The 54,889-nt window shown below is 68.4% G+C and carries 57 protein-coding genes (1 of these 57 cut by a window edge); 27 read left to right on the top strand and 30 right to left on the bottom strand.

Translation table 11 applies throughout. The features are described from left to right. Positions 1 to 1,092, bottom strand: the 5' portion of a protein-coding gene (gene ectB, locus H521_RS0117970; protein ID WP_022894404.1) for a diaminobutyrate--2-oxoglutarate transaminase. The gene continues 183 nt to the left of window position 1, outside the view; 1,092 of the gene's 1,275 nt are visible here — the first part of the coding sequence; its start codon is at positions 1,090 to 1,092; its stop codon lies beyond the left edge, outside the window. 164 nt (positions 1,093 to 1,256) lie between these two features. On the opposite strand from ectB, the gene H521_RS0117965 reads away from it, so the two are divergent. Then, on the top strand, positions 1,257 to 1,727 hold the full coding sequence (locus H521_RS0117965; RefSeq protein ID WP_040424945.1) for an SRPBCC domain-containing protein: 471 nt from the start codon (positions 1,257 to 1,259) through the stop codon (positions 1,725 to 1,727). Beyond that, entirely contained in the window at positions 1,724 to 2,041 is a 318-nt protein-coding gene (locus tag H521_RS0117960; RefSeq protein WP_022894402.1) for an ArsR/SmtB family transcription factor, read from the top strand. The genes H521_RS0117965 and H521_RS0117960 overlap by 4 nt, the downstream gene beginning before the upstream one ends. Here the strand turns inward: H521_RS0117960 and H521_RS24210 are convergent. Together H521_RS24210 and H521_RS0117950 are read right to left on the bottom strand one after the other, a co-directional pair. Next, positions 2,038 to 2,361, bottom strand: a complete 324-nt coding sequence (locus H521_RS24210) for a hypothetical protein (RefSeq protein WP_022894401.1) — start codon at positions 2,359 to 2,361, stop codon at positions 2,038 to 2,040. The two genes, H521_RS0117960 and H521_RS24210, sit on opposite strands and share 4 nt — an antisense overlap. Next, the gene (locus H521_RS0117950) at positions 2,351 to 2,875 is read right to left on the bottom strand and encodes an ASCH domain-containing protein (protein ID WP_022894400.1); all 525 of its coding nucleotides are present in this window, start codon (positions 2,873 to 2,875) and stop codon (positions 2,351 to 2,353) included. Before H521_RS0117950 ends, H521_RS24210 begins: the two co-directional genes overlap by 11 nt. A gap of 155 nt (positions 2,876 to 3,030) precedes the next feature. Between H521_RS0117950 and H521_RS25180 the strand changes: the two genes are divergently transcribed. Both H521_RS25180 and H521_RS24200 read left to right on the top strand, forming a co-directional pair. Continuing rightward, positions 3,031 to 4,104 (top strand): winged helix DNA-binding domain-containing protein, encoded by a 1,074-nt coding sequence (locus H521_RS25180; RefSeq protein ID WP_022894398.1) that lies wholly within the window; start codon positions 3,031 to 3,033, stop codon positions 4,102 to 4,104. A gap of 88 nt (positions 4,105 to 4,192) precedes the next feature. Further along, positions 4,193 to 4,675 carry a recombinase family protein gene (locus tag H521_RS24200; RefSeq protein ID WP_040424978.1) on the top strand — a complete coding sequence of 161 codons (483 nt, stop codon included), beginning with the start codon at positions 4,193 to 4,195 and terminating at the stop codon, positions 4,673 to 4,675. 44 nt (positions 4,676 to 4,719) lie between these two features. On the opposite strand, the gene H521_RS24195 is transcribed toward H521_RS24200, so the two are convergent. Then, complete coding sequence (locus H521_RS24195; protein WP_040424976.1) at positions 4,720 to 5,469, bottom strand: GbsR/MarR family transcriptional regulator; 750 nt, start codon at positions 5,467 to 5,469, stop codon at positions 4,720 to 4,722. 224 nt (positions 5,470 to 5,693) lie between these two features. Between H521_RS24195 and H521_RS0117925 the strand changes: the two genes are divergently transcribed. Beyond that, positions 5,694 to 6,365 carry a DUF4097 family beta strand repeat-containing protein gene (locus H521_RS0117925; protein WP_022894395.1) on the top strand — a complete coding sequence of 224 codons (672 nt, stop codon included), beginning with the start codon at positions 5,694 to 5,696 and terminating at the stop codon, positions 6,363 to 6,365. An 85-nt stretch (positions 6,366 to 6,450) separates the two neighbouring features. On the opposite strand, the gene H521_RS24190 is transcribed toward H521_RS0117925, so the two are convergent. Beyond that, entirely contained in the window at positions 6,451 to 9,966 is a 3,516-nt protein-coding gene (locus H521_RS24190; protein ID WP_022894394.1) for a right-handed parallel beta-helix repeat-containing protein, read from the bottom strand. Between the two features lie 270 nt (positions 9,967 to 10,236). Further along, positions 10,237 to 12,594, bottom strand: coding sequence for a glycoside hydrolase family 84 protein (locus tag H521_RS24185; RefSeq protein WP_156891534.1), 2,358 nt, complete (start codon positions 12,592 to 12,594; stop codon positions 10,237 to 10,239). A 162-nt stretch (positions 12,595 to 12,756) separates the two neighbouring features. On the opposite strand from H521_RS24185, the gene H521_RS24180 reads away from it, so the two are divergent. Further along, entirely contained in the window at positions 12,757 to 13,977 is a 1,221-nt protein-coding gene (locus H521_RS24180) for an ROK family transcriptional regulator (protein ID WP_084512631.1), read from the top strand. A 44-nt stretch (positions 13,978 to 14,021) separates the two neighbouring features. Here H521_RS24180 and solA read toward each other — a convergent pair whose 3' ends face one another. After that, positions 14,022 to 15,191 (bottom strand): N-methyl-L-tryptophan oxidase, encoded by a 1,170-nt coding sequence (solA, locus tag H521_RS24175; RefSeq protein WP_022894391.1) that lies wholly within the window; start codon positions 15,189 to 15,191, stop codon positions 14,022 to 14,024. Between the two features lie 76 nt (positions 15,192 to 15,267). On the opposite strand from solA, the gene qcrB reads away from it, so the two are divergent. The 3 genes from qcrB to H521_RS0117890 all read left to right on the top strand — a co-directional run bounded on the left by qcrB (position 15,268) and on the right by H521_RS0117890 (position 18,431). Then, complete coding sequence (gene qcrB / locus H521_RS0117900; RefSeq protein ID WP_022894390.1) at positions 15,268 to 16,899, top strand: cytochrome bc1 complex cytochrome b subunit; 1,632 nt, start codon at positions 15,268 to 15,270, stop codon at positions 16,897 to 16,899. 81 nt (positions 16,900 to 16,980) lie between these two features. After that, positions 16,981 to 17,859: an alpha/beta fold hydrolase gene (locus tag H521_RS0117895; protein WP_084512613.1), complete on the top strand. Its 879-nt coding sequence runs from the start codon at positions 16,981 to 16,983 to the stop codon at positions 17,857 to 17,859. Positions 17,860 to 17,900: 41 nt separating this feature from the next. Next, on the top strand, positions 17,901 to 18,431 hold the full coding sequence (locus H521_RS0117890) for a dihydrofolate reductase family protein (protein WP_169514015.1): 531 nt from the start codon (positions 17,901 to 17,903) through the stop codon (positions 18,429 to 18,431). Positions 18,432 to 18,440: 9 nt separating this feature from the next. On the opposite strand, the gene H521_RS24170 is transcribed toward H521_RS0117890, so the two are convergent. From H521_RS24170 to H521_RS0117875, 3 genes are all read right to left on the bottom strand, one after another. Next, on the bottom strand, positions 18,441 to 19,220 hold the full coding sequence (locus H521_RS24170) for a PspA/IM30 family protein (RefSeq protein WP_022894387.1): 780 nt from the start codon (positions 19,218 to 19,220) through the stop codon (positions 18,441 to 18,443). Next, positions 19,217 to 19,810 carry a hypothetical protein gene (locus H521_RS0117880; RefSeq protein WP_022894386.1) on the bottom strand — a complete coding sequence of 198 codons (594 nt, stop codon included), beginning with the start codon at positions 19,808 to 19,810 and terminating at the stop codon, positions 19,217 to 19,219. Before H521_RS0117880 ends, H521_RS24170 begins: the two co-directional genes overlap by 4 nt. 160 nt (positions 19,811 to 19,970) lie before the next feature. Continuing rightward, positions 19,971 to 20,885, bottom strand: coding sequence for a haloalkane dehalogenase (locus H521_RS0117875; protein ID WP_281167460.1), 915 nt, complete (start codon positions 20,883 to 20,885; stop codon positions 19,971 to 19,973). A 52-nt stretch (positions 20,886 to 20,937) separates the two neighbouring features. On the opposite strand from H521_RS0117875, the gene H521_RS0117870 reads away from it, so the two are divergent. From H521_RS0117870 to H521_RS0117855, 4 genes are all read left to right on the top strand, one after another. Further along, positions 20,938 to 21,381, top strand: a complete 444-nt coding sequence (locus H521_RS0117870; protein ID WP_022894384.1) for a MarR family winged helix-turn-helix transcriptional regulator — start codon at positions 20,938 to 20,940, stop codon at positions 21,379 to 21,381. Between the two features lie 122 nt (positions 21,382 to 21,503). Beyond that, entirely contained in the window at positions 21,504 to 22,316 is an 813-nt protein-coding gene (locus tag H521_RS0117865) for a bestrophin-like domain (RefSeq protein WP_022894383.1), read from the top strand. Positions 22,317 to 22,409: 93 nt separating this feature from the next. Continuing rightward, positions 22,410 to 22,613, top strand: coding sequence for a ribbon-helix-helix protein, CopG family (locus H521_RS25955; RefSeq protein WP_022894382.1), 204 nt, complete (start codon positions 22,410 to 22,412; stop codon positions 22,611 to 22,613). Then, positions 22,610 to 22,993: a type II toxin-antitoxin system death-on-curing family toxin gene (locus H521_RS0117855; RefSeq protein ID WP_022894381.1), complete on the top strand. Its 384-nt coding sequence runs from the start codon at positions 22,610 to 22,612 to the stop codon at positions 22,991 to 22,993. Before H521_RS25955 ends, H521_RS0117855 begins: the two co-directional genes overlap by 4 nt. A 24-nt stretch (positions 22,994 to 23,017) precedes the next feature. On the opposite strand, the gene H521_RS24165 is transcribed toward H521_RS0117855, so the two are convergent. After that, on the bottom strand, positions 23,018 to 23,830 hold the full coding sequence (locus tag H521_RS24165; RefSeq protein ID WP_022894380.1) for an NmrA family NAD(P)-binding protein: 813 nt from the start codon (positions 23,828 to 23,830) through the stop codon (positions 23,018 to 23,020). Positions 23,831 to 23,965: 135 nt separating this feature from the next. On the opposite strand from H521_RS24165, the gene H521_RS0117845 reads away from it, so the two are divergent. Continuing rightward, the gene (locus H521_RS0117845; protein WP_022894379.1) at positions 23,966 to 24,970 is read left to right on the top strand and encodes an AraC family transcriptional regulator; all 1,005 of its coding nucleotides are present in this window, start codon (positions 23,966 to 23,968) and stop codon (positions 24,968 to 24,970) included. Positions 24,971 to 25,007: 37 nt separating this feature from the next. On the opposite strand, the gene H521_RS0117840 is transcribed toward H521_RS0117845, so the two are convergent. Then, positions 25,008 to 26,186 (bottom strand): serine hydrolase domain-containing protein, encoded by a 1,179-nt coding sequence (locus H521_RS0117840; protein ID WP_022894378.1) that lies wholly within the window; start codon positions 26,184 to 26,186, stop codon positions 25,008 to 25,010. Positions 26,187 to 26,405: 219 nt separating this feature from the next. After that, positions 26,406 to 27,527: a serine hydrolase domain-containing protein gene (locus H521_RS0117835; RefSeq protein ID WP_022894377.1), complete on the bottom strand. Its 1,122-nt coding sequence runs from the start codon at positions 27,525 to 27,527 to the stop codon at positions 26,406 to 26,408. Positions 27,528 to 27,764: 237 nt separating this feature from the next. Between H521_RS0117835 and H521_RS0117830 the strand changes: the two genes are divergently transcribed. After that, positions 27,765 to 28,559 (top strand): SDR family NAD(P)-dependent oxidoreductase, encoded by a 795-nt coding sequence (locus tag H521_RS0117830; protein WP_026482448.1) that lies wholly within the window; start codon positions 27,765 to 27,767, stop codon positions 28,557 to 28,559. 40 nt (positions 28,560 to 28,599) lie between these two features. Here H521_RS0117830 and H521_RS0117825 read toward each other — a convergent pair whose 3' ends face one another. Next, positions 28,600 to 29,547 (bottom strand): aldo/keto reductase, encoded by a 948-nt coding sequence (locus tag H521_RS0117825; RefSeq protein ID WP_022894375.1) that lies wholly within the window; start codon positions 29,545 to 29,547, stop codon positions 28,600 to 28,602. A 54-nt stretch (positions 29,548 to 29,601) separates the two neighbouring features. Between H521_RS0117825 and H521_RS0117820 the strand changes: the two genes are divergently transcribed. Further along, positions 29,602 to 29,970: a MerR family transcriptional regulator gene (locus tag H521_RS0117820; protein ID WP_026482446.1), complete on the top strand. Its 369-nt coding sequence runs from the start codon at positions 29,602 to 29,604 to the stop codon at positions 29,968 to 29,970. A gap of 15 nt (positions 29,971 to 29,985) precedes the next feature. On the opposite strand, the gene H521_RS0117815 is transcribed toward H521_RS0117820, so the two are convergent. Then, positions 29,986 to 30,558, bottom strand: a complete 573-nt coding sequence (locus tag H521_RS0117815; protein WP_022894373.1) for a dienelactone hydrolase family protein — start codon at positions 30,556 to 30,558, stop codon at positions 29,986 to 29,988. A 51-nt stretch (positions 30,559 to 30,609) separates the two neighbouring features. After that, positions 30,610 to 31,305 (bottom strand): TetR/AcrR family transcriptional regulator, encoded by a 696-nt coding sequence (locus H521_RS0117810; protein ID WP_051159347.1) that lies wholly within the window; start codon positions 31,303 to 31,305, stop codon positions 30,610 to 30,612. 127 nt (positions 31,306 to 31,432) lie between these two features. On the opposite strand from H521_RS0117810, the gene H521_RS24160 reads away from it, so the two are divergent. The 3 genes from H521_RS24160 (at position 31,433) to H521_RS0117795 (ending at position 33,964) form a co-directional block, all read left to right on the top strand. Further along, positions 31,433 to 32,098, top strand: a complete 666-nt coding sequence (locus H521_RS24160) for a DUF4386 domain-containing protein (RefSeq protein WP_022894371.1) — start codon at positions 31,433 to 31,435, stop codon at positions 32,096 to 32,098. Continuing rightward, positions 32,095 to 33,000 (top strand): oxidoreductase, encoded by a 906-nt coding sequence (locus H521_RS0117800; RefSeq protein WP_022894370.1) that lies wholly within the window; start codon positions 32,095 to 32,097, stop codon positions 32,998 to 33,000. The genes H521_RS24160 and H521_RS0117800 overlap by 4 nt, the downstream gene beginning before the upstream one ends. A gap of 124 nt (positions 33,001 to 33,124) precedes the next feature. After that, positions 33,125 to 33,964 carry an alpha/beta fold hydrolase gene (locus H521_RS0117795; RefSeq protein WP_022894369.1) on the top strand — a complete coding sequence of 280 codons (840 nt, stop codon included), beginning with the start codon at positions 33,125 to 33,127 and terminating at the stop codon, positions 33,962 to 33,964. A gap of 42 nt (positions 33,965 to 34,006) precedes the next feature. On the opposite strand, the gene H521_RS0117790 is transcribed toward H521_RS0117795, so the two are convergent. From H521_RS0117790 to H521_RS0117770, 4 genes are all read right to left on the bottom strand, one after another. Beyond that, complete coding sequence (locus H521_RS0117790; protein WP_245561016.1) at positions 34,007 to 34,498, bottom strand: GNAT family N-acetyltransferase; 492 nt, start codon at positions 34,496 to 34,498, stop codon at positions 34,007 to 34,009. Between the two features lie 32 nt (positions 34,499 to 34,530). Beyond that, entirely contained in the window at positions 34,531 to 35,121 is a 591-nt protein-coding gene (locus H521_RS0117785; RefSeq protein ID WP_022894367.1) for a hypothetical protein, read from the bottom strand. A 77-nt stretch (positions 35,122 to 35,198) separates the two neighbouring features. Then, on the bottom strand, positions 35,199 to 36,413 hold the full coding sequence (locus tag H521_RS0117780) for a serine hydrolase domain-containing protein (RefSeq protein WP_022894366.1): 1,215 nt from the start codon (positions 36,411 to 36,413) through the stop codon (positions 35,199 to 35,201). A 383-nt stretch (positions 36,414 to 36,796) separates the two neighbouring features. Beyond that, positions 36,797 to 37,372, bottom strand: coding sequence for a helix-turn-helix domain-containing protein (locus H521_RS0117770; protein WP_022894364.1), 576 nt, complete (start codon positions 37,370 to 37,372; stop codon positions 36,797 to 36,799). A gap of 188 nt (positions 37,373 to 37,560) precedes the next feature. Between H521_RS0117770 and H521_RS0117765 the strand changes: the two genes are divergently transcribed. Beyond that, positions 37,561 to 38,166 carry a carboxymuconolactone decarboxylase family protein gene (locus tag H521_RS0117765; protein ID WP_040424960.1) on the top strand — a complete coding sequence of 202 codons (606 nt, stop codon included), beginning with the start codon at positions 37,561 to 37,563 and terminating at the stop codon, positions 38,164 to 38,166. Continuing rightward, positions 38,163 to 39,038, top strand: coding sequence for an RNA polymerase sigma-70 factor (locus tag H521_RS0117760; protein ID WP_022894362.1), 876 nt, complete (start codon positions 38,163 to 38,165; stop codon positions 39,036 to 39,038). Before H521_RS0117765 ends, H521_RS0117760 begins: the two co-directional genes overlap by 4 nt. Before the next feature lie 5 nt (positions 39,039 to 39,043). Here H521_RS0117760 and H521_RS0117755 read toward each other — a convergent pair whose 3' ends face one another. Together H521_RS0117755 and H521_RS26150 are read right to left on the bottom strand one after the other, a co-directional pair. Next, a complete protein-coding gene (locus tag H521_RS0117755) occupies positions 39,044 to 40,573 on the bottom strand; it encodes a multicopper oxidase family protein (protein WP_022894361.1) in 1,530 nt (509 codons plus the stop codon). Continuing rightward, entirely contained in the window at positions 40,557 to 41,069 is a 513-nt protein-coding gene (locus H521_RS26150; protein ID WP_022894360.1) for a hypothetical protein, read from the bottom strand. The genes H521_RS0117755 and H521_RS26150 overlap by 17 nt, the downstream gene beginning before the upstream one ends. Before the next feature lie 195 nt (positions 41,070 to 41,264). On the opposite strand from H521_RS26150, the gene H521_RS26320 reads away from it, so the two are divergent. The 3 genes from H521_RS26320 to H521_RS24150 are packed head-to-tail and all read left to right on the top strand — an operon-like array spanning position 41,265 to position 44,543. Further along, the gene (locus tag H521_RS26320; RefSeq protein WP_022894359.1) at positions 41,265 to 43,373 is read left to right on the top strand and encodes a sensor histidine kinase; all 2,109 of its coding nucleotides are present in this window, start codon (positions 41,265 to 41,267) and stop codon (positions 43,371 to 43,373) included. Continuing rightward, the gene (locus tag H521_RS0117735) at positions 43,366 to 44,049 is read left to right on the top strand and encodes a response regulator transcription factor (protein WP_022894358.1); all 684 of its coding nucleotides are present in this window, start codon (positions 43,366 to 43,368) and stop codon (positions 44,047 to 44,049) included. Before H521_RS26320 ends, H521_RS0117735 begins: the two co-directional genes overlap by 8 nt. After that, entirely contained in the window at positions 44,046 to 44,543 is a 498-nt protein-coding gene (locus tag H521_RS24150) for a nitroreductase/quinone reductase family protein (protein ID WP_022894357.1), read from the top strand. The genes H521_RS0117735 and H521_RS24150 overlap by 4 nt, the downstream gene beginning before the upstream one ends. 50 nt (positions 44,544 to 44,593) lie before the next feature. Here H521_RS24150 and H521_RS25950 read toward each other — a convergent pair whose 3' ends face one another. The 3 genes from H521_RS25950 to H521_RS0117715 all read right to left on the bottom strand — a co-directional run bounded on the left by H521_RS25950 (position 44,594) and on the right by H521_RS0117715 (position 46,441). After that, a complete protein-coding gene (locus tag H521_RS25950; RefSeq protein WP_022894356.1) occupies positions 44,594 to 44,737 on the bottom strand; it encodes a hypothetical protein in 144 nt (47 codons plus the stop codon). A gap of 212 nt (positions 44,738 to 44,949) precedes the next feature. After that, the gene (locus H521_RS24145) at positions 44,950 to 45,738 is read right to left on the bottom strand and encodes an Ltp family lipoprotein (protein WP_022894355.1); all 789 of its coding nucleotides are present in this window, start codon (positions 45,736 to 45,738) and stop codon (positions 44,950 to 44,952) included. Between the two features lie 340 nt (positions 45,739 to 46,078). Then, a complete protein-coding gene (locus H521_RS0117715) occupies positions 46,079 to 46,441 on the bottom strand; it encodes a cupin domain-containing protein (RefSeq protein ID WP_022894354.1) in 363 nt (120 codons plus the stop codon). A gap of 251 nt (positions 46,442 to 46,692) precedes the next feature. Here H521_RS0117715 and H521_RS0117710 point away from each other — a divergent pair, with 251 nt between their 5' ends. Then, entirely contained in the window at positions 46,693 to 47,364 is a 672-nt protein-coding gene (locus tag H521_RS0117710; protein ID WP_022894353.1) for a molybdopterin-dependent oxidoreductase, read from the top strand. A gap of 41 nt (positions 47,365 to 47,405) precedes the next feature. On the opposite strand, the gene H521_RS25175 is transcribed toward H521_RS0117710, so the two are convergent. Then, on the bottom strand, positions 47,406 to 49,379 hold the full coding sequence (locus H521_RS25175) for a PQQ-dependent sugar dehydrogenase (RefSeq protein WP_022894352.1): 1,974 nt from the start codon (positions 49,377 to 49,379) through the stop codon (positions 47,406 to 47,408). A 455-nt stretch (positions 49,380 to 49,834) separates the two neighbouring features. Between H521_RS25175 and H521_RS0117700 the strand changes: the two genes are divergently transcribed. Continuing rightward, positions 49,835 to 50,143 carry a hypothetical protein gene (locus tag H521_RS0117700; protein ID WP_169514014.1) on the top strand — a complete coding sequence of 103 codons (309 nt, stop codon included), beginning with the start codon at positions 49,835 to 49,837 and terminating at the stop codon, positions 50,141 to 50,143. 59 nt (positions 50,144 to 50,202) lie between these two features. On the opposite strand, the gene H521_RS24135 is transcribed toward H521_RS0117700, so the two are convergent. Then, entirely contained in the window at positions 50,203 to 51,681 is a 1,479-nt protein-coding gene (locus tag H521_RS24135; protein ID WP_022894350.1) for an MFS transporter, read from the bottom strand. A 102-nt stretch (positions 51,682 to 51,783) separates the two neighbouring features. Between H521_RS24135 and H521_RS0117690 the strand changes: the two genes are divergently transcribed. After that, positions 51,784 to 52,428, top strand: a complete 645-nt coding sequence (locus H521_RS0117690) for a winged helix-turn-helix transcriptional regulator (RefSeq protein WP_022894349.1) — start codon at positions 51,784 to 51,786, stop codon at positions 52,426 to 52,428. A 29-nt stretch (positions 52,429 to 52,457) separates the two neighbouring features. On the opposite strand, the gene H521_RS0117685 is transcribed toward H521_RS0117690, so the two are convergent. From H521_RS0117685 to H521_RS24130, 3 genes are all read right to left on the bottom strand, one after another. After that, a complete protein-coding gene (locus H521_RS0117685; RefSeq protein WP_022894348.1) occupies positions 52,458 to 53,357 on the bottom strand; it encodes an NAD(P)H-binding protein in 900 nt (299 codons plus the stop codon). 300 nt (positions 53,358 to 53,657) lie between these two features. After that, positions 53,658 to 54,338 carry a hypothetical protein gene (locus H521_RS0117675; protein WP_022894346.1) on the bottom strand — a complete coding sequence of 227 codons (681 nt, stop codon included), beginning with the start codon at positions 54,336 to 54,338 and terminating at the stop codon, positions 53,658 to 53,660. A 137-nt stretch (positions 54,339 to 54,475) separates the two neighbouring features. Further along, a partial coding sequence (locus H521_RS24130; RefSeq protein WP_022894345.1) for an SDR family oxidoreductase occupies positions 54,476 to 54,889 on the bottom strand: 414 nt, incomplete at its 5' end.

Genomic DNA, 54,889 nt, shown 5'->3' with positions numbered 1-54,889 from the left:
ATCGCACGCGAGGCCGAACATGAGCCCGCGGCCGCGCACGACGAAGCCCTGCTCGGGGTGATCGGCGGCGATGCGCTCGAGTTCGGCGCGCAGCATCCGTGATTTCTCACCGATCGCGTCGGCGAATGCCGTGTCGGCCCAGTAGGTCTCGAGGGCGACCCGCGCCGACACGAAGGCGAGGTTGTTGCCGCGGAAGGTGCCGGTGTGCTGGCCGGGCTTCCACACGTCGACCTCGGGTCGCAGCAGCACGAGTGACATCGGCAGACCCGAGCCCGAGATCGACTTCGAGACGGTGACGAGGTCGGGCACGATGCCGGCCTCTTCGAACGCGAAGAACGCGCCCGTGCGACCGACGCCCGCCTGGATGTCGTCGAGGATCAGCAGGATGCCGTGCGCCTCGGTGATGTCGCGGAGGCGTCGCAGCCAGGGCGCGCTCGCGACGTTGATGCCGCCCTCGCCCTGCACGGCTTCGACGATGACGGCGGCGGGCAGGTCGAGGCCCGAGCCGGGGTCGCCCAGCATCTTGTCGAGCAGGTCGAGCGTGTCGGTGCCCTCGCCGAGGTAGCCGTCGTAGGGCAGGCGCACGATGTCGTCGAGGCCGACGCCCGCGGCGCTGCGGTAGTGGTTGTTGCCGGTCGCGGCGAGGGCGCCGAGGCTCAGCCCGTGGAAGGCGTTCGTGAACGCCACGACGGTCGAGCGACCGGTCGCCTGTCGGGCGACCTTGAGCGCGGCCTCGACGGCGTTCGCGCCGGTCGGGCCGGTGAACTGCAACTTGTAGTCGAGGCCGCGCGGCTCGAGCACGAGTCGCTCGAACGTCTCGATGAACGCCTTCTTCGCCGAGGTGGCCATGTCGAGGCCGTGGATGATGCCGTCGCGCTCGAGGTACTCGATGAGTGCACGGGTGAAGGCGGGGTTGTTGTGCCCGTAGTTGAGCACGCCAGCGCCCGAGAAGAAATCGAGGTACTCGCGACCGTCGGCATCGACGAGCGTCGAGCCCGTCGCGCGGTCGAACACGGTCGGGAACGCGCGGATGTATCCGCGGACTTCGGACTCCCGTCGGTCGAAGACATCCAGGGCTGCGTCGCTGCTCATGGCAGGCGTTCTCCTCTCGAGGCGGGGCGGTGATTCGACCCTACGTCCTCTGGATGAGCGTCTCGTGCATCGGCCACTCAAGTGCAATCAAAGGGTTGCAATTGAATCATGGAGGTGCAACCATAAAGTTGCAACTGCTCAACGAAAGGACAATCATTGTGACCATGACCGACAACGAGGCATCCGTCATCGACGAAGGCACCTTCACGGTGCGGCGCACCATTCGCATCGCCGCATCTGCCGACAAGGTGTGGACCGCCGTGACCGACCCCGCACACATCTCGAAGTGGTTCGGGCTCACCGTGCTCGACGGCACCGGCGCCGGGGCATCCGGCACCATCACCTTCCCCGAGTACGGCACTGTGCCGCTGCGCGTCGAGGCGGTGGATGCCCCGCACATGGTGTCGTACCGCTGGGGCAACGACGATGCCGCCGAGCACCTGCCCGAGACCGTCGGCGATCAGTCGACGGTGTTCACCTTCACGCTCGAGCCGGTGGCCGAGGGCACGCAACTCACGGTCGTCGAGACCGGGTTCGATCGCACGACCGACCCGGCCGCGAACATGGCTGACCACGCGCAGGGCTGGGTCTCCGAACTCGACAAGCTCGTCGCCCTGCTCGAGGGCGACGCGTGACCACGGGCACGCTGGTTCCGGTGTTCGCCGCACTCGGAGACGAGACCCGGTGGAGCATCCTGGCCGCACTCGGCGAGGGCGACGCTTCGGCGTCGGCCCTCGCCGGGCGCCTGCCGGTGACCCGCCAGGCGATCGCCAAGCACCTCGCGGTGCTGCAAGAGGTGGGCCTCGTCGAGTCGGTGCGCGTCGGGCGCGAGGTGCAGTACCGGGTCATCGGTGCGCAGCTGAGCGAGACCGCTCGCCGGCTCGAGACGATCGGCGCCGAGTGGGATCGCCGTCTCGCGACGATCAAGCAGATCGCCGAAGGGCTCTAGCCGCGCTTCGACAGCGGCTTCTCGCTCGTGCGAATCCGGCCGCGGAGGAACGGCAGGGCCGGGGCCCGATAGACGAGGGCCGGCGGATGACTCGGCTCGAGCGCGATCTCAGCCCGGCCGAATCGCCACATCCGATTGAAGAGATACACGCCGATGAGCACCGTCTCGCCGGCGGGCACCTGCCAGGTGCCGACTCCCCACTGGGCCGGCTGCCCGCGCCCGGCGATGACGAGCGTCGGCCTGACGCCGCCGTAGAGCGCGAACCACGGTTTGTGCAGCGTCAGCTGGAGACGGCGCGCCGCGGGGTCGTCAGAGAGCATGAGGTTGGCCCGACTCGAGAGACGGCTCGGGCCACACGACATCGAAGCGCTCGAGCACGATCTCCTGCTCCTTGTTCCACTCGAATCCGAGACGCAGAGCCGAACGCCGCCAGTAACGCACATGGCCGTCACGCCACCATTCGAGGGTCAGGTCGCCTTCACCCTCGTCGCGCGCGAACGCCTCGTCGACGTCGTCGAGCACCGCGATGCGCAGTTCAGTGCTGCGCAGCACGGCGCGGGGTCGGCCGGTGGAGTCGCAGGCGATCCAGTGGCTGCCGATCCGCGGGAGCGGCTGGGCATCGGCGGCGAACTCGGCGACGAGCGCGGCGGTGGCGCGCTTCGTGCCCGCGAGCACGAGCTCGATGAGTTCGTCGGTCAGCTCGGGGTGGTCGCCGAACTGTTCCACCGAGGGCGGCTCGGTGTCGGTCGCTCGATCAGGTCGCGCGGCGCGGTAGGCCTCCCACAGTTCAGTGGCGGCGGACCGGTCGACGGGGGCATTGGCGCGGAACTCCATACGGGAATTCTGGCAGCAGAGCGCGGCCCGCCTGCGAATCGCGAACTCCTTGTCTGTGCGCTTCGTATGCGAAAGGGTGGCAGCATGCACTACGCGGGCAAGGTCGGCTCTGAGGAGTTCTGGGCACTCATCGACGACAGCGAGCGAGTTCCCGCATGATCACCGACCGTGACATCGCCCGCTGGCGCTTGCGCTCGCAGCACCTCGCAGCACCGGCCGAGTCGGCCGAGCACGCGGTGCGATCGCTGGTCGCCGTGCAGGCCGAGAACGCGTCGCAGTCGGCATGGGCCGTCGCGACGCGCACGACCGCGCCGAGCCGAGACGACCTTGCGCAGGCGCTCGCCGACGGGCGGCTGCTGCGCACGCACGTGCTGCGCTCGACCTGGCACTACGTGCGCGCCGGCGACCTGCAGTGGCTGCAAGATCTCACGGGTCCGCGCGTGCTGCCGGTGTTCACGCAACAGCTGCAGCCGTTGGCCGATCGCATGACCGCGCTCGCCGACACGGTCGAACGGTTGCTCGCCGAGGCATCCGACCGCCCACGCGCCGATCTCGCCACGGCGCTCGCCGAGTCGGGTGAAGAGCTCACCGGCCAGCACCTGATGCTCCTGCTCGGATACCTCGAGGTGCAGGGTCTCATCACGAGCGGCGCACCGCGCGACGGGGAGCACACCTATGCGCTGTTCGCCGATCGGGTGCCCAAGCCGCGGCGCCTCGAGCGCGACGAAGCCCTCGCCGAACTCGCGCTGCGCTACTTCACCGCGCACGGGCCGGCCACCGAACGCGACCTCGCGTACTGGGCGACGCTCACCCTGACCGACGTGCGTCGCGGCATCGCCGGCACCGACGACCGGCTCGCGTCGTTCGAGCACGACGGCCGCACCTTCTGGCACGCGCCGGGGGAGCCGCCATCGTCGGCGTCGCCGCCCGGTCACCTGCTGCAGGTACTCGACGAGATGTATCGCGGCTATCAGGATTCCCGTTGGATGGTCGACGCCGAGAGCCTCGTGCCGCGCGGCCGCGAGGCGGCGATCGGCATGGCCCTCATCGACGGGCAGTTGCTCGCCGGCATGAAGCGCACGGTCACCCCGAAGGCCGTGACCTTCGAGATCCGACCGCATCGAGTGCTGGCGTCGGCCGAAGCTGCCGCGATCACGGATGCCGCGGAGCGGTACGGCGCCTTTCTCGGGCTCGAGGCGCGTGTCGACCTCGAGACCGCGGCAGTCTGACTCAAGCACCCAGCACGAGCGCCGACGTGCAGTGGTCGCAGGCGGCCCCGATCAGCGCGACAATGGATGCGACATGAAGGGGCATGGCATGAGTGAGCTGAGTTCGAATCCGACGACGGATGCCGCGGCGCGGCTGAAAGCGTTCGGTGCGGGTCGCGCCCCGCACGGCCCCGGCCACCACGCCCTCGACTGCCCCGAGTGCTTCGAGGAGCTGCAGCGCAACCGCGATTGGTGGAAGGCGCGCCCAGAGGGGGCTCGACTCGTCGGCCTGGTGGTCGCGCGCGACGACATGCCGTCGGTGGTCGAGCAGCGCAACGATCTGGCCGCCTTCGGCGTCGCCATTCTCGACTTCAAGCACCCTGCACCCGAGGCGCCTGAGACCTGGGAGCAGAGGCTCGGCCGACTGTTCGGCACGCTGCGCGCCGGTGACGTGCTCGTGGTGGCGAACGAGCATGCGCTCGGTCGCGACAGCGACGAGGTCACGCGGACGATCCGCACGCTGCGCCGGCACAATCTCGTGGTGAAGGTGCTGAGCCACGGTGCCCCGCACCTGGAGGACGCGCGAAGCTGAGCGTGCGCTCGTACGGGCCTCGCGACGAGGTCAGCGAAGCCGGATCACTCGTGGTCTGATCGCACCTCTGCCGCTGCGCCGAACGCCGCGGGATTCGTCGAGAGGATCTCGCGAGCCTGCTCTGCGGCCCGGGTGATGCTCTCTCCGACGAAGTCGAGGAACCGAGCCATGTTCTGGAGCCGTGCGGCGGCCGGCGTGTCACGTCCGAGCACGCCGACGCCCTGTCGAGCCGTCTCGGCGAGCTCGGCGTTCGACCGGGCCGCCGCGATCATCGACTGGTACCAGGCATCCGTGTCGGCGACGTAGCGCTCCCGACGACCGTCGCCACGCTCGCGGCGCACGAGGCCCAGGTTCTCGAGGAGGGTGATCGCCTTCGACACCGATGCTGCGCTGACGTGCAGGTGCCGCACGAGCTCGGCCGCGGTGAGGCTGCCCGTGTCGGAGATGTAGAGGCAGGTCAACACCGAAGCCGCCATTCGGGGCAGGCCCGACTGCATCAGCAGGGTCGTGAAGGTCTCCTCGTACCGCTGCACGGCCGTGGCATCGCGTCCGTGCGACTGCGGCGCCGGCGACGAGCCGCTCGGCGCCGTCTTGCGCTGATGCGTGCGGCGCTCGGTGGCGCGATGCGCCAGGTCGGCGCGGTAGGCGGTGGGGCCGCCGTTGCGCATCACTTCTCGCGTGACGGTCGAGGTGGGCCGATCGAGGCGCCGGGCGATCTCCGCATAGGCGAGATCATCGGCGAGGCCGAGGGCGATCTGCTGGCGTTCCTGCTGGGTGAGCCTGCCTCCGGGCATCGCGGTCTCCTTCATGCGTTGCTGTCGTCTCCCGAGTATTGCGTTCATTCTCATCCATTGCAACGCGCGCAGTGAAGGTCATTGCATTGAAAGTTGAACCATTGCAATGATTGATGCCCTTTGATCAGATATTTTGTATCGATGATGCAATGCGGTACTTGCCAGATTTCTGAACGCAACGTAGCGTTACCGATATCAGAATCCTCAATCGAAAAGGAAACACGATGATCCAGAACTTCCCCACCCCCACCCCGACCACCGCAGTGCTCAACGTCTCGGCCGGCCGCGTGCAGGTCATCGCCGCAGACCGGGCCGACACCGTCGTCGAGGTGCTCCCCGCGAACGCCTCGAAGAGCCGCGACGTGAAGGCTGCCGAGCAGACCACCGTCGAGTACCGCGACGGCGTCGTTCGCGTCGTGACCCCCGCCGGCAACCAACTGCTCGGCCCGTCGGGCATGATCGAGGTCACCGTGCAGCTTCCCACCGGCTCGCGAGTCGAGGGCACCGCGGCTGCAGCCGAGTTCCGGGGCGTCGGGCGCTTCGGCGACATCGCCTTCGAAGGTGCGTACGGCGCGATCAAGATCGACGAGGCCGAGAGCGTGCGACTCACCGCCCTCGCGGGTGACGTCACGGTCGGCCGCCTCAACGGCCCTGCCGAGATCACCACTTCGAAGGGCGACATCACGATCAGCGAGGCCGTGCAGGGCAAGGTCGTGCTGCGTACCCAGGCCGGCGACGTCTCGATCGCCGCCGTCGCCGAGGCTTCCGCCACGCTCGACGCCGGCACGAGCTACGGCCGCATCCAGAACGCCCTCAAGAACACCAAGGGCGCCGGCGCCGAGCTGAACATCGAGGCATCCACCTCGTTCGGTGACATCGACGCGCGCAGCCTCTGAGGGTCGCATCGCGATCACGTCGCAGAACGCCGCCCGAACCTGATCGGTTCGGGCGGCGTTCTGCATCTCTGCTCTGCAGTGCTCGCTACTTGGGCCCGCCCTTCCGCGCGAGCTCGAGCGTGCGGGTCGCTTCGGTGAGGCCGGCGACGTCGATGGAACGGTACTCGATGGTCGTCGCTGCCTTGCCGACCGTGATCGGGCCGGTGTACGGCTGGAACTGGCCGTCGCCGATCCGGTACTCGATCACGCTGACACCCGAGGTGGCATCCTTCGCCGTGAGCGCGACGATCCGCTTCTTGGTGTCGACCTTCGCCGATGTGAGGGGTGCGGTCGTGTCACGTTCGACCGTGACCGCGGCCACGTCGGAGACGTTGCCCGCCGCGTCGGTGGCGCGCGCCCTCACGACGGTCGTGCCCTCGGTCACGATGGCGATCGGCTCGACGTACGGCTGCCAGCCGGAACCGGTCGAGATCTCGATCGCGGGCGCTTCGTCGAGATCGTCGGTCGCCTGGGCGATGACGCTGACGCCGCCCGTGAACCAGCCGGTCGCGGGTTCGGTCTGCGAGGTGGTCAACGACACCTCCGGGGCCTCGGCATCCGCGACCTCGGGGTGGATCGTGAACGCGTCGACGATCATGTAGCTGCCCGAACTCATGGTGCCGGTGATCGTGTGAACACCCGGAGCCAACCCGCTGATCGACAGCACCGTCTGCTGGTGCATCCGCGTGCCGCTGAAGAACGACTGCGTCGAGTGGAATGCACCGTCGAGGGCGATCTCCACGTCGCCGAGATCGCTGTTCACCTGGGAGATGACGTCGATGCCCGTGCCATTGAACGTCAGCTCCCATGAGTCGCCGTGGTTCTGCGTCGCGTCGATGTCGTCGAGCCAGGCACCGCCGCCGCCGCGCCCGGCGTCACGCCAGATCCAGGATTCCTGAGTGGGCGCCTGAGCGCTTCGGTAGATGACGCCCGACGTGTTGTTGATCTTCTCGGCGTCGGTCGGCTTCGTCAGCTCGACTGTCACGTTCGTCGATGCGCGCCGCACATCGAGAGTGATGGCCGCTCCACCCGGCAGTGCGTTGTAGGCCTGCCAGAACGAGTTGCGTTGCTCGCCGACCTCGATGCCGTTGATCGTGCGAACGAGATCATCGGTGCGCAGTCCGGCCGTCGCGGCCAGGCTGCCGTCGGGTGCGGAGACGAACTTCACGCCCTTGAAATCGCTGATGGCATACGACGACTGCTCCGCCGCCGTGGTGATGTTCGCGATCTCGCCGCCCCAGAGGTGCTCGACGTACTTGCGACGGGCGAGGTCGATCGGGTCGGGCCCGTTCGTGCCGGTCGGCAGCACCGCTTCGGGCGGAAGCGCACCGTCGGCGGCGCCGAAGCCCGTCATCGGGATGTTCTGGTAGCCGAGGGCCAGAGCCGGCGACGTGCCGGCGACCGTGAAGTCGTAGTTGCCGGTCGGGTCGGCGTCGCTGAAGACCGGATCGCCGACCGCCGAGTCGCGGTCCATTCCGGCGGCGTACCAGCTCGTCGCGGTGTTGAGCATCGTGCCGTCGACCGACAGCTTCTCGGTTGCGCCGCCCCTGGGCTTGACGTCGATGGCGGCTCCGGCGTTCCAGAAGAGGTTCTTGCCGATCGAGTACTGGGCGAGGCCCGGGTCGTTGAGCACGTTGTCGTAGGGAAGCCGGCCGAGGGTGATGTTCTGCTCGATGACGTCGCCGCCCGGCATGTAGCTCACCTGCTCGAACGTCGCCCCGTTGAGAATGAGGTTGTTGCGCAGCGTGCGCTCGAAGCCGTCGCGGAGCTTGACGCCGCCTTTGAGCAAGACGTTGTTCGTCATGACGAAGTTCGATGAACCGTCGTCGAGGTCGATCGCCCAGTCGCCGTCGTGCCAGAAGCGGTTGTGGTCGATGGTGATCGGCTCGATGACGTCGAGCTTCATCATGGCTCGTGCCTGCTCGGCGTTCAGCGCGCCCCCGGTGTTGCCCATGAACGTGACGCCCTCAGCGAGGCTGGCGAACGCGTTGTTCGAGGCGCCGGTCTTCCAGAACCGGCTGCGGCCCCATGAGTTGATCGAGCCGTTGTCGCCCGTCTCGCGCACGCAGTCGAAGATGTCGTTGTCTTGGATCAGGTGCCCGCCCCACGTGTTGTCCGAGAAGTTCAGACAGGCGCGCGGGCTGTCCGACAGCGAGTTCCCACGAACGGTGACGTCGAGCGCCATGGCGATGTTCACCGATGAGGTCTGCTTCTCGTAGCGCCCGTTGTTGCGCATGACATTGCCCTCGATGAGGATGTCGCGGGGGTAGTCCTCGGTCTTCGGCCCGCTGCCGAGATCGCTGATCGGCGGCGTGGTGAAGTAATTGCCGGCGTAGTTGCGAACCGCAGCGGGCGAGCCGACGACATGCACGTCGGTCGCACCGTTGTTCTCGAAGCGGCTGGCGGTGATCGCGGTGCCGCTGTTGTATCCCTCGAGGTAGATGCCGTTGCCACCGAGATCGGCGAACGACGAGTTGGTGAACGTCACGTCGCGGCTGTTCTTCAGGTACGCCGCGCCCTTGGCGACGACCGACCAGTCGCCCCGCGAGAGGCTGATGAAGGGGCTGTTGAAGAGCGTGCGGTGGGTTCGCTCGAAGCCGAGGTTCTCGAAGCTGATGTCGTGGATCGGGTCTTCGGGCGAGGTGCCGTTCAGCGTCACGAGCTGGTCGAGTTCGCCGACCTCGATCGTGGCCGCCGACAGGTCGACGCCCTGGGCCGGCTTGAGGTAGAGCTTGTTCGCATCGCGATCGAGGAACCACTCGTTCGTCGCGTCGAGCTCCTCGCGGATGTTCTCGACCATGACGGCGTCGGCCTTCATCGGCAGGGTGGCGTTGCAGTCCTGCGGGCGGTTGTTGTCGCCGACGAATGCCAGCTGAAGGGCGTTCTCGGCCCGCCCCGAGATGGTGAACGAGACACTTCCCCAGTCGTGGCAGTGCATGGCGCGAACGTAGCCGCTGGTTGGCTTCGACCAGCCGGCCGATCGGGAGTTCAGCGTCGACATCGACGTCGTGCCCTCGAGGCGCGACGCGCTGTCGTCCCAGTTCGGGTACCGGGCCATGACCTGGCGGCTGTCGTCGACGAAGAGCTCATCGAAGTCGATGCCGTCGGGCACATCGGTCACCATGACGGTCGGATCGGCGGCACTCGGCGTCCAGGTGCCGGTGAGCTTGCGGCCGCCGTTGATCGTGGCGCCTTCGCCGGCACCGACCCAGCGCACGGGCGCGCTCTCGGTGCCGGAGTCGGCGTTGGTCAGGGCGAGGGTGGAGTCGAGGTAGTACTCGCCCTCGGCGAGCTGCACGGTCACCGGTGCGCCACTGGGAAGGGCCTCGCGCACCAGTTCCTGCGCCCTCGTCATCGATGCGACGGGCGCTCCCGCTGAGGTTCCGGGATTCGCATCGTCGCCGTTCGTCGCGACGAAGACGGTCACCGCCTCGGCGGCGTGCGCTGGAAGAGCTGCGAGAGTGGACAAGGCGATCGCGGCGATGCCTGCGCCCGCGACGGCCCTGAGGAGGCGGCGCGGCCGAGGGGCGGCGCCGCTCAATGGGGTGAGCTGATCTGACACTGGAACTCCCTTGTTCGTCGTGTGTCGAAGCACGTTCATCGTGTCGAAGCACCGAGACGATGTGATTGAAACATCCGATCTCTCGGCAAGAGTATGGGTCCATATGCGGTCAAGTCAACGGATGCGCGAGCTGCGAGAGGGAATACCTCCGATGTTCATCGATGACTTGGCGGCCAGATCTCAGCACCAGGCCGCGCCGTGACATGCCGGTGCCCTCCCGCTCGGCGAGCGGGAGGGCACCGGCACGTGAGGGCCGTCAGCGCCTGACGATCAGCTCGCCGCGTACACGCCGAGCTCCCAGATGGAGTATCCCCAGGTCGTCTTGCGATCGATGCCCTGCACTCGCACGTACTGCACCGGCTCGTCTTCGGGGAAGGTGGAGAGATCGAGCGCGCACGTCGAGTCGTTGACCGTTCGAATCGTCTTCCAGGTCGTGCCATCCGTCGACGTCTGCAGTTCGTAGGCGTTCGCGCAGGCGGCCTCCCAGTTCACCGTGATGCCCCGCACGACGGTGGGCTCACTGAGCTTCACCTGCACCCACGAGTCGTCGCTGTAGCCGGAGGCCCAGCGGGTCGACGGGTCGTCGTCGTTGACGTTCTCGGGCCCGAACCGGGGCACCTCTGTGCTCGAGGCCGAAGCCGTGCCGGCCGGGGCGACGTTGACGACGTCGCCCGCGCCCCACATGGCCAGCGTGAACCCGATGCGCCCGTGGAAGACATCGAGCACGCCGTCGGCGATGCGCACCTTGGCCGCGCCCCAGGTGTTGTCGGGCGGGTCGACGACGACCGCTGCGGCTTGCGCGGCCGTGGCCTTCGCCGACTCGGCGAGCTCAGCGGATGTCGCGTCGTCGCCGTCGATGCGCGCCTGAACGGCGTCGAGCAGTTGCACGGTCGACTCACCCCAGAGCGTCGTGGCGTCGAGCCAGGGACTCGCATCCGACAGGAAGGCGGGGTCGGTCGGGCCGGAGCGGATCGTCGCGGGTGCCTCCGCAATGCGCTCGGCGTAGGCGCGGAGCTCTGCGACGGCCGCGGCCGTGTCGCCGGCGCCCCACTGCTCCCAGAACGTCGAGATGCGTTCGGCGAGCTCGGGTGACTGCGGCTGCCACGGCGCCCCGAAGCTCGGGGCGAGGTGGTTGAGGTCGGCGAACACGCGCAGCGCGTCACCCGTCAGTGCATCCCCGCCGGCGATGTAGCGGATCGCCTGCGACCAGTTGTGCTGCGCGTCGTACGCCTCGTCGTTCCAGGTGAAGTCGGCGACGCCGAAGATCGCGATCTTGCTGGCCGCAGCCTGGTTCATGGGGTTCGAGACGATGCCCGAGAGGTACTCGCCGAGGCCGGCCTCGCGCTTGTCGTAGGGCGCGAGCAGCAGGCGGCCGGCGGTCTGCCCGTAGTCGTTGACGGGGTAGTTGTCCCACAGGAAGGTCGGGCCGCCGAAGACGGTGGCGGCCTTCTGCGCCTGGTCGACCGTGACCTCCTGGGGCACGACGCCCTCGCCGGTCCACATCACGACGACGTCTTCGTCCATGCCGCGCATGGCCGTCTTGTAGCCCGAGTCGGTCGTGTTGTAGTACTCGGTGGGCACCATCTGCAGCGGGTGGGCGCCGTCGCGGGTCTCGATGAACTCCCGCTGCACGCGGTCGAGGAAGGTCGCCTGGGCGACGCCTGCCGTGGTCGCGCTCGGTGCGCCGAACGCCCCGCGGTCGGCGTCGCAGTGCCAGCGGCCGTAGTCGATGTCGTCGAGCGGAATGTTGAACGCGCGCACCCCGAGGTCGTACATCTGCTGCAGCTTGGTCACGAGCGCCTCGTAGTCGGCGTCGCTCGAGTAGCAGACGGTGTTGCCGGGCGAGAGGGCGAACGTGAAGCGCACATGGTTCTCGGTGGCCGTCTGCACGAGGTCGCCGAGCTCGGTGAGCTTGTCGGCCGGATACGGTTCGCGCCAGCGATCGCGGTGATACGGATCGTCTTTCGGCGCGTAGATGTACGTGTTCGCCTTGACGTCGCCGTAGAACTCGAGCTGGTCGATTCGTTCCTCGTGGGTCCAGGGCTCACCGTAGAACCCCTCGATCGTTCCCCGAAGGGGCATCGACGGAGCATCGTCGACGGCCGCGCCGGAGATGCGGAAGCCGCCGTCATCCTTCGGCACGAACATCTGCTCGAAGGTCTGCACGGCGTAGAACTGGCCGGCCGGGTCGGCCCCGCCGAGTGCCACGGTGCCGAGCGGGCCGCGAGTGGCGTCGGCTCGAATGGCGTAGCCCTCTGCCTGCGTCGGCACGGCCGTGTCGCCGAGCACGGCAGTGATGTCGGCGCGCGTGGCGTCGCCCAGCGCGATCGTGAGCGGTGCCCGGCCAGTTGCGCTGGTGCGTTCATCGATGCGATCGACGCCGTGCTCGCTCAGGGTCGCACGCAGCGCAGTGAGCGCCGCGGGATCGGTCTCGTCATCGACGACGACCTGGACGCGCCCCGGCAGCGTGAGGTCGGCGCCGGCTCGCGTCATCGAGTGGGGTGTCGGGCTCACCGTTGGCAGCTCGCCGGCGGGCGGTGCAGCGGCGGCCGAGAATGGAACGAGTGCTCCGGCGAGAGCCGCGGCGCACACTCCTGCCGTGGCGAGCGTCTTGCGAATGGACTGCATCATTGCCTCCAACGAGTTCAGCGACTCACGTCTTCGTGTTAGCTTTATTGACTTAGTGAACTAAGTTGTCACGAACCTAGGCGATCGCCGATGCTGGCGTCAAGTGACAGGATGTTCACGCGTCCAGCAGGCGCGAACCGCCACCCAGTGATCAAGGAGACGATGGCAGTGAGCACCGTCGGCCCGCAGCGCAAGTCCCAGCTGCTGCAGCGATTCTCGAGTGTCGCGGGGCTCGATGCGCAGACCTCGGTGCGACGTGAGAACCTGATTCGCGCACTCGGACTGATCGCGCGCGGGCCCGACCCGGTCACCCGGGCGACGATCGCGCGGCAGACCGGCCTCACCTCGGCGACGGCGTCGTCGCTCGTCGCCGAGCTGATCGACCTCGGTCTCGTGGCAGAGACCGGACTCGCGGCGAGCACCGGAGGCAAGCGCGCGACCGGTCTCGAGATCGAGCGCCGCTCGTACCTCATCCTCGTGGCGGTCGTGCGCACCCGCGGGATCGACGCCGTGCTCGTCGACCTCACCGGGCGCACCGTGGCGAGTCATCGGGTCGAGGTCTCCGGTGGCGTCGACATCGCCGCGGTCGTCGACGCGGCACGCGAGATCTCCCGAGGGCACGAGGCCCGGCTCCTCGCCGCATGCGTTCAGGTGCCGGGTGTCGCGGGCGGCGGCATCGTGGTCGAGAGCGTGCAGCTCGGCTGGCGCGACGTGCCACTCGCGAGCATCGTCGAAGAGGCGCTCGGCGCACCGACGTCCGTCGTCAACGACGTCGATGCCGAAGCGCTGACCGAAGCGGTCGACGCCGAGAACGGAACCGTTCGGCTCGTCGTGCACCTCGGCGAGGGTGTCGGCGCCGCCGTCACGACCGGCAGCACGCTCATGGCGGGCGCGACCGGCCGGGCGGGCGAGATCGGGCACGTTCGCGTGGTCTTCGAAGGGGGCCGAACCACCTGCCGGTGCGGCCTCTCGGGATGCCTCGAATCGGCGACCTCGATGAGCGCGATGCTCGGCGACGCGTACACCGACGAGCTCGACGCGCACGACACGAGCCTGCTCGCCTCCACGCCCGAGTCGCGCGAGCGAATGGGCTTCGGTGCCCGGGCTCTGTCGCGTGCGCTGCGAATCGTCTCGGCGCTGATCGATCCGCAGGAGATCGTGATCGCCGGAGCCGCCCAGGCGCTCGGCCCGCACTTCCTCGGCACCGTGCGCGACGAGTTCGAGATGTATCCCGCGAAGGGCACCTCGCCGGTGCGCATTCGCTACGGCCGTCCCGAACTCGGCAAGTACCTCGGGCCCGCACGGTACGCCCTCGCGCCGATCTTCGGCGACGCACTTCCGCTCACCGCTGAGGGCAAGGTCGCACCCGTCAGTCCCGGCTGACGCGCAGGTCCTTCCAGTCGAAACCGCCGTCGCGCGCCGAGGACTCAGCCGGCGGCGCTGAAGCGCAGCGGGTCCATGAACGAGGCGTCGGTGAAGGCGGTTTCGCCGACGACCGATTGCGCGACGAGCTCGCCGAGTGCCGAGGCGTGCTTGAACGAGTGACCCGAGCAGCCGCCCCCGACGACGACTCGCGGGTGCTCGGTGGCACCCACGACGAAGAGCCCGTCGGGCGTGTGCGTCATGATGCAGGTGGTCACGGCAGACGGCTCGGGATCGAGGTCGGGGAACGTCGCCGCGACGAGGTCGCGGATGCCGTCGGTCTCGCCGGGGTGCACGACCCGGTCGATCGCGTCGGGGTCGCCGGGCGTGAACGGCCCGTCGAACTCCGGCCCGACCTTCGCGTCGAAGCCCTGGTCGGGCATCGCGCCGTGCCCCCAGATCCACGTGTCGTGGCCGGGCACCGTGCGGATGAAGACCGGCAGCACGTCGACGTTCGCGTCATGCCCGTCACGGGCGCGGAACCACGTCATGACCACGCGGTGCGGCGTGAGTGGCAGGTCGGGTACGAAGCGGCCGATCCACGGGCCCGAGGTCACGGCGACGTGCCGCACGCGGTACTCCGCGGCATCCGTGCGAATGGTGACGCCGTCGGCGTCGGGCTCGATGGCCGTGACGCGGGTGCCGGTCAGCACGCGCGCTCCGGCGCCTCGCGCTGCGTCGACGGCCGCGACGATCGCCGCCTCGGGGCGCAGGAGGCCGGCCTCGGGATCCCAGAGGCCCACATCGCCCGGGTTCATGCGGGCATGCGCCGGAAACCGGCTCGCGATCTCATCGGCCTCGAGGCGCTCGACCCGAAGGCCGTTGGCCTCGGCAGCCGCGATCGTGCCGGTGATGATGCGGGAGTCGGGCTGCCCGACGATGAGGCCGCCGGTCTCGAAGAACAGCGGCTGACCCGCGGATGCCTCGAGCTCGCGCCAGAGCTCACGGGCGCGCCGAGCCACGGGCGTGAGGCCGGGATGCTCAAGGCACGCCACTCGGAACAGGCGCGTCTTGCCCGTCGAGCCGCCCCAGTCGTGCCCCGGCTCGAACTGCTCGAAGCCGAGCACGTCGACGCCGCGCGCCGCGAGACGCCAGGCGGCGCTGGAGCCGACCGCGCCGAGGCCGATGACCGCGACATCCGCGTCGAAGGTGCCGGTGTCGTGGGTGTCGCTCATCATTCGATTCTCGCTCACCTGTCACAGAACACGGTGCTGCGGCGTCGTATGTGCAGGAGGCCTGAGAGGAGACGACATGTCGCAGGTGCAGGGTTCTCGCAGGAGCGTGACGGGTCGGCTGTCGGAGCGGTTGGCACGCACGGCGATCGGCAAGCGGGTCGCCGCCGCGACGGCGGAATCGCGACGGCGCGTCGTGCCCGTGCATTGGTCGAACATGTTCGGGGTGGTGGCCCTCGCGTGCCTGGCAGTCATCACCCTGACAGGCGTGGTGCTGATGTTCCATTACTCGCCGTCGGGCGCCATCGTCGAGTACGCGGGGCGGTACCCGACGCTGCACGGCGCCGAGGTGTCGCAGGCGTTCGCGTCGACGCTGCACCTCTCGTTCGAGGTTCCCGGCGGGCTCGTGCTGCGGCAGGCGCATCACTGGGCGGCGCTGCTGCTTCCGGCCGCGCTGCTCGCGCAGCTGCTCGTCACCTTCTTCACCGGGGCGTTCCGCCGGCCGCGACGCGCGGGCTGGGTGCTGCTCTTCCTGATCCTGATCGCCGCGCTCGCCGGCGGATGGAGCGGGTACGCGCTGCCCGATGACATGCTGTCGGGCACGGGCCTGCGCATCGTCGAGGGCATCGTGCTCGGCATTCCGCTCGTGGGCACGTGGATGAAGGAGCTGCTGTTCGGCGGTCAGTTCCCGGGCGAGATCATCGAGCGCCTCTATCCGCTGCACCTCGCGGTCGTGCCCGTGATGATCGTGCTCATCGTCGTGCGGACGGCGCTCATGTCGCGGCACGAGCCGCCGCAGTTCGCCGGGCCGGGTCGCACCGGCGCCAACGTCGTCGGCGTGCCGCTGCTGCCGAATGCCGCGGCACGGGCGGGCGGGCTGTTCCTCATCGTCACGGGCGTGCTGCTGCTGATCTCGGCGACGGTGACCATCAACCCGATCTGGCTCTATGGGCCTGCATCTCCCGGCAACGCCGGGGCGGGCAGCCAGCCCGACTGGTACACCGGCTTTCTCGACGGGGCCCTTCGGCTGGTGCCGCCGGGCTGGGAGTTCGTCGCGCTCGATCGCACCTGGACCCTCGCCGTACTCGTGCCGCTCGCGGTGATCACGGCGTTCCTGCTGCTCGTGGCGATCTCCCCGTTCATCGAGGAGTGGATCACGGGCGACCACCGCGAACACCACGTGCTCGACCGCCCGCGAAACACACCCACGCGAACCGGCCTCGGCGTCGCCGGCGTCGTGTTCTACGCGACGCTCTGGGTGGCGGGCAGCGCCGATCTCATCGCGGTCGTCTTCAGCCTCACGATCGAGGGCGTCGTGCTCGCCCTGCAGATCGCGCTGATCGTCGGCCCGCCCATCGCGTTCAGCCTCACCCGTCGCGTGTGCCTCGGCCTGCAGCGCAAGGATCGCGAGGTCGTGCTGCACGGATTCGAGACCGGACGCATCGTGCGCCTTCCCGGCGGTGAGTACGTCGAGGTGCACGAGCAGCTGAGCACGTACGACCGCTGGCGGCTGCTCGGTGCCGGTGCCGGTGGCGTCGAGGCGGATGAGCCGGCCGCCACGCCTCAGCCGGAAGCACGCGGGCTGAAACGCGCAACTGAGCGACTGCGACTGCGCCTCGGCCGATTCTTCTTCGAGGACCGGCTCGTGCCGGTCTCGGCGCCCGAGCTCGAGGCGGCCGACGGCCGCATGGCGCACACCGAATCGCGCTGACCGGCGCGTCCCCGCCGGGTACTCACGCCGACGACCGCACCTCCGGCCGGCCGAGCGTGGCGCAACAGGCTGGAACCGAGCATGCTGGAGCGCATGGAACCGACGGATGCCTCGCGGCGAGCGCTGCGGGTTGCGCGCCCCGACGGCGCCGTCGTCGCGGCCGAGGTGATCGGGTCGCCGGACGATCCCGTCGTGCTGCTCGTCGCCGGAGCCGAGTCGTCGATGGATTGGTGGCGACTCGAGTTCTGCGGGCTGCTCGTACAGCGCGGGCTCCGCGTCGTGCGCTACGACCAGCGCGGCATGGGCGAGACGACGCTCGGTCCGCCCGGCGCGCGCCGGGACGGGCTGAGCGTCGCCGTCGACGACGCACTCGCGGTGCTCGATGCGGCTGGTGCGGTCGACGCGCACTGGGTCGGATTCTCTGCAGGAGGCTGGACCGCCCAACTCGCCGCACTCGACCACCCCGAGCGAGTGCGCGCACTCACCCTCGTGTCGACCAGCCCCACGATGTTCGAGGCTGACGCCGACCTGCCCGCTGCCACGGCCCGCATGCAGCAGGTGTGGGCGAACCCGCTGACCGAGCCCGACTGGAGCGACGAGCGAGCGGTGATCGAGTACTACGTCGACATCGATCGCGACTACGCGGGTGACGTGTTCGACGAGGAGCACGATCGCGCGATCTGGACGGCAACGGTGCGCCGGTCGCCAGACATGCATCGCGACGAGGGCGGGGCCGATGTCGTCGAGCCCGATCCCCGCTGGCGAGAGCGGCTCAGCGAGACGCGCGTGCCCACGACGGTCGTGCACGGCACCGCCGACCCCGTGTTTCCGCTCCGCCACGGCGAAGCGCTGGCCCGCGACATCCGCGGGGCGAGGCTCGTGACGCTTCGCGGCGGCGGACACGAGCTGCCGCCGACCGCGTGGAGTGCGGTGGTCGAGGCGGTCGCAGTTCAGCCGTGACATCCGCAGCGCATCGGCGCATGCTGGAACGCATGGGAACGGTGACGATCTCTTTCGAAATGACACTCGACGGCGTCTTCGACCCGATGGAACCCTGGTTCGATCCAGACGACCCAGGGGTGCAACGGGCCTCCGACGAGCTCGTCTTCGGCGCCGACGCCGTGCTGCTCGGCCGGGAGAGCTACGAGTTCTTCCGCGAGTACTGGCCCGCGCAGACCGATGACCGCGGCTTCGCGGCGCACTACAACGCGCTGCCGAAGTACGTGGCCTCGACGACGCTGCAGGGCCCGCTCGACTGGAACTCGACGCTCATCGCGGGCGACGTTGTCGAGGCGGTGCGGCGGCTCCGCGACCAGTACGAGTCGATCATCTCGCACGGCTACGGCCAGCTCGCCGCGACGCTCATCGAGGCCGGGTTGGTCGACGAGGTGCACGTCGACATCCATCCGTTCCTCGCCGGCGAGGCGAATGTTCGGCTGATCCCGGCGCAGCCTGTCGGCCTGCGGCTGCTCGGTGTCGAGGCCTACGAGTCCGGCATCATCTCCGCGAAGTACGCGCCGACGTCGGGTTGATTCCGATCCTCAGGGCGTGTTCGGTGCCTGTCCGATGCTGAGCCACGTGTCGGGATCGTCGCTAGTGCGGCGCGACCCGAACCCGGCTGAGGGGTCATCCTGCTTCAAGGATTGCAGCTGACGGTCGACGTCGGCCTTCGCTGAGAGCACCGCGAGCTGCCGTTCGATGTCGGCATCGGGTGCGGCCGTGAGGTCTTTGAGGGCTCCGCTGGCGAGCAGCTCGTCGGTGGCGGCGGCGCGGGCCTGCATCTGGGCGACCCGGTCGCGTGCGCGATCGAGGCTCACTCCGACATCGTTCATGTTCGAGCCGATGCCCGCCACCGCTTCGTTCGCCTTCACCTGGGCTGCCGACGCGGTGTACGTGGCCTTGATGGTCTCCTTCTCGATGCGGAACGCGGCGACCTGTTCGGCGAGGTGACGCTCTCGCTCCTGCAACTGCGCCGTCTGCTTCTGGAGCACCGTGTACTGCTCCTGCAGTTTCGACACCTGGTTCTCGAGCAGGGCGCGGCGCTCGAGGGCCGCGCGGGCCAGGTCTTCGCGCCCTTGTGCCATCGCCTCACGGGCTTGATCGCCGAGGCGCTGGTACCGCGTGCCCATCTCCTGCCCCTGCAGGTCGATGCGCTTCTTCGCCGTCGCGACATCGGCGACCGCCTGGCGCACCTGCTGCAACAGCTTCACCTGCTGCTCGTAACTGTCATCGAGCGTTTCACGCGGGTCTTCGACCTTGTCGAGGGCCTTGGTGGTCTTGCTCCGGAAGATGGTGCGGATCCGTGAGGTGTTGTCGCTCATGAGTGGGTCTCCCGTAGTTCAGACGATCGGACACGATCGTCGCGTTGGTTGAGTCGATGCAGTTCCTGCACTCCGGCTCGGAGCGCGACGACCTCTCGTTCCATGTCGGCATGCAGCGTGCTGAGGCTGTCGTCGGTGGAGCCGGCGAGGTCCGACGCGACGGCCGATCGCAGCCGGCGCACGAGGCCGGCGACCTGACCGACCCGGCCGTCGGCCGCGGGCAGTTCCTCGGCCAGCACCGCGGAGTCGGTCTCGCTCTCGAGCAGCCGCAATTGCAGATCCAGCGCGCCGGCCTCCTCCCTGATGCGGCGAAAGAGTCGCGGAAGCTCGCCGCGCGGCCCGTCGCTGCCCGCCGCGAGGTCGACCGCGGCTTGGCCGCTGTCGAGCGTGTCGGCGAGACGTACCCGCAGAAAGCGCACTTTGCGCTGCGGACCCCGACTGAACCCGGCGCGCGTTCGCAGGGCCGTGCTCGCGAGCGCGCGGTTGCGACGAACCTTCCGAACCAGCGCTCGCGCGATCAGAACGACCGCGGTGATCGTCACGACGACGAAGATCAGGAACGCGACGAGGATGCCGAGCAGTATCTCCACAACGTCCACCTCCCGTCGAGCAGGTCGGGCCGCCTGCTGCCCGCCGTGAACCGTCGTTGGTGTTTCGGATCCATGTGGCCCCCTCGCCGTGGTTCGTCGCTGCGTCAGCGTTTGTCTCAAACGCGATATAACGCAATCTACGCTCGCCGCGGCTGAAGCGTTAGCGCTCTCTGCGAATTCGCAGCCCGTGCCGATCGGCCCAGTACCCGATCTCGGCGGCGATCGCCTCCGGCCGATCCTCCTGCGCGTGATGGCCGGCGAGCCCGCCGTCGACGATCTCGAGCGCGGCGATCGACGTAGCGCACCACTCGGCCATGGCGTCGTCGATGAGCAGGGTCGGTGAGCCCGAGAACGTCAACAAGAGCTTCGGCACCATCGTGCTCGTCGCCAGCCACCGGTCGTACGCCCCGATGCGCGCGACGAGCTCTGCCGGCTCGCCGCCGAGCGGCATCTGCCGCGCCCAGGCGAGCACGGGTGCCCGGCTCTCGGGCGTCGGGAAGGGGCGAAGGTAGGCCTCGAGCTCGTCGCCCTCGACCGGTGTCAGCACGCCGCCCGTGAAGGCTTGCCGAATGAAGAGATCCGTCGTGAGCACGCGCTCTTCACCCAAGCCGGGCGTGCGCACGAGCTCCGAGCGCGTCTGCGCCTGCGGCGACAGGTCGGTCCACTCCATGGGCTTCACGATGCTCTCGAAGAAGGCGACGCCGAGCACTCGATCGGGATGCCTCGTGGCCCAGTCGAACCCGAGCGCGCCGCCCCAGTCGTGGCCGACGAGCACCGCACGTTCCACACCCACGGCCTCGAACCACGCGTCGAGGTACCTCGCGTGGTCGGCGAAGTCGTAGGCGAGGTCGGGCTTGCCCGACCGGCCCATGCCGATGAGATCGGGCGCGAGCACATGGCTGTCACCGAAGCGCGCGATCACCTTGCGCCACTGGTGCGACGAGCCGGGATTGCCGTGAAGGAAGACGAAGGTCGTGCCTTCGCCGTGCTCTTCGAAGTGCATCGTGGAGTCGAGGATCGGAATCGAAGGCATGCGGTGTTCCCTCTTCGTCGCGGTCGAAAACGTTGGTAGCACCAACGATAGGAAAAAACGTTGGCCGTGTCAATGAATTGGATAGAGTGGCGACATGGTCGACGAACTCGCTCCTCGTTTCGCGCAGCGGAGCACGTGGCACCTCTCGACGCTCGCGCAGCGTTCGCATCGCCTGCTCGCGGCCGCGTTCGCCGAGCGCGGTCGGCGCGGCTACGACTTCCGGGTGCTCGCGTCGCTCGACGAGTTCGGTGACCTGCACCAGGCGGCGGTGGGCCGGCACACCGGCCTCGACCCGAGTGACGTGACCCAGACCGTTCGCGACCTCGAGGCGGCCGGCGACGTCGTTCGCCGGCCGAGCACTGAAGACCGGAGGCGCATGGTGATCGCGATCACCGCGGTCGGCACGCGAACCCTCACCCGCTTGGACTCCGCGATCGATGAGGCCGAGGCTGCGCTGTTGGCACCCCTGAGCGAGGCTCAACGCGATCGGTTCCTCGAGAGTCTGGCGCTGCTGGCAGAGGCGCACGACCCCCGCTGACTGCACGGCTCGACGACCGCGCAACCCGCTCGGGGGATGGCCGCGAAGCGGCGACATCCGTAGGCTGAGCGGCAGCGACGGGCAGGGCGTTGCCCGTCATTCACCGGGGCGGGTGAGCGACCGTGCTGAACTGGTTCTACGACACGAGCCTCTGGGTCACGCTGCCGTTGTTCGTCGGCGGGTTCGTGGCGGTCTCGTGCCTCGTCGTGCTCGCACTGCGCCCGGCCGTGCAGCGCCTCGTCAGCGATACGAAGGAGTGGGACCGTGCACTCGCCCACGTCATCGGCACCTTCGGTGTGTTCTTCAGCATCCTGCTCGCGCTCGTCGCGGTCTCGGTCTACGAGAACTTCGCCCACACCCGCCAGGTCGCGATCGAGGAGGCGGGCCGCGTCGGTGCGCTCTATCGCGCGACCACGGGCCTCGAAGACGATCTCGGCAACGAGATGCGCCAGGTGCTCGACGAGTACATGCACACGGTCATCGAGGTCGACTTTCCCGACCAGGCGAATGGTGTTCTGCCGGGGGCCAGCGACACCCAGGTCGACGAGTTCGAGCGCCTCCTGCGCACCGTCGAGGCCGACACCCGCACCGATCAGGCGGAGCTCGAACAGGCGCTCGCCACCTTCGACGAGTTCATCGAGTCGCGCCGGGCTCGCATCGACGCCACTGCCCTCGCCCTGCCCCCGCTCTTCTGGCTCGTCATCTGGGTCGGTGCTGCTGTCAACGCGGTGCTGATCGCGTTCATCCATGTGACGAACCCGCGGCTGCACCTGCTCATGGCCGGCCTGCTCGCGCTGTTCATCGGTCTCGTCATCTTCGTCACGGCCGACACCGATCATCCCTTCGCCGGGGCGATCTCGATCGGGCCCGACGCCTACGAGCGCGTGCTCGAGCAGATCATCGACGCGCGCGACAGGGAAGCGGCGCTCGACTGACTGCTGGCGTCGTCGCGCTCGCAGCAGTCCGGCTCTTGCTGGTATCAGCCTGATACCAGGAAGGTAGAATGAACGTCGACGAAGGGAGTGGCCATGGCGATGACCCTGCGCCTCGATGAAGAGCACGACCGCCTGCTCGAGGTACTCGCTGCGAAGTTCGGGCGATCGAAGACCGAGGTCGTCGAGATCGCGCTCGACGACCTGGCGGCTCGCGCCGACAAGTCCGCTCGCACGCGCGCCGCATTCGAGCGTGTTCGCACGCGAGACGCCGACCTGCTCGACCGCCTCGCGCGGTGACCGACTATCTCGACCCCGAAGACGTGGAAGCCCTCCTCGACGAGGAGGGCTTCCACTACAAAGACGGCGCACGTGGTCGCAATCTGCTGCTCTCGGCGCTCGCCGCACCCATGCCGGTCTTCGGCGAAGACGTGCATCCCACGCTCGACGAGAAGGCGGCGGTGTTGCTCTCGGCAGTGATGCGCAACCATGCGCTCGCCGACGGCAACAAGCGCCTGGCGTGGATCGTGACTGTCGCGTTCCTCGAGCTCAACGGGGGCGACCTGGTGGTCGACGACGTAGACGGGACTGACCGCTTCCTGCGTACGGTCGCCCCGGGCGAGATCGAGGTGGCAGCCGTTGCCGAGTGGGTGCGCGAGCGGATGCATCCGCTCGCGTGACCCGGCTCGCTGAACTGCATCGGCTCACGCCCCGATGAAGCTCGCCTCGTTGAGCACCGTGCGCACGTCGCGCGCCGGACGGCCGAGCACGTCGCTCACCGTGGTGGTCGTGGCCTCGTTGCGACCGTCGAGCACCTCACGGCAGAGCTCCGTGAGCATCGTCGCGACCTCGGGGCCGTCTTCTTCGGCGACGGCGGTGTAGAACTCGTCGAGCGTGACGGGCACGTAGACGATCTCTCGCCCGGTGACCTCGGAGAGCAGGCTCGCCACCTCGGCGAACGTCAGCGACTCGGGCCCGGTCACCTCGAGCACGCGACCCGCGTGCCCATCGCCCGTGAGTGCCTCGACGGCGACCGCGGCGATGTCGTCGACATCGATGAACGGTTCGCGCACGCCGCCGGCGGGCATCGCGAGCACTCCGGTCGCTGCCGCACTCGCCAGCATCCCCTCGGTGAAGTTCTGCGTGAACCAGCTGGCGCTCACGACCGTGCCGGCGATGCCGGGGGCATTCAGCACGAGCTCTTCGCAAGTGCGAGCGCCCGCTTCGCCGCGGCCAGAGAGCAGCACGATACGGCGAACCCCCGCGTTGCGCGCCACCTCGACGAGACGCGCGATGGCGACATCCGCTCCGGGCACGGCGAGGTCGGGAACGTAGGCCGCATACAGCCGCTCGACGCCCTCGAGTGCTCGGGCCCAGCCCTCCGGCTGCTCCCAGTCGAAGGCGGGGCTCGTGCCGCGGGCGAGGCGGCGCACGGTCTCGCCGCGCTCGTCGAGCAGGTCGGCGACGCGACGTCCGGTCTTTCCGGTGGAGCCGATCACGGCGATGGTGGAGGTCATGGGGTGAGCCTTTCGGTTGTTGTTCGTCCACCTTCGCGGCATCTGATCGGACGAACAATCGCCACACATACGCATTTCTATGCCGATCGTCCAGAGTCACGGACTTCTGGAACTTCGGCATGCCACGGTGGACGCATGGTCAATCCACGCAACGCGAGCACGGCGGCATCCGCAGGCGAACAGGTCGGCGACGGCCTCCACCTCTTGCGATTCACCGGTGCGCTCTACTGCCGCGCCGAACTCTCCGCCCCGTGGGGCGTCGAGTTCCCCCAGCTCGACGGGTACATGACGCTGCCCATCGTGTTGGCAGGCCGGTGCATCCTCGAGATCGGCGACGAACGGCATGTGCTCGAGGCCGGCAGCGCCGCGCTCATCACGCGCGGGGCGCCGCATCGAATGCTGAGCACAGCGGATGCCGCGTCGACGCCGCTCTTTGACATCCCCGTCGAGCAGCTCAGCGACACGTACGAGCACATGCGGTTCGGCGGCGGCGGTGAGCGGGCGCAGGTCGCCTACGCCGCGCTGCGGGTCGATGCCCCGCTCACCGCCCGGCTGATCGCCGAGCTTCCCGACGTCATTCGCGTCGATGCGTGGGACGACGGAGAGGCGGGTGTCTTCCAGGCGGTGCTGCGGTTACTGGCGCGCGAGGCCGAGGTCATCGAGCCCGGCGGCGAGGCGGTGATGACCCGGCTGGCCGATGTGCTCGTCATCCAGGTGCTGCGGTGGTGGCTGCGCCACGCCGACCACGACGCCAACGGGTGGCTCGCCGCCCTGCGCGACCCGCAGATCGGCCACGCGCTCGGGCGCATGCACGCTCGCCCCGAGGAGGACTGGTCGCTCGTCGAGCTCGCCAGGCAGTCGAACATGTCGCGGTCGGCGTTCGCCGAGCGGTTCACGACGCTCGTCGGCGAGTCGCCGATGCGGTATCTCGCCGGGTGGCGGCTCGAGCAGGCGCGCTCCGAGCTCGCCCGCACGACCGACCCGATCGCCACGATCTCGAGCCGGGTCGGGTATTCGTCTGAGGCGGCGTTCAGCCGTGCCTTCAAACGGCACCACGGTCTGACGCCGGGTGCGGTGCGCCGCGCGGATGCCGCGGTGCAGCGTCACACTGCGGTGCGGGCGCCGGCTCAGCGCGCCTGAAACGCCGGCCGGCGAGCACCGCCTCGGCGCATACCGCCTATTCGAGACACGCCGTGCTCGACGTCGAGCCCACCACCGGCAGCAGCACCGGGGCAAGCGCCGTGAGCACTTCGACGAACGCTTCGCCGGTGCCGCCGTCTCCGTTGCCGATGAGGGCGAGCACGGCGCCCGAGCCCTCGAAGTACTGCACGTGCGCACCGTATCCGGGCTCGGCGCCGCTGTGGCTGACATCGAGCAGGCATCCGGTTTCGGGGTCGATGCGCACCCCCACGCCGAGCCCGTAGCCGAACCCTGCGGCGCTCACGCCTGGGGCGAGGTCGTCGGTGCGTGCAGCACGCAGCTCGGGGGTGAGGCCGTAGCCTTCACCCAACGCGAGACCCCAGGTGTGCAGGTCGTCGATCGTCGAGAGCATGGCGCCGGCGGCCCACGACTCGTGGTTGGTCCAGTCGGTGGTGTCGGTGGGCTGGGGGAGCAGCGGGCAGAACCCCGAGTAGCCGCGGTTGAACGGCTCGGTCAGCACGGCATCGGGCGCGAAGCGGCTCCGCGTCATGCCGAGCGGCTCCATCAGGCGCTCGTCGATCAGCGTGCCGAGGTCGGTGCCGGTGGAGTGCTCGAGGATGCGCCCGAGCACGAAGGTGTTGAACCCCGAGTACGCGAAGCCCTCGCCCGGCGCATAGGCCTCGCGTGGTGTCGCTGCGCCGATGGCGATGACCTCATCGGGCGTGATCGTCGAGTACGGATCGGCGCAGATCCGGTCGATCTGCGCCTGGCCCGGGCTGCCGATGCCGCTCGACATGTTCATGAGCATGCGCACGGTGATCTCGTTCGCGAGCGGGAAGTCGGGGTACCACTCGTCGATCGTGTCGTCGAGGGTGAGCCCGGCCTCCTCGTCGCCGATGACCTGCAGTGCGATCGAGCCGACGATGGTCTTGGTGATGCTGCCGATCTTCGATTGGTCGGCGCGATCCATCGGCAGATTCGAGGCGAGGTCTGAGACGCCTCGCGTCGCGAACCATTCCTCCCGGCCCGGCATCCAGAGCCCGACCATCACGCCGGGCATTCCGGATGCCGCGAAGCCCTCGTCGAGCGCGGCATCCAGTTGCGCGCGAAGCGCAGGGTCGAGCGAGGCAGTCGGCGTGGCCGACGCCGCGGTTGAGGCGGGAGCCGACGGCGTTGTGGTGCACGCCGGCATCAGCGCGGCAACGGCGATCGCCATCACGATCGCCGAGCCCGGGCCTCTCCGCCGTCGGGCCCTCACGTCTCGCGCTCGTGGTGGCGTGCGCATGGTCGGCTCCGCTCCCGCGACGGGTCGCTGAAACCGGCGCTGAGCCGAACAGTACGCGTGTTGCTCCCGCGCGGTCATCCCCAGAACGCGGGTGCGGCGACGTTTGCGCCGCGCCGGGCTCCGCCGAGCCTCGCCGGCCCCCGTTCCCCTTCACACGGGCGCGTTGCCGAATACCTCGGCGAGGAGGCGCTGCTGAACACCCTGGAACGCGCCGGCAACGGTGAGGTTCGCGTCGTCCACGCAGTTCAGCGCCGCGGTCAGGGTCTTGGACCCGTCGGGCGTGGAGTACATGAGCGCGGCGTGGCCAACCGAGCCGCCGTTGTGGGAGATGACGGTGCCGCCGTCGTCGGTGGTCAGCACGAACACGCCCAGCCCGTAGTCCATGTTCGGGATGCCCGTCGCGCGCGGGGTGAACATTTCTGCGCGCAGTTCGTCGGGGAGGAGCCGGCCGCCGGTGAGCGCGGCGATGAACGTGTGAAGGTCCTCGGTGGTCGAGATCATGTCGCCGCCGGCTGAGACCCACGAGGGGTTCTGGCGGGTGACGTCGACCGTGCGGGGCTCGCCGTCCTCGTCGTACCGGTAGTACGCGTGGGCGTGCGGCTCGGCGATCTCCGCGTCGCCGGGAACCACGGTGTGCGACATTCCGAGTGGCGTCAGGATCAGCCGCTGCAGCTCCTCGGTGACGGTGCGGCCGGTCACCTTCTCGATCAGCAGGCGGGCCAGCACGTAGTTGGTGTTGGAATAGCTCCAGCTCGCCCCAGGCTCGAACCGAGCGGGCTTGGAAAGCGCGAGTTCGACCAATTCCTGCGGCCGGTACGTCACGAACCGCTTGTCGAGCCACTCCGTACCCTTCGGGCCGTAGGGCATGAGGACGCCGAGCACGATCGAGCCGTCTTCGTAGACCTCGCCGGTGAAGTTGAACAGGCCGCTGGTGTGCTGGAGCAGCATCCGCACGGTGATCCGCTCGTCGACGCCGAACTCGGGCAGGTGGTCCGCGACCGGGTCGTCGAGGCCGATCCTGCCCTCGGCCACGAGCTGCAGCACGAGGGTCGCGGTGAAGGTCTTGGTGTTGCTGCCGATCCGGATGTGCCCGTCGATCGGCGGCTTCTCGTTGCCGTCAAGTTCGGCCGCGCCGGCACTGCCGACCCACGTGCCCTGCTCGTCGTCGACGCGCACCGACAGCCCGATGATGCCGGGATCGACGAGCGCCTCGATCGTGCGCTGAAGACGGTCGGCGGTCTCGGTGGAAACGGTGGTAGTCATGGTCGTCATCGCTGGTGTGCTCCTTCGAAGCGGTGGAGTTCTTTCGGCGTCGTGCCGATTCCAGAAGCATTCACCCTGACCTCGGGTCAAGGTCAAGAAACGTCTCCAACCGCGTTCACGGGGCACCGCCAGCGAGTCAGCCCGCGGGCACGGGGTTCGAGCAATTGCAATCTCACGGTTGCAATTGGTGCGGTCAAGTGCAACTCTTAGGTTGCATAACTCGATGACATGAATGGAGGCGGCGTGATGCTGCTCGAGAACAAGGTGGCCGTGATCCACGGCGGTGGCGGTTCGATCGGAGGCGCGGCGGCGCGAGTGTTCGCCCGCGAGGGCGCACGGCTGTTCCTGGCCGGCAAGAGCCTGCCGCGGCTCGAGGCCGCGGAATCCGCTGCCAGAACCGAGGGTGCGGAGGTCTCGATCGCCGTCGTCGACGCGATGGATCAGGCCGCGGTCGACCGGCACGTCGACGAGGTGACGGATGCCGCGGGCCGCATCGACATCGCCCTGAACGCGGTGGGCTTCGACCACGTGCAGGGGCTGCCGATCGGCGGGACGTCGCTCGACGACTACCTGCGCCCCGTGGTCGGATACCTGCAGACCAACTTCGTGACCGCGAAGGCGGTGTCGCGGCCCATGATCGCGCAGGGCAGCGGCGTGATTCTCACGATCTCGACGCCGGGTGCGCGGCTCACCGGCCGCGGGCTGATCGGCAACGCGGCTCAGTCGGCCGCGCTCGAGGGGTTCTCGCGAGCGCTCGCCGGCGAGCTCGGGCCCGACGGCATCCGGGTGGTCTGCGTGCGCCCGCACGCCATGCCCGATGCCCTCGCCACCTCGTACACGCGCGAGATGTTCGGCCGCACGGCCGAGTCGAGCGGGGTGCCGTTCGACGAGTGGTTCAGCGGCCTCGCCGACATGACGATGCTCGGCCGCCTTCCGGTGCTCGACGAGGTCGCCGAGTACCTCGCGTTCGCGGCATCCGATCGTGCCCGCTCGATGACCGGCGCAATCGCGAACCTCTCGGCGGGGGCACTCGTCGACTGACCCGGATGTCGCGGGCGGGCGGGCCCGCGACATCGCCCGATCACGGGGCAGCAGCGTCCAATCGCTCGCGAAGCTCTATCGGCAGCTCGAGCGTGACACCCTGCAGCGCGCTGTCGAGCTGTTCGAGCTTGCTGCCACCGAGGATCGGCATGATCGACGGCGAGCCGCCGACCATCCAGGCGAGCACGACTTGACCGCGCGGCATCCCGAGCTCGGTCGCCACCGCGTCGAGCGCGGCGAGGCGCCGCTCGGTGCCGGGGTGCTCGTAGGCGGTCGCGATGCGCTTGCCCGGGTTGTCGTAGGCGCCGCTCAGCAGCGGCGTGTACGCCCAGAGTTCGAGGCCGTTCTCGTGCGCGTAGTCGACCTGCTCGTCGCTCATCATGCCGAAACGGTGGTTCTGTCCCTCAGGTTGTGCGCCAGGTCGCGGCGCGAGGTAGCTGCGGCTCAACTGCATGGCGTCGACCGGGTGCCCGCCCGTCGCGATCGCCCGGGCGCGCGCCCGCTCGACCCGCCACGCGGGGTGGTTCGACGTGCCGACGCGCGCGGTGGCACCGCTGCGCACGAGTTCGGAGAACGCATCCGCCGACTCTTCGATCGGCACCCGCCGGTCTTCCATGTGCGCCCATAGCAGGTCGACCCGGTCGGTACCGAGGCGCTGCAGGCTGCCCTCGAAGGCGCTGCGGATGACGCGTGCTGAGAGTCCCTCGCGGGATGCGGGCCAGTCGGAGGCATCCAATGGCTCGGCGCCGACCTTCGTGGAGATGAGCACGCGATCACGCATGCCCGGTCGTGCCGCGAGCCAGCGGCCGAGCACGAGCTCGCTCTGCCCGCCGTAGCCCGACTCGCTCGCCCAGAACGAGTAGCAGTCAGCGGTGTCGATCCACACGCCGCCGGCCTCCACGAAGCGGTCGAGCAGTGCGAATGAGGTGTCTTCGTCGATCTCGGTGCCGAACTTCATGGCCCCGAGAACAAGTGCTGGATTCGTCATGCCTCCACCGTGCATGCTGGAGTGCACTCCAGCTCAAGCCGAACGGGGACATTCATGACCACCTTCACTCCGTCGCAGGTCGTCGAACGCACCGGGTTCAGTCTCGACACCCTGCGCTACTACGAGCGCGAGGGCCTCATCGGGCCGATCGAGCGCACCGCCGGCGGCCGACGCACCTACCGGCAGGAGCACCTCGACTGGCTCGACCTCGTGAAGTGCCTGCGCGACACGGGCATGCCGATCTCCGACCTCAAGCTCTACACCGCGCTCTCCAACGATGCGACCACGCTCAATGAACGCCTCGACTTGCTCGAGCGCCACGATCGCGAGGTGCAGGCGTCGATCGATCAGCTCCTCGAGCAGCAGAACCACCTGCGCGAGAAGATCGCGTGGTACCGCGGGCAGGTGGGCGGCGGCGCGTAGGGAGCCGACGCTCGTTCAGACCCGCGCGAGGAATTCGAGCACGCGCTGCGCGAGGAGCTTCGCGGCACCCTCGTCGTAGCTCGGCAGGCTGGAGTCGGCGAAGTAGTGCTGGTCGCCGGGGTAGAGGAAGAGCTCGGCGTCGTCGGCCGACGCGACGAGCTCGCGAGCGGCATCGACGTCGCCCTCGTCCATGAAGATCGGATCGGCGTCCATGCCGTGGATCTGCGCGGGCAGCGCCGCTGGCCACGCGCCGAACTCTTCGGGCGGCATGCAGGAGTAGAAGAACAGCGCGCTCTTCGCACCCGCGCGCGTCTGGGCAAGTTTCTGGGCGGGCACGACCCCGAGCGAGAAGCCGCCGTAGACGAGGTCGCTCGGTAGATTCTCGGCTGCTCGTTCGCCTCGCGCCATGATCTCGTCCCAGCCGACCTCGCGCGCGTAGGCGACGCCCTCGTCGATCGTGCCGAAGGTGCGCCCCTCGAACAGATCGGGCGTGTGCACGGTGTGTCCCGCTGCGCGCAACTCGTCGGCGAAGGCGCGCAGGCCCTCGTTGGGTCCGAGCGCGTGGTGGAAGAGCAGTACTTCTGGCATCGCGTGCCTCCGTTCATCGAATGTCGCCGGTTTCGATGGGAAGCTACTCGCTCAACCAGATTCTGTCGACCGATGCATCCGCTCGATGCCGTGGAGAATCAGCTCGAGCCCGAATTCGAACTCGTTGCCGTAAGCGTAGCCGGGCTGCAGAATCAGGGTCGCGGCCATCTCGGCCAGGTTCGGGAACGCGTTCGACATCATCTCCTGCTGCGCCAGGATGTCTTCGGTGACGGCGCCGATGTCGCCCGACGCATCGAGCGGCAGGGTCGCCTCCTGCATGGCGAATCCCTGCACGTAGCTGTCGAGCAGCGACATCGCGTGGCCGACGAGGGGCATCGAGAATCCGGCAGCGCGAAGCACTCCGATGGTCGCGTCGAGATGGCCGAGCGTCGCCGGGCCCGGAGACGTGCGTGCGTCGAGGCTGATGGCCCACGGATGTCGCGCGAGCACCGCGCGCGTCGACCTGGCGCGCTCGAGCATCGCCGCTCTCCACGCGACATCGACGCCGGGCACGTGCATCTCGGAGTAGACGGCGTCGAGCATTCCGTCGAAGATGTCGTCTTTGCTCTTCACGTGGTAGTACAGCGACATCGGAGTGATGCTCAGCTCGGTGGCGAGCTTGCGCATGCTGACCGACTCGATGCCGCCCGCGTCGGCGAGCGCCACGGCGAGTCGCACAGCTCGCTCGCGCGTCACCGGCTCTCTGGCGACAGCCGCCGTCGCCGTCTCGATTGGCTTGCGTGGCATAGCGCCTCCGGTCTCGGCCGTTCTCGGCCATCCGTGATCATCCCGTAGCCAAAACCATACAGCGTATGGTACCGTTCGACCAACCAACCATACGGTGTATGGTTCGCCATTTTCGAGAGAGGTCACCATGAACGACACGCGAATTCCGGCACGGCTCACCGCACGCCGGGTGGGGGTGCTCATGCTGAGCGCCTTCCTCCTCTACGGCATCGGCAGCATGCTCGCGACGAGCGCCGCCGGGGCCGAGGCTGCTGCCGCTCCCGACTCGGGCGGCGCAAGCCCCCTCCTGATCACGGGCGCGGTGATGATGCTGCTCAACTCCGCCGCGGTCATCGCCATCGGCGTGCTCATGCTGCCGATCCTTCGGCCGCGCACGCCGATCATCGCGGTCGGCTACCTCGCCACCCGCTTCTTCGAGGGCGTGGTGCTCGCCATCGGCGTCATCAGCCTGTTCTTACTGTCGGCCACTGCCGTCGCAGGCAACTTCGTCGCCTACAACGTCGCCATGGCCGGCCTCGGCATCGGCAGCCTGTTCTTCTGCGTCGCGCTGTTCCGGTCGCGCCTCGTGCCGCGCTTTCTTGCGGTGTGGGGATTCGTCGGCTATGCGTCGTTCGCACTGGGCTGCATCCTCGAACTCCTGGGGTTCGCCGGTGCCGGTCTCGTGTCGACCATCCCCGGCGGGCTCTTCGAGCTGTTCTTCGCCGTCTGGCTCATCGTGAAGGGCTTCACTCCCGTGGCGACCGCTGCCCAGACTCCGCCGGTCGCCCGCCCCGCGTTCGCGTCGCACTCATGACCACCACGGCGGCGACGGCCCAGCCGGCCTGGACGGCCGAGCGGATGCCGCGACTCGACGGCAGCACCGTCATCGTCACCGGTGCGAACAGCGGCATCGGTCTCGAGGCTGTGCGCGCCTTCGCCCGGCAGGGAGCACACGTCGTGCTCGCGGTGCGAGACGAACAACGGGGCCGGGATGCCGCGGCGAACGTCGAGGGGTCGATCGAGGTTCGCCGGCTCGACCTGGCCGACCTCGCGTCGGTTCGACAGTTCGCCGCGGAGTGCACCGGCGACATCGACATCCTCGTCAACAACGCAGGCGTACTGATGCCGCCATACGGTCTCACGACCGACGGCTTCGAGTTGCATTTCGGCACCAACCACCTCGGCCATTTCGCATTGACCAACCTGCTGCTGCCGCACATCTCGGGCCGCGTCGTGACCGTCGCCAGCGGCGAGCACCGGTCGGGCACGATCGACTTCGACGATCTCAACTGGGCGACCCGTCGCTACGGCGGGGGATCGGCCGCATACGGCCAGTCGAAGCTCGCGAACCTGCTCTTCACGCTCGAACTGCAGCGGCGGCTGGATGCCTCGGGGTCGCACGTCGTGGCGACGGCCGCGCACCCCGGCATGGCCGCCACCAACCTCGGGTCGAGCATGACGAACCCCGTGCTCTCCGCGGTGGCGAAGGTCGCCCTGCGCTTGTTCGCCCACGACGCCACGAGCGGAGCCACCCCCACGCTCTACGCGGCGACCGAGCCGATGCCCGGTGCCGGCTACGCGGGCCCCGGAGGCAAACGAGAGCTGACCGGCCCGCCGGTGCTCGTCGGCCGCTCCGACGCTGCCGCGGATGCCGCGCTCGCTGCGCGACTCTGGGGTGTGTCAGAACAACTCACCGGCATCCGCTACCCGCTGTAGCCGCCCTGATCGTTTGTGTCGGCCTCTCGCATGGAGGCACGTCGGAGCACGTCTGGCAGGAACTCACGCTTGAGTGTCACTGTCGCCTCTTGGCCGGCAGAACCGCCCCGGGCACAGTGGTGCGGTGAGCAAAACCATTGAGACGAACGTAGTGAGAGCCGCGATTCAGGTCGACGGCGAACAGGCGAGTTACCTGACCGCGGGCCAGGACAGCCCGGTCGTGCTGCTGCTGCACGGAACGTACTGGAGCCGGGTCTGGCTGCCGGTGCTCGACCAGCTCGCCGCGGCAGGGCTGCGGCCCATCGCCGTCGACCTCCCGGGGCTCGGTCGCTCAGGTGGCGAGCTCACTCTGCAGACGGCCACCGTTCCGGCCTTGGCCGACTGGGTGGCGCGCTTCGCTTCGGCCATGCAGCTCTCGGGGCCAGTCGCCGTCGTCGGACATGACATCGGCGGCGCCGTCGCCCAGCACCTGCTCGCCCGCAACCTGCTCGAGGTCTCCCGGCTCGCTCTGGCCAATTCGGTCACCTACGACTCCTGGCCAGTCGCGGGCGTCGCGCGCTTCCGCGACCCCGAGGTCATCGCGGCCGTCGGTGCCGAAGAGCTTCTCGCTGCACGCAGGCAGGCCGTGACCGCGGCGCTCGCCGGCGCTGCCATTGAACCACTGGTCGTCGAATACCTCGACCCGTGGAACGATGCGCGGGTTCGCCGTTCCTGGATGGCCCTCGCGGGTGCGGCCGACAGCCGCTACACCCTCGAGCTCGTTCCCGCCCTGCAGAGCTCGGCAACGCCCAAGTTGCTGATCTGGGGCGAAGACGACGGCTTCCAGAAAGTGGAGTACGCCGAGCGATTCGCCGCGGAGATGCCGCACACCACGCTGGTGCGCATCCCCGACGCCGGGCACATCCCCATGGAGAACGCACCCGAGCAGGTCGGCCGCGCACTGGTGGAGTTCCTCACCGAGTAGGGATGTCGCGACGAGTCGACCCTGCAGCGGGCACGACCTCGCTCACGCGCCGTCAGCGCGGGCGGACTTTCGCAGGTAGACCAGGTCGACTCCCTCGCGCAGGGGCACTCGACGAGTGATGGCATATCCCTCGCGCTCGTACAGACGGATGTTCGCCACGCTCAGATGCCCGGTGAACAACTCGAAGTTGGATGCCTCGCTGACGCGTTCCGCTGCACGCAGGAGTCGCGTGCCGATGCCGTGACCTTGCAGGTCGGGCGCCACGGTCAATCGGCCGATGTGAGCATCTGAACCATCGATGATCCACCGCACCGCGCCGACGAGCCGCGCCCCTTGCCACAGCCCGAGGCCGGCACCACCGCGCAGTTCGTCGTGCAGTTCGTCGAGCGTTTGCGTCAGCGCAGGCAGGAAGGCGTCGTGGTAGAGCTGCGCCTCGGTGGCATACGCCGCGCGCTGCAACGTCAGCAACTCGCCCGCCACCCCAGGATGCAAGGCCCCTTCGATCATGCGCTCACTCGTCTCAGTTGAGTTCATCGTGTATCTCCCTTCATTCCCGGCGCTGCCTCTCATGCCGGGTCGATGCGCAGGACCGTCGGAGATTCGCCAACGGTGAGATCGTCGACAACGCGGATGCCGCGTGCGAGCTCGTCGACGGCGCCGATGACGGTGCCGAACCGCTCGCGGTCGCCGCACACCGCCGTCACGCTCACGAAGTGCGAGCCGAGATCCCACGTGTACGTCGCGAACGGCGGGCGGCCGCCCTCTGGCAGCGGAATCACGAGCTTCTCACCGACGCCGAGGTAGTTGCCGCGAAACTGCTCGGTGTCGTCGTACTCGATCGGCATCGATGCCCGCGCGATCCGCAGCTGCGGTGTCGCCTCCTGCACCTGTGCCATCACGACGAGCAGTTCCGGCTCGGTCTTCCAGACCCACACGAGCACCCGGCCGGCCGCCTTGCGCATCAGCAACGGGACGGCCTGGCTCATCGCCCAGGCGCTGAAGCCGCCGCCGGGCTTCGATGGCGCAGCATCGGGGCCCTTGGCCTGCGATAGCAGCATCCCGATCGCCGCCTTGCGGTGCCGGCGGCCGCGGAATCCGAGGGAGTCCGTGATGGGCACCCATTTGGAGAGGTCGGGCTCTGCGTGAAGTCGGGGCACGCTTCCAGCCTACGAGCGGCCAGGCGTCGCTCGACGCCGCGGCTCCCGACGTCGGCAGCGCCCGGAGGGCCTCGCCGTCATCCCCACGGCGCGGCGCACGGCTCGGTCGGCGACCCGTTGAGCACGGGGCGGAGGAACGGGGCCAGCGCCATCGCGACCTCCGACACCGCGTCGCCCGTTCCGCCGTCGCCGTTGCCGAGCATCGCGAAGACGGCCCCGGTCGCCGGGTAGTACGTGATGTTCGTGCCGTACCCGGGCTCAGCGCCGGCGTGGGAGACGCTGGTGATGCAGCCGGTCGTGTCGTCGTATTCGAGACCCGCGCCGAGGCCGTACGCGGCCCCCGACTGTCCTGGGAGCGCCGCGACATCCGCATATCGCGCGGCCTGCAGTTCGGGGGTCACGCCCGCTCCCTCGCCGAGGGCGACGCCCCAGGCATGCAGGTCGTCGAGCGTCGACACCATGCCGCCGCCCGCCCAGCTCTCGCCGTTCGACCAGCCGACGGTGTCGACAGGCTGCCCGAGCTCGGGGCAGAAGCCGGAGTAGCCGTGGGTCAGCGGGGCGGTGACCGCTCCATCGGGGGCGAACCTGCTGCGTTCCATGCCGAACGGCTCGGTGATGCGGTCGCCGATCAGCGTGGCGAGATCGTCGCCGGTGACCTGCTCGAGGATGCCGCCGAGCAGGAAGTAGTTCGTGTTGGCGTACTCGAATCCCTCACCCGGAGCGAAGTCGGCGCGGGGAGTCGCCGCGCCGACCGCGACGAGTTCGGCGGGTGTCGGAATGGCGTGCGGGTCGCTGCAGATGCGGTCGACCTGCGCCCGGCCGGCCTCGCCGGTGCCGCTCGAGTGGTTCAGCAGCATCCGCACCGTGATGTTCGACGCCTCGGGGAACTCGGGGTACCACCGGTCGAGGGTGTCGTCGAGACTCATCTCGAATTCGGGCTCGCCGATCACCTGCAGCATGACCGTTGAGACGATCGTCTTGGTGATGCTCCCGATCTTCTGCTGGTTGTCTCGGGCGATCGGCTCGCCGGTCTCGACATCGGCCACACCCCGCGCCGACACCCATTCGCCCTCGCCGGGGATCCACACCCCGACGATGACCCCTGGCATTCCGGATGCCGCGAATCCCTCGTCGAGCGCCGCCTCGAGTTGTGCGCGCAGCGCTGAGTCGAGGGACGGGGCGGATGCCGGCGGAGCGGAGGCGACGACGTCCGACGCGGTGGCGGCGCATCCGCTCAGCACGAACGCGAAGGCGGCCACGACCGCAGCGACCGCCCACGTGGAGTTCCGCATGATCAGGCCTCTCGGCGTCGATCAGGCCCTTCGAGGCTCAGGATCCGGATCGCGGGACGGGAGCGGATGCCCCCATTCGCGACCCTACGCCGCTCGTGCATGCCGATGCGGGGCCTTGCTGCCCCAGTTCAGGGGACGATGGCCACCCCCGCAGACGGTGCTCGACGCGATCCGACGGTCCGTCCCATGAGTGAGGCTCAGCCCCGGGCTTGGTCGAATGGGGACGACATGCCGAGCAACATCCGCACAGCCTTCATGACCCTCACTCTCGGTGCGCTCGTCGTCGGCTCGAGGGATGACCTGCTCCGCTGCGTCGAACTCTTGGAGCTTCGCGATCAGCTGCCGAAGGCCGTCGATCAGGCCGTCGCGATCGAATCGGGTCGTCACACGCTCACCAGCGTGTCCGCATCGATGAGCACGCCGCGTCGCAAGAACTCGGGCGGAACCCGGTGCAGCTCGGGCGTGAGCGTGTACGGGCCTTCGCCGACCGCCCACCGTCGGCGCAGTGTGCGTGTCGGACTGTTCGCCCAGTCGGGAACCGGAAGGTTCTCGGCAATGAGGTGATGCGCCACGAGTGCGGCGATCGCCGCATCCCATTGTTTGCTTCCCGTGGTTTCGGGCTCCGAGATCGTAAGCGCGAATCGCACAGCTCCGTGCTCCGCGAGCAGATTGTCGCTGAGTTGAATGAACCGCCGCAGCGCGCGGTCTTCACGGCCATCGAGCACAGCGAATCGGATGTCGGCGGCGACGGCTGCGGCGTCATCGCGAACGCTCGGCACGGCGACGAGGCGGTGCCCGGTCGCGCGGAGCGCGCGCTCGACGGCATCGAACGACGGATTCTGGTGGCCACGTTCGATCAGTGAAAGGTGCGACTGCGACAGCTCGGCGCGGTGCCCGAGTGCACCCTGCGTCAGTCGCCGGCTCTTGCGAGCAGTTCGGATCAGGCTTCCTGCGCTCATCGCTTCACCTCCCAATATTCGATACATCTCATAATACGCCACGCTATGCCCACAGCAACTCCTCATCTCGAGGGGGCCAGCTCGTCCCGCCGAACACCGGATGTCACAACCACGCGACATCCGGTGTCTTCATGTCGACGGATCATCCGGGAACCGAACCCCGGGCCGTCGACGCACAGGAGGACATGATGACCACCCAGACCCGCATCCCGCCGACTGAACTCAAGGGAGTCTTCGGCACGGTCGTGAAAGTCGCCGCCAAGCGCATGATCGGCCGGGTGCCGGACTCGATGGGCGTGCTCGCGCACCACCCCGCTCTCATGCGGGCGTCGATGGGCATCGGCCGCAAGATCGAGGCGCTCGACGAGCTCGACGAGAACCTCGCGAGCTACGCGGTGATGGCGACGGCGGCCTACATCGGCTGCAGCTGGTGCCTCGACTTCAACTACTACAAGACGCACAACCAGGGCCTCGACGAGGAGAAGGCGCGGCAGGTGCCGAACTGGCGCGCGGCATCCGTCTTCACGCCCCTCGAGCGACAGGTCATGGAGTACGCCGAGGCGATGAGCCAGACCCCGCCCGCCGTCACCGACGAGCTGTCGGCCGCGCTACTCGACGCGCTCGGCCCGGCCGCGCTCATCGAGCTCACCGCCAAGGTCGCGTTCATGAACATGAGCTCGCGCATGAACATCGCGCTCGGCATCCACGCCGAGGGCTATGCGGATGCCTGCCAGATGCCGCCGCTCGCCACCCGGGCGGATGTCGCAGCATCCGTTGTAGGTTCGACAGCATGACCGACGATCCGTTCATCACGCACCGCGGCCTGCTCTTCACGGTCGCGTACGAGATGCTCGGCTCCGCGGCCGACGCTGAAGACGTGCTGCAGGAGTCCTGGCTGCGATGGGCGGATGTCGCGCGCGACGAGGTGCGCGACCCGCGCGCGTATCTCGTGCGCATCGTCACGCGGCAAGCCTTGAACCACTTGCGCACGATGTCGCGCCGGCGCGAGTCGTACGTGGGGGAGTGGCTGCCCGAGCCGCTGCTCACGACTCCGGATGTCGCAGACGACGTCGAGCTCGCCGAGAGCGTGTCGATCGCGATGCTGACCGTGCTCGAGACGCTCGGCCCGACCGAGCGCGCGGTGTTCGTGCTGCGCGAGGTGTTCGACGTGCCGTACGACGAGATCGCGGCTGCCGTCGACAAGTCGCCGGCGGCCGTGCGGCAGATCGCCCACCGGGCGAAAGAGCACGTCGCCGCCCGGCGCCCACGTGTCACGGTCGACCGTGCCGAGCAGGAGGCGGTCGTCGCGAGGTTTCTCACGGCGGTCAACTCGGGCGATCTGCAGGGTCTGATGGACGTGCTCGCGCCCGATGTGGTCTCCGTCGCCGACGGCGGCGGACTGGTGAAGGGTGCCGCGCTCCGGCCGATCCAGGGCGCCGACAAGATCGCCCGCTACCTGCTCGGCGGCCTCGCGAAGCTCGCGCTGCCGTTCGAGGCGAGGCCGACGTGGGTGAACGGACATCCCGCGATTCGCGGCGAGGTCGACGGCGAGCTCGCCGGTGCGATCTGCTTCGAGATCGAGGGTGATCGCATCACGCGAATCTTCTCGATCGCCAACCCGAACAAGCTCGGGCGTCTCGACGAGGCGGCTCAGCTGGTGCGGTAGACCAGTCACTCCGGCTGATTGCCAGCACTCCCGTGGATCGTGAACGGTGTCGTGACGCCGTCGTACATGAGGTGGGCGACGAGGCCGTCGACCGCGTGCGGGAGAGTGTGGCAGTGGTCGCTCCAGATGCCCGGGTTGTCGGCGATGAAGGCGATCTCATACGACTCGCCGGGGCGCACGTCGAGCGAGTCGACCCACCATGGGCTGCCGGAGGCCGCAGTGCCTTCGCGTGAGAGCACCACGATGTGATGCCCGTGCAGGTGCATCGGATGCACCTCGCCCGACTCGTTGACGATGCGCATCACGACGACGTCGCCCTCGGCCACGTGGAACATCGGTACGTCGGGGAACATGCGGCCGTTGATCGTCCAGAAGTTGCCCGGCCGGCCGTCGATGAGACCGAACCGGCGCGCGATCACGTAGTCGTACGACCGGTCAGGCGACGACGGGTCGAACCCCAGAGGTTCGGGCGCACCGTACGAGAGCAGGTCGACGCTCTTCGAGGGCTGTGCGATCGAGGGCACGGATGCCTCGGGGTCGCCGATCAGCACCCGGCGAGCACCACCGACGTGCAGCGCGGCAGAACCGTGCTGCGGCGCCTGCACCGCGACATCCGCTCGCCCGCCGGCCGGGATGAGCAGCCGCTGGCCGCGGAGGTCCGTCGGCTCATTGATGTCGCGCCCGTCGGTCGCGATCACCCGGAACGGCGAATCCGACCATACGGCCGCGGTGCCCTGGTCGGAGTTGATCACCCGAACCCGAACGGTCGATCCCGGCGGTGCGTCGATGCGCTCGTCGGCGACCCGCCCGTTCAGAGTGTGCTGCCCGCCGTAGACGTGCAGCAGCGCGGTGATGTCGAGGTCGGCCGCAGCATCCGCCGGAGCGACGGGGTCGATCACGAGGGCGCCGAGCAGTCCGCGCAGCACCTGCTCGCGCGACACCTGGTGCGAGTGGTACCAGTACGTGCCGGCATCCTCTGCGACGAATCGGTACACGTGGTGCCCGCCGGCCGGCACGGCGTCCTGCGTGATGCCGGCGACGCCGTCGGCCGCGTTCGGCACGTCGATGCCGTGCCAGTGGAGGGTGGCGCCGGCCGTCACCGATTCGTTCCTGAACGTGACCTCGATGAGGTCGCCCTGCTGCGCTCGCAGTTCCGGACCGGGCGACGAGCCGTTCACGGTGTACCCCTCGACCGCACGGCCGCCGGGCACGTCGATGGTCTCCTGGCGGGCGGTGAGCTCGACCTCGACGTCGGCGGGGCGGTCGGGGTCGGCGGTGAGCGAGGTCACGCTGACGTCGCCGCCGGTCGCGAAAGTTCCGGATGCTCCGTGCGCTACGCCGACCGCGCCGCTGTGCTGCGCGTGGCCCGAGTGCCCGTCGCCAGCCTGGCCACCGCCATCCTGCCCACTGCCCATGGACATCACCGAGTACTCGCCGAGCAGCGTGGAGCTCCACGCGAGCGCGCCGGCGCCGAGCGCGGTCGCAACCGCGACGCCGACGGCGGCTCGCCGCAGCACCTCACGCCGCGACGGCATCGGGGCTCGCCCCCTCAGCGGGCGGCGCGTCGGCCGCGTCGGTCGTGTCGGCTCTCTCTGCAGTGTCGATCTTGCGCCCGCGCCGAACCCGCAGCGCGGCGACCGAGCCCGCGGCCACCACGGCCAGGGCGTTCGCCCCGTGGATCAGCCCGAGATACGGCACATCCGTGATCGAGAAGCCGAGCGTCACCTGCAGCGCCACGAGCCCGAAGACGATCGCCGCCCACAGCTTGGCGCCGCGCACTCGCACGAAGAACGAGACCACGAGCAGGGTGAGCGCGATGAGGGGAATGAGGACGGCTCCCACGAGGCCGTGGATCATGAATCCGAGTTCGCCGACCCCCGCCGCCTGAAAGCTCTCGAGCAGCGCCTTGTCGACGACCCCGCCCTCCGAGACGAGATTGAGCATGCCGCCGAACGCGAACGCGATCGCGGCGGCCTGCACGACGACGGCGCCCGCGACGGTCCAGGCGAGTCCGGTGTACAGCTTGCGCATGAGGCCTTCTCCTTCGTGCGGCGCCGAGGCGTGGCATCCGCTCGCCCCTCACCTTGTCGAGTCGTGGCGGGCGCCGGAACGCAGACAACCGGATGCCGCATGGCGGCGCGCTGCGCTGCGCATGGGGGCTGCCTGCTAAGGGATGCCGGGGCAGGCCCCCTCCCGCGATCGGCTCGACAGGAGGAGCATGGGAGCGTGCAGCGCAGGTGGGTATGCCTCGCGACGCTCGGCCCCATCGGGGTCGCGGCGCTCTGCTACGTCGTCGTCGTTCGCGGCTTCCTCGAGGCCGACGTCGATCACGGTCTCGCCTGGCCGCTGCTCGGCGTGCTGCCGTTGTTCGTGTTCGGCATGTGGCTGCTCACCGTGTCGTCGTCACGCATCGCCGTGCTCGTCGCCCTCGCTGCGACCGCGATGCTCGTCGGCTCGGCGTACGAGACATTCCTCCAACGGAACCTCGAGATCGTCGCCGAGCCGTGGTTCCCGATATTCAACGTGATCGGGCTGACAGCGGACGCGACGGCGACCTCGGCCTTCTTGGTCGTCTTCGCCACGTTCCCCGACGGTGTCGTCGAGCGGCGGTGGCAGCGCGTCGCCGTGGTGTTCCTGTGGACGCCGATGCTCACCGGCCCGCTCACGCTGCTGACGACCTCGCACGTGGTGATGTCGCCGTATGCCGGCATCAGCGGAGAGGGCATCCCGAATCCGTACGTGGTGCCCTGGCTGGAGTGGGCGGCTCCCGCGGTGCACCTGCTCGTCTTCCAGGCGTGGCCCGCCGTTGCGCTCGGGCTGGCGGTGCTCGCCTCCCGTGCGATCTTCGGTGCGCCCGAAGTGCGAGCGCGCACGCGGGTGATGGCGCTGACCGTCGCGGGCGCGATCGTGGCGTTCGCGCTGTGGACGCTCCTGCCCGACATCGAGGCCATCGCCCTGCTCGTCTATGCGGCGCTCATCGCGGTGCCGATCGCCGCGATCCACGGCATCCTCCGCTCGGGCGCCTTCGATATCGCACCGGGCGACCGCGGGCGGTTCGTCGCCCGCTCGTCGAACCTGCTCATCACGGTCGTCTACGCCGCCGCCGTGGCGACGCCCGCCATCCTGCTGGCGGGGCCGCTGCGGGTGGTGGCGGCCGTGCTGGTCACGACCATCCTCGCCGTCTGCCTGCTGCCGCTGCGCACCTGGATGCAACGGTGGATCCTCCGCGCGGTGTTCGGCGACCGCGACCGCCAGCTCGCCATGCTCAGCGAGCTCGGCGCCCGACTCGAGCAGGCCGGCGAGCCCCGCGACCTGCTCACCCGCCTCGCGGAAGCCGTGCGCGAGGGGCTGGGCGCGTCGTGGGTGCGCATCCGGCTCGCGACGCCCGGCGGTGCGCTCGCCGAAGCGCCGGTCGGGACCAGCCCGCAGGTCGAGCCGGTCGAAACCCCCCTGCCGGTTGACCCTGTCGAAACCGAGCCTGTCGAGACCGCCGACCTCATGCGCGGCGACGAGCGACTCGGCCGCATCGAGCTCGGCCCGAGGCGTCGAGGCGAATACAGCGACGCCGAGCGAACGCTGCTGCGTACGATCGCGGGGCAGGCCGCGGCATCCGTCGCCAATGTGCGCCTGACCGAGCAACTCGCCGAGCAACTCGACGAGCTGACCGCGTCGCGCGAGCGGCTGGTCGCCGCTCAGGACGACGAGCGAAGGCGCCTCGAGCGCGACCTGCACGACGGTATTCAGCAGGATGTGGTGGCGCAGATCGCCGGTCTCCGGCTCGCCCGCAATCGCCTGCAGCGCGGGGAGCTGACGCCCGACGAACTCGCCGAACTGCAGGACCAGGCCCGCGAGACGCTCACCGACCTGCGCGAGCTCGCCCGAGGCATCCACCCACCGGTGCTGAGTGACAACGGCCTCGTCGCGGCCGTCGAGTCGGGGGTGGCGCGGTACCCGATTCCGTTGACCGTTGAGGCCGACGATGACGTGCGCGCCGAGCGGTTCTCCGACGAGGTCGAGACGACCGCCTACTACGTCGTGCGCGAGGCGCTCGCGAACACGGCCAAGCACGCGAATGCGACCCGCGCTTCGGTCGGGCTGGCGCGCGATGACGGTCACCTGCGTATCGCGATCAGCGATGACGGATGCGGCATGGGCGCTGTTGCGCCGGCGTCGGTGTCGAGCGGCGGGCTGGCGAACATCCGCGACCGGGTCGCTGCGCTACGCGGAACGATGCGGGTGTCGCCGGGCGAGCCGACGGGAACGACCCTGCTCGTGGACCTGCCGGTCGACGAAGGTGCACCCACGAGGGGGGCGGAGGTCGCGGCCGGTGGATGAGTCGGGGGTGCTGCGCGTCGTGATCGCCGAAGACAACTACCTCGTGCGCGAGGGGCTGCGGCGCCTGCTCGAGGACTCAGGTGAGATCGACGTGGTCGCGTCGACCGGAAACGCGGCCGAGCTGCTCGACGCCGTGCGGCGGCTCTCGCCGCAGGCCGTGCTCACCGACATCCGCATGCCGCCCGGCCATCACATGGAGGGTATCGAGGCGGCCCGTGCTATTCGCACGTCGCATCCCGATACCGGGGTGGTGGTGCTGTCGCAGCACGCCGACGAGAGCTACGCGCTCGCCCTCTTCGCCGACGGTTCGGCGGGGCTCGGGTACGTGCTGAAGGACCGCATCGGCGATCTCGAAGACCTCGTGCACGCGCTCCGCGAGGTGTGCGTCGGCGGCTCGGTGATCGACCCGCTGATCGTCGACACCCTCGTGCGTCGCCGCAGAGCGGCCGGGGCGTCGGGCCCCCTCGCCACGCTGTCGCCGCGCGAACTCGACGTGCTGCGCGAGATGGCGGTGGGCAAGACGAACGCGGGCATCGAGCGGGCGCTCTTCCTGTCGACCTCCACGGTCGAGAAGCACGTGAACGCGATCTTCACGAAGCTGCGGTTGCCCGAGAGCGGCGTGCATCGACGGGTGGCCGCGGTGCTCGCGTTTCTTCAGGACGGGGATTCATCGTGAGCTTCGACACACGGAACGGCACCCGAGGGGCGCGCCAGCCGGGGCGGAGCCGGCTCGAGCAGTGGGGCAACCGGCGAATGGTCGACAGCATTCGCCGCAAGGGCACCCGGCGCGGCGACAAGCTCGTGCTCGTCACGATCGGCAAGAAGACCGGCGAAGAGCGGATGACTCCGGTGCGGTGCTTTTCGGGGGAGGGCGACACGAGGTACATCGTCGCTTCGGCGAGCGGTGCCGCCCGCAATCCCTCGTGGTACTACAACCTCGCCGCTCACCCCGACCGGGTGCGCATCGAGTTCGCCGGGCAGCGCATCGACGTCTCGCCCGAGCAGTTGCACGGCGCTGAGCGTGACGCGGTCTGGCGGCGAATCTCGGCACAGGCCTCGGGGTTCGCGCGGTACGAGCGCGTAACCGATCGAGAGATACCGGTGATTCGGCTGACGCCGCGGGTGCGTGGCGATGGGGTGTTTGCCCCTGTCGACGGTGACCTGACATGACGGACCTGCCACTCGAGTTCTCGGTGACGCCTTCAATCAGGCCGGCGCCTTTATGAGTTCAGTGCGGCTCCGTAAGCGGATGCAGCCTCATCGATCTCCCACTCTTCGACGAAGGAGTCATCGGGGATGAGGTACGGGCGATCATAGGAGCTGCCGTTGGTGCACATGTAGTCGTCGTGCCAGTCGTCGTTCATCGTCGGGTCCCAGTAGCAATCCCACCCCTGGACAACGGGTGGCTCGACGTACGGGGGCGGGCGGATCTGGCACGACCTCAATGGGCTCGGGTTCGCTACGTTCGTAGTTGTCGATGCCCTCGTTGCTGCTCGTGCATCCGGCCAGGAGGCAGACAGAGGCGACCGCGAGAATGGCAAGAAACGCGGGACGGCGACTCATGTCATCGCCTCGACTAGTAGCCGACGGCGGCGAGTCCCGCCTCGATCTGCCCAGCCTCGAAGCCTTCGAAAGCCAGTTGCTCGTAGAGTCCGTCGCGTGAGAACGCCATCATCTCGAGGTACGACTTCGCTTTCTCGGCGGCCTCCGCATTCCAGTCGGGCGCGAGGAAATCGGCCGCGAACGTGGAATCTTCGGTCGAGAAACCCTCGAACTCGAGCTGCTCGATCAGGCCGGTGCGGGAGAAGCCCATCATCGCGAGGTAGGACTGGCCCTTCGAGACGGCATTCTGCTGCGACAAGGTCAGTTTCGGCTTCACCTCCACGGTCAAAGTGACTGTGCTCTTCGCAACGGCGATGCCTCCCTTCGCCGGGCTCGTTCCGGTGACGGTTGCTGCCATGTCCTCCACGGCGGGAACCTCGAAGCCGGCTGCGCTCAGCACTGCCGTGGCAGCGGTGGCGGTTAGGCCGGTCACGTCGGGGACGACCAACTTGGCTGGTTCCGCCTCGACCTCTTCGACGGGAGTCTCGGTGGCGGCGGCGGTCGCGGCGGCCGCGACGGGTTCCTTGGCGCTGGGCCGATTCAGGGAACCGATGATGACTATCAGCAGGAGAACGCCCCCGACCGAGCCGAGCGTGATCCAGAGAGCCTTCTTCGACTTCTTCGCTGGAACCGGAGTTGGAGCTGGAGCCGGAGAATCAAGGGGAAGCCACGCCAGCGATCCATCGGGCTGTGCGGAAAGGCGGTGCCCATTGACGATGTCGCCGACCTTGAAGTCAGCGGGCCTGTCGGATTCGGTGCTCATGGGGTCGGGTCCTTCAGTAGGGTTCAGAACGATCGAAGACGGTGCAACGGCGCACGAGACGATCGCGGCAATGCCCCCTCAGCAGCCCACACGGTTCACGATTGGGCAGCTTCTGCGAAGCTACGTGCGCGCTGTCATCCGAAACAACCCCGAGAGCAGGGGGCACCCGTTCGGGGTGAGCTCGCCTAGCCCAATCGATATCTGGCTGCACCCATCAGCTGAGGTCGTGATCAGATCAATGCGCGCCTCGTGCGACGAGCCATCCGATTCGTCACCACGACGAGGGCTGTAACGCGGTGACCGATGGTCGTGACGTCGTGCTGGAAGCTCTCCGCTCTGCCTAGCGCTTGGCGTAGTCGTCCATGCCCTGCCAGTCGATGATGACGCACGCCTCGTCGCCCACCGTCCACGCGTCGTGGCCCGGCGGGACGACCATGAGGTCGCCAGCGCCGAACTCATTCTCTTCACCGTCGTCCATGACGACCTTCAATCGCCCCGACACGATGTAGCCGGTGTGGGCGAACTGACAGCTGTCGGTCTTCGCGATCGGCTTCACGTGCTTCGACCACTGCCAGCCGGATTCAAAGGTGGCTCTGCCGACGGCGCCTGCTTCAACGTTGACGAGGTCGAGCCTTCCCTTCCCATCCGCAAATGGACGCGTCTCTTCGGGTTCGTTCAGGCTCTTGCGGATCATGGCGGACATGACGGGGCTCCTTCGGCCGATATTGAGTTAACCTCACTATGGCAGTGGCCCTGACGGCCGTCAACGAATCCCGGCACACGCCTCGGCGACGCCGACTCGGAGTCGGCCGCCGGGCATTCGCGGTGGCCGCAGGTCGTCTGGCACGGATACTGCGCCGCGATTGCGGCATCGCGGCGAGCCCGGTCGCGTACGGCGATCTCGAGGTCGAGGATCGTAGAGATACGTCACCGTATCGATATGAGAGGCGATCCATGGATCTTCCACCCGGGCAGCGTGCCGTGCACGGATTCCCCCGATTCGGCATCGACCGGGTGAGTCCGCCGCCGAAAGCCCCCGAGGGGATGAATATCGAAGTGATCGGGCAGCTCGCTCGCCGTGTCTCGCTGGGCCTCGACGAGCTGGCCCGACTGCCTCATCGCAAGGTCGACGCCGACTTCCACTGCGTTGCCGGCTGGTCGGCCATCGGGCTGCAATGGGAGGGCGTGCTGTTCCGCGACTTCTACGGGCTGGTGATCGAGCCCGCACTCGCCGAGGGCGCGAAGGTGGAATACCTCGTCTTCGTCGGACTCGACGACTACCGTTCGATCGTGATGCTCGAAGACGCGCTCGCCGACGACGTCTTGATCGCCGACCGGCTCGACGGCGAGCCCCTTCCTCCGGAGCACGGTGCGCCGGTGCGGCTCGTGAGCCCCCGACAATACGGCTACATCAACACCAAGCATCTCTGTCGAATCGAGCTGTACCGATCGGAGCCCGTCGGCTACTACCATCCGTGGAAGCCGGTGCAACGCGCATTGAGCGCGGTTCGACCTCACCGGCGCGCGAGGGTCGCGCACGAGGAGCGCCGACGCCACCTGCCGTCCTGGCTGACGCGACAGGTCTATCGATTGGTCGTGAAGCTGCCGGCTCCGCCGCTGAAGTAACGCGTCATCGCGACAAGCGGTACCTTCATGCCCACTCGGTGCTACGGCGCTGCGACGAGCCTTCTCAATTGCGCCTCCACAGTGGGCGTCAGCGCCCCCGCGCCGCCGAGCATGACCGCCTGAGCCGGAGAGAGCCGTAGGAGGTCTTGCCCGGTGAACAACGAGACGTCGTCGGGTGCGGAGAGCAGCATCGGCAGCCCCCGGTTACCGGCGACCGCGCTGCCGGCGAGCGCATCCGGGAAGTCGACGCCACTCGCAACGTACGCGGCCGGAGCCTTTCCCCAGAACGTGCGACTGATCGCCTCAGCCGTGGCGAAACGGTTCGCACCGGCCAGCCTGACGACCGGTCCGCTGGTGTAGGCGTCCAGTTGCGACGCGACGGCGGTGCTGATCACGCCGGTGCCGCCCAACACGTAGACGCTCTGCGGCTGCAGGCGCTGCAGCTCGGCGGCGGTCGCGGCAGGGATTCCATCACCGTGCACGAGGAGCAGCGGGGAGTCGCGCAATGCCGCCGCCGGAGCCCCAGCGAGGGCGTCGGCGAAGTCCGTCCCCACCGCGACGAAGACGGACTGAACTCCGGGCGCGTACCAGCGGTTGCTGATGGCGGTCGCGGTGTCGAAGCGGTCGGAGCCCGCCACGCGCGTGGCTTGCCCGGATGACGCGTATTCGGCAACCGCCGCGCGCACCGCCTCGCTGATCACGCCCGTGCCGCCCAGCACCCAGACGCGCTGGGGATTGAGGCGGTCGAGTTCACCCTGCGTCTCGCCGGGCAGCGCGTTCGCGTGCGCGAGGAGGATCGGCATGCCCCGCATACCAGCGACGGCACTGCCGGCCAGGGCGTCGGGGAAGTCTGTTCCGGTGGCGATCACCACGTCGGTAGCGCCGGACGGGTAAGCGCTCTGGCTCAACGCCGCCGCGGTCGCGAAGCGGTTGGGGCCGGCCACCCGGGCGACTGACGTCGCGACGGGTCGAATGCGAATCACTCTGTCATTGGTGCCGTTCGAGGTGGTCGCGTACAGTTGCCCACCCGGCCCGAGGGCCGATGCCCGGATCCGTCCCCAGGCGGCGTCGAAGAAGATCTCGTTGCCGCTCACGGTCGCGCCGTCGCCGCTGATCGAGAAGCGGCGGATGTCGGACTCCTTGAGCGTGCTCACGAAGAGATGGCCGTTGTGATCCGCCCATTGGGTGCCACCGACGAAGGCTGCACCGGATGTCGCGATCGTCGAGCCGCCGGACGCCCAGATGGATCCGATCGTGGTCGGCGAGGAGCCGCAGGGGCCGGTGGCAGCGCCGGTGTTGCAGGGCCACCCGTAGTTGCCTCCCGCGTCGATGCGATTGATCTCATCGTTCACGTTGGGGCCGTGCTCGATGGCGAAGACGTGGTCTGTGCCGGAACGGATGGCGATTCCCTGTGGGTTTCGGTGGCCCATCGAGTAGACGATGTTCCGCGTGCCGCCGATGACGGGATTGTCGCTGGGCACGCTTCCATCCGTGTTCAGGCGCAGGATCTTGCCGTTCAGGCTGTTGCGGTCCTGAGCGAGGGCCGTGTTGTTCGCATCACCCATGCCGACCCACAGCTTCCGGAACCGATCCATCTCGACAGCGCAGCCGTTGTGGATCCGGTTGGCCAGCATGCTGCCCACCAAGACGGTCTCGCCACCCCAGCTGCCGTCTGCGAGGATTTGGTACCGCAAGAGCTGGTTCCTCCACCCGCCGCTCCCTGAGTACTCCCGCGAGGCGCACACGTAGACGTAGGGATTCGTGGCGAAGTCGATGTCGACGGCGATGCCGAGCAACCCGGACTCGCCCTCAGCGCGCACCGAGGGAATGGTGACCGTGCGCACCAGGGCGGCGCCGGGCGAGCCGCTGGCGTAGACGCGCACCCGTCCGGCCCGCTCGGTCACGAGCATCTGGCCGTTCGGCAGGAACGCCAGGTCCCATGGGATGCTCAGCCCCTCCTGCACGACGTTCGTCGAAAGGGCGGGCGGCGCTGCGCGTGCAGGCTGAGGCGTCATGCTGATGGCGAGGCTCGATGCCAGCGCAAAGGTCAGGAGGAGCGCGGGCCAGCGACGATGGCGGGCGCCCCTGACCCTTCCTCCGGCGTCGGAAACGATCGATTCACGGATGCGGCTCACGAGTCCCCCCTCGTTCGTCGCCAATCTACGCGAGTGCCTCGGCCGTGGCCACAGGTTGAAGATGTGGATCTGCTCCGCTCGTCGCCCGAATCGTTGGGGTCGCTGCGTCGCGTTTCCGTCACATTCCGGCAACTCCTCGATAACGTCTTGCGCGACGCCCTCGCTGAAGTGACGAACACTGCCAGCATTCGATCATGGGTGCTCGAACAGCCCGCTTCCGGGTGATCACGTGTGTTGCTGTCGCGGTGGGTGTAGGTCTCTCACTGACCGGATGCATCCGCGCGCCGGTGCTCGACGCATGCCCGGCGATCGGCTATTCGTACAACGGCCCGGCCGTGGTCGAGTTCGAGCCCGCACCACCGGAGTCGGTAGTGGTGACGGCGTGCTTCGGCGCGGACTGCGTGCCCGCCGAAGTCGACCAGCTTCGAGGGGAGTGGGCCGTGCCGCAGGAGGCGCCGTACCTGGGGCCGGGCGTCATCGCAAACGGTTCCGCACAGACGTTGCGACTCGTCGTGGTCGATGGCACTCGCACACTGGTCGACGACGAGTTCGAGATTCCCGTGACTGTTGAACGCACCGGGATATTCGGCCAGTGCACCGGGCCCTTCCGATACGAGCCGGTACACGTTTCGCTCGGAGGCTGAGCCCTGCGCGCAGCGGCTGACCCGCAGTCCATGCGCACCTGAGCCCCGCGATGCGTCGATCACTTCGCCGACAGTTGTCGCGAGCGATGGGAACCCGCCACCCGACGAGTCCCGAGAAGCATGAGCGCGGCCAGCATGCCGAGGAGCGCGCAGCCGACGGCGACGAACAGGGCGCTCTGGAATCCCTGGGTCATCGCCGTGTCTGGGTCGACGTCGCGCGTTGCGAGCAGCTCGGCGGTGCGTGCAGCGGTGACCGACGAGAGCACGGCCAAGCCCAGCGCTCCGCCGATCGTGAAGAAGGTGTCGGCGATGCCCGCGGCGAGGCCGGACTCTCCGTCACGCACGCCCGACAACGCGGCGATCTGCGCGCCGACGAAGGCCGCGCCGAGTCCGGTGCCGAAGACCAGTAGCCCGAGGAACACGTTGCGGAAGAGCCCGCCGTCGACGTCTATCCGGCTCAGCAGGAGGCTGCCCGTCGCGATGAGCGCCATGCCCGCCACCGCGACCGGCCGGAATCCGCGCTTCGTCACGACGAACTGCCCGGCGAACGAACCGACGACCGACATCGCCGTCAAGGCCGCCGTCATCAGGCCGAACTGCACGGCCGAAGCACCGAGCACCCGTTGTGCGTAGAGCGTCAGGATGAATAGGACGCCGTCGACGGTCATGCCCGCCACCAAGAGCACGATGTTGCCGCCGACGAGCCGTCGAGAGCGGAAGATGCGCAACGGCACCAGGGGCGCATTCGAGTGCTTCTCGATGACGAGGAACGCGGCCATCAGCGCAGCAGATGCGGCGAAGATCGCCCATGTCAGGGGATTCGCCCAACCGAGTGCGGGTGCCTCCGTAATGCCGTAGACGAGCACGACCAGGGCGAGGGTGATGGTCACCGCGCCGCCGACGTCGAGGGTTCGGGGCAGGGCCGGATCGCGACTCTCACGGATCAGGAGCCGGCACGCCACCAGGAGCGCGATGCCGATCGGCACATTCATGAAGAAGATCCACTCCCAGCCCACGTGGCCGGTGATCGGGCCTCCGAGCAGGAGGCCCGCTGTTCCGCCGACGCCACCGATGCCGCCCCAGATTCCCAGCGCCTTGTTCCGGTCGGCGCCCTCGGCGAATGTGATCAGCACGAGCGACAGCGCGGTCGGTGCCATGATGGCCGCACCGGCGCCCTGTGCGACGCGGAACGCGAGCAGCGCCTCGGCCGACCATGCCAGTCCGCAACAGAGCGAAGCGGCCGTGAAGAGTGCGATGCCGATCATGAAGATGCGTCGTCGACCCAGCAGGTCGGCCAGGCGGCCGCCCAAGAGCAGGAAGCCGCCAAACGTCAGGAGATAGGTGCTCAGTACCCACTGCACGCTGGCTTGTGTGAATCCCAATTGCGCCTGGATGTCCGGCACGGCGACATACACGATCGTGCCGTCGAGGATGACGATGAAGAATGCGCTGCCGAGCACGGCCAGCACGAGCCACCTTCGTGGATTCGGCGCCGCCGCTTCGGCCGCGGGTGTGAGTGCGCTGATCGGATCGCCCATGATTCGTCACCTCGTTCGTTCGAATGGTGCGACTCTACTACTATCAAGTTATTAAAAACTACTATCAAGTTGTTCTGTGCTCCTTTCACGTAGGCTAGGTGCATGGCCGCACAACGCACATACGACGACGCGTGCGGTATCGCCCGCGCTCTCGACGTCGTCGGCGAGCGGTGGGCACTGCTCGCGATTCGCGAGCTCCTGCTCGGCCCGAAGCGCTTCACCGACCTTCGCACCGGGCTCCCGGGCGTGAGCGCGAACATTCTGTCCCAACGACTGCGCGAACTCGAAGCATCGGGCGTGGTTCTGCGCCGACGGTTGGAGCCGCCCGCGGGCTCCTGGGTCTATGAGCTGACGGACCGCGGCCGTGGCCTCGAGCACGTCATCCTCGACCTCGGACGCTGGGGCGTTGAGTCCACGCCAACGGTCGACGCGCCGATCGGTGTCGACTCGGTGATCCTCTCCCTGCAAGCGCTCTTCGACCCGAAGACAGCAGGCGACTTCCGTGCCCACTACGAGGTGCGGCTCGGCGGCTATCGGTTCACAGTGGTCGTCGCCGATGGCCGCATCGATGTGGCTCGCGGCGCTGCCGAGCATGCCGACGCGGTCATCGAGACCACACCCCGCCGACTGGACGCCCTGGTCTCGGGCGAGCTGTCGGTGACTGAACTGGTGCAGTCCGGCGAGGTCACCGTCGAGGGTGACCTTGCCGCGGTCGAACGCTTCGCAACGCTCTTCTCGGCCAGCTGATCAGCGAGAAGCGGATGCCGTCCTGAGATTCAGCGACTGACCTGCAGATCCTTCCACCCGAACCGCCCAGGCTCAGGCAAACTCTCCCGAATCTGCTCGGCGGTGAACATGCGCCGCGGCCGCAGGTCGTCGGGCACGGATGCCGCGGGCGGCGCGGCATCCGTCACGCCCTCGGCGAGCATGCGCACCTGGGCCTTCGCGACGAGCGGCACCTTCATGGTCCACTCGGTCACCTGCGCGAGCGCGAACTGCGCACACACCGGCCACGGCACCACGACCACGCGGCGTCCGAGAACGGATGCCACGCGCCGCACGGCCTTCGAAAGCAGCAGCTGCTCGGCGCCGACGACGGCGACGGTCTCACGCGGCATCCGCCCATCGATCGCGGCGACGAGGATGTCGGTGAGGTCGTCGATCGGGATGGGCCGGATGGGCTTCTCGCGGAAGCCGACGGTCGCGAACACTGGCAGGGTCTGCACGGTGTGGCTGAGGTGGTCGATGAGGTGGTCGCCGCGTCCGTAGATCATGCCGGCCTTGAGGATCGTGGAGTCGAGTCCCGAGTCGCGGATCAGTTCTTCGGCCGCCCATTTCGACTCGTGGTACGGGGATCCGCAGTCGGGTCGCGCCCGCAGGAAGCTCAGCATGATGATCTTGCGCACCCCGGCGCGCTTGGCCGCCTCGATGACGTTCGCGGTGCCCTCGATGTGCACCCGCTGGTAGGTCTGGTCGCCGATCTGCCGGTTGATGCCTGCGCAGTGCGCGACGACTTCGCATCCCTCGAACGCTCGCATCAGCGCGTCGACGTCTCTGGTGTCGACGCCGGTGCGGCGAGAGATGATGACGGATGCCTCGGGCCCGAGCCGTTCGGCGAGGTGGCGCCCGACGAATCCAGTGCCGCCGGTGATCGCGGTGCGGGGGTGCTCGGTCACGTGGTGAGTCTAGGACCGTCGGAGCAGTGGACAAGGGCGCGTGCGCGACGGCGCACCTCGTAGGCCGAACGCGTTTCCCGCAGTTCTCCGAGCCCGAGCTGCAGCACAACACCACCAAGTCGGTCGGCTGATGGGCGACGCCACCATGTTCAGTTGTTCTTGGTTCGAGTCCAGGTGCCCGAGCAGTAGAAGTCCCTGGTCAGTGAGCAGTCATCGCTTGCTTGATCGGTCGCCTCGTGATCGAGAAACTAGCGCGATGGCGGAAAATCGGGCACCGAATTTGGCGTTGCCCGAGCAAGGTTAAGCCCCTCCAAAGAAGCGTTCGCGCTGCTCGGGGTCATACCAGAAGATCTCCCCGTTCGAAGACGACCCCTTCTCATACCCGACCACCACAAGGAGCTTGGCCGCGTCCCCGCGAGGGAGTTCAAAGACCGACTCAAACTCCTTCCGATACCAGTGAGATTGAGCCAGGACCATCTGTCTCAACTTCATAGCCGGCTCCCCATATCCGCTGTCCACCCAATCGCCAGCCGCACGTCGCCTTTCAGCGTTGATCTTGGCAAGGATGGCCTTCTCGCCCGCAGATAGAGCCTTAAACGTGCCCACAACCGCGCGGAGGACCTGCACCGTCGTGAGCGTGAACGCGTCGCCGCCGCGACCCCCGAAATCCAGAGTGACCTCGGGGGGCTGGGCAATGGCAAGTTCGCCGAAGAACTCGACGAATTCGCGAACGGTGAGGTTGCGATCAGCGATGAGGAGAAAGTCTTCGAATTGCTCACCCCTGACTCGGACGAGGGCGCTCGATCGTATGACGGGCCCACCGATCGGTTCCTCGAGCTCCACTCCACTCACTCGCTCATACTCAGCGTTCAGGCACGCGAACAAATTAGTGTCGAAGTCACTGACGTCGAACGCGAGATCGCGTGGCTCAAGTCCATCGCCATCGATGTGAATGCTGACTGTCAATGTCGTCCTGCGCATTGTCGAAAGCTAGCAGCAATGCCGACCACAGGGGCTGCTGCACCACCGGTGGGCGGGCTGGAAAGATGTCATCCTCACCAAGCACCCTTCCTCGCAGATTCCGCGAGGACGTCGTCTTGGTCGCACGGAACCGCGAGTCATTTACGACGCTCGCGCAGATCGCAGCTGACGGTCGCGAACACCGGCAGGGTCTGCACGGTGCGGCTGAGGTGGTCGATGAGGTGGTCACCACGGCCGTAGATCATGCCGGCCTTGAGGATCGTGTAGTCGAGGCCCGAGTCGCGGATCAGCTCTTCGGCCGCACATTTCGTCTCGTGGTACGGGGATCCGCAGTGGGGCCGTGCCCGCAGGAAGCTCAGCATGATGATCTTGCGCACCCCGGCGCGCTTGGCTGCTTCGATGACGTTCGCGGTGCCCTCGATGTGCACGCGTTGGTAGCTCTGGTCGCCGATCTCGCGGTTGATGCCCGCGCAGTGCGCGACGACCTCGCATCCCTCGAACGCTCGCGTCAGCGCGTCGACGTCACTGGTGTCGACGCCGGTGCGGCGAGA

It is taken from the genome of Agromyces subbeticus DSM 16689 (genome assembly GCF_000421565.1).
Classification (GTDB): domain Bacteria; phylum Actinomycetota; class Actinomycetes; order Actinomycetales; family Microbacteriaceae; genus Agromyces; species Agromyces subbeticus.
Note: the sequence above shows the minus strand (reverse complement) of the source record. Positions and strands in the feature narration are given on the sequence as shown.

What these genes read in the sequence shown, in the direction of transcription:
- H521_RS0117965 (WP_040424945.1), top strand. Translation starts at nt 1,257, where the DNA reads ATGACCGACAACGAGGCATCCGTCATCGACGAAGGCACCTTCACGGTG.
- H521_RS24210 (WP_022894401.1), bottom strand. Translation starts at nt 2,361, where the DNA reads ATGCTCTCTGACGACCCCGCGGCGCGCCGTCTCCAGCTGACGCTGCAC.
- H521_RS0117950 (WP_022894400.1), bottom strand. Translation starts at nt 2,875, where the DNA reads ATGGAGTTCCGCGCCAATGCCCCCGTCGACCGGTCCGCCGCCACTGAA.
- H521_RS25180 (WP_022894398.1), top strand. Translation starts at nt 3,031, where the DNA reads ATGATCACCGACCGTGACATCGCCCGCTGGCGCTTGCGCTCGCAGCAC.
- H521_RS24200 (WP_040424978.1), top strand. Translation starts at nt 4,193, where the DNA reads ATGAGTGAGCTGAGTTCGAATCCGACGACGGATGCCGCGGCGCGGCTG.
- H521_RS24195 (WP_040424976.1), bottom strand. Translation starts at nt 5,469, where the DNA reads ATGCCCGGAGGCAGGCTCACCCAGCAGGAACGCCAGCAGATCGCCCTC.
- H521_RS0117925 (WP_022894395.1), top strand. Translation starts at nt 5,694, where the DNA reads ATGATCCAGAACTTCCCCACCCCCACCCCGACCACCGCAGTGCTCAAC.
- H521_RS24185 (WP_156891534.1), bottom strand. Translation starts at nt 12,594, where the DNA reads ATGCAGTCCATTCGCAAGACGCTCGCCACGGCAGGAGTGTGCGCCGCG.
- H521_RS24180 (WP_084512631.1), top strand. Translation starts at nt 12,757, where the DNA reads ATGGCAGTGAGCACCGTCGGCCCGCAGCGCAAGTCCCAGCTGCTGCAG.
- solA (WP_022894391.1), bottom strand. Translation starts at nt 15,191, where the DNA reads ATGAGCGACACCCACGACACCGGCACCTTCGACGCGGATGTCGCGGTC.
- qcrB (WP_022894390.1), top strand. Translation starts at nt 15,268, where the DNA reads ATGTCGCAGGTGCAGGGTTCTCGCAGGAGCGTGACGGGTCGGCTGTCG.
- H521_RS0117895 (WP_084512613.1), top strand. Translation starts at nt 16,981, where the DNA reads ATGCTGGAGCGCATGGAACCGACGGATGCCTCGCGGCGAGCGCTGCGG.
- H521_RS24170 (WP_022894387.1), bottom strand. Translation starts at nt 19,220, where the DNA reads ATGAGCGACAACACCTCACGGATCCGCACCATCTTCCGGAGCAAGACC.
- H521_RS0117870 (WP_022894384.1), top strand. Translation starts at nt 20,938, where the DNA reads ATGGTCGACGAACTCGCTCCTCGTTTCGCGCAGCGGAGCACGTGGCAC.
- H521_RS25955 (WP_022894382.1), top strand. Translation starts at nt 22,410, where the DNA reads ATGGCGATGACCCTGCGCCTCGATGAAGAGCACGACCGCCTGCTCGAG.
- H521_RS24165 (WP_022894380.1), bottom strand. Translation starts at nt 23,830, where the DNA reads ATGACCTCCACCATCGCCGTGATCGGCTCCACCGGAAAGACCGGACGT.
- H521_RS0117845 (WP_022894379.1), top strand. Translation starts at nt 23,966, where the DNA reads ATGGTCAATCCACGCAACGCGAGCACGGCGGCATCCGCAGGCGAACAG.
- H521_RS0117840 (WP_022894378.1), bottom strand. Translation starts at nt 26,186, where the DNA reads ATGGCGATCGCCGTTGCCGCGCTGATGCCGGCGTGCACCACAACGCCG.
- H521_RS0117835 (WP_022894377.1), bottom strand. Translation starts at nt 27,527, where the DNA reads ATGACGACCATGACTACCACCGTTTCCACCGAGACCGCCGACCGTCTT.
- H521_RS0117830 (WP_026482448.1), top strand. Translation starts at nt 27,765, where the DNA reads ATGCTGCTCGAGAACAAGGTGGCCGTGATCCACGGCGGTGGCGGTTCG.
- H521_RS0117825 (WP_022894375.1), bottom strand. Translation starts at nt 29,547, where the DNA reads ATGACGAATCCAGCACTTGTTCTCGGGGCCATGAAGTTCGGCACCGAG.
- H521_RS0117820 (WP_026482446.1), top strand. Translation starts at nt 29,602, where the DNA reads ATGACCACCTTCACTCCGTCGCAGGTCGTCGAACGCACCGGGTTCAGT.
- H521_RS0117815 (WP_022894373.1), bottom strand. Translation starts at nt 30,558, where the DNA reads ATGCCAGAAGTACTGCTCTTCCACCACGCGCTCGGACCCAACGAGGGC.
- H521_RS0117810 (WP_051159347.1), bottom strand. Translation starts at nt 31,305, where the DNA reads ATGCCACGCAAGCCAATCGAGACGGCGACGGCGGCTGTCGCCAGAGAG.
- H521_RS24160 (WP_022894371.1), top strand. Translation starts at nt 31,433, where the DNA reads ATGAACGACACGCGAATTCCGGCACGGCTCACCGCACGCCGGGTGGGG.
- H521_RS0117800 (WP_022894370.1), top strand. Translation starts at nt 32,095, where the DNA reads ATGACCACCACGGCGGCGACGGCCCAGCCGGCCTGGACGGCCGAGCGG.
- H521_RS0117790 (WP_245561016.1), bottom strand. Translation starts at nt 34,498, where the DNA reads ATGAACTCAACTGAGACGAGTGAGCGCATGATCGAAGGGGCCTTGCAT.
- H521_RS0117780 (WP_022894366.1), bottom strand. Translation starts at nt 36,413, where the DNA reads ATGCGGAACTCCACGTGGGCGGTCGCTGCGGTCGTGGCCGCCTTCGCG.
- H521_RS0117770 (WP_022894364.1), bottom strand. Translation starts at nt 37,372, where the DNA reads ATGAGCGCAGGAAGCCTGATCCGAACTGCTCGCAAGAGCCGGCGACTG.
- H521_RS0117765 (WP_040424960.1), top strand. Translation starts at nt 37,561, where the DNA reads ATGACCACCCAGACCCGCATCCCGCCGACTGAACTCAAGGGAGTCTTC.
- H521_RS0117760 (WP_022894362.1), top strand. Translation starts at nt 38,163, where the DNA reads ATGACCGACGATCCGTTCATCACGCACCGCGGCCTGCTCTTCACGGTC.
- H521_RS0117755 (WP_022894361.1), bottom strand. Translation starts at nt 40,573, where the DNA reads ATGCCGTCGCGGCGTGAGGTGCTGCGGCGAGCCGCCGTCGGCGTCGCG.
- H521_RS26150 (WP_022894360.1), bottom strand. Translation starts at nt 41,069, where the DNA reads ATGCGCAAGCTGTACACCGGACTCGCCTGGACCGTCGCGGGCGCCGTC.
- H521_RS25950 (WP_022894356.1), bottom strand. Translation starts at nt 44,737, where the DNA reads ATGAACGACGACTGGCACGACGACTACATGTGCACCAACGGCAGCTCC.
- H521_RS24145 (WP_022894355.1), bottom strand. Translation starts at nt 45,738, where the DNA reads ATGAGCACCGAATCCGACAGGCCCGCTGACTTCAAGGTCGGCGACATC.
- H521_RS0117715 (WP_022894354.1), bottom strand. Translation starts at nt 46,441, where the DNA reads ATGTCCGCCATGATCCGCAAGAGCCTGAACGAACCCGAAGAGACGCGT.
- H521_RS0117710 (WP_022894353.1), top strand. Translation starts at nt 46,693, where the DNA reads ATGGATCTTCCACCCGGGCAGCGTGCCGTGCACGGATTCCCCCGATTC.
- H521_RS25175 (WP_022894352.1), bottom strand. Translation starts at nt 49,379, where the DNA reads ATGACGCCTCAGCCTGCACGCGCAGCGCCGCCCGCCCTTTCGACGAAC.
- H521_RS24135 (WP_022894350.1), bottom strand. Translation starts at nt 51,681, where the DNA reads ATGGGCGATCCGATCAGCGCACTCACACCCGCGGCCGAAGCGGCGGCG.
- H521_RS0117690 (WP_022894349.1), top strand. Translation starts at nt 51,784, where the DNA reads ATGGCCGCACAACGCACATACGACGACGCGTGCGGTATCGCCCGCGCT.
- H521_RS0117675 (WP_022894346.1), bottom strand. Translation starts at nt 54,338, where the DNA reads ATGCGCAGGACGACATTGACAGTCAGCATTCACATCGATGGCGATGGA.